At 69.8% G+C, this 57,671-nt stretch carries 38 protein-coding genes (1 of these 38 running past the window's edge); 20 read left to right on the top strand and 18 right to left on the bottom strand.

The annotated features are described in order from the left end of the window. Positions 1-87 precede the first annotated feature (87 nt). Together ACFYPS_RS24905 and ACFYPS_RS24910 are read right to left on the bottom strand one after the other, a co-directional pair. Complete coding sequence (locus ACFYPS_RS24905; RefSeq protein WP_387327234.1) at positions 88-2,352, bottom strand: AAA family ATPase; 2,265 nt, start codon at positions 2,350-2,352, stop codon at positions 88-90. 100 nt (positions 2,353-2,452) lie between these two features. Continuing rightward, a complete protein-coding gene (locus tag ACFYPS_RS24910) occupies positions 2,453-2,740 on the bottom strand; it encodes a hypothetical protein (protein ID WP_387327237.1) in 288 nt (95 codons plus the stop codon). A gap of 483 nt (positions 2,741-3,223) precedes the next feature. Here ACFYPS_RS24910 and ACFYPS_RS24915 point away from each other — a divergent pair, with 483 nt between their 5' ends. Then, positions 3,224-3,514 (top strand): hypothetical protein, encoded by a 291-nt coding sequence (locus ACFYPS_RS24915; protein WP_387327240.1) that lies wholly within the window; start codon positions 3,224-3,226, stop codon positions 3,512-3,514. Between the two features lie 204 nt (positions 3,515-3,718). Continuing rightward, complete coding sequence (locus ACFYPS_RS24920; protein ID WP_387327243.1) at positions 3,719-3,916, top strand: DUF397 domain-containing protein; 198 nt, start codon at positions 3,719-3,721, stop codon at positions 3,914-3,916. Here the strand turns inward: ACFYPS_RS24920 and ACFYPS_RS24925 are convergent. The 5 genes from ACFYPS_RS24925 to ACFYPS_RS24945 all read right to left on the bottom strand — a co-directional run bounded on the left by ACFYPS_RS24925 (position 3,910) and on the right by ACFYPS_RS24945 (position 15,405). Next, a complete protein-coding gene (locus ACFYPS_RS24925; RefSeq protein WP_387327246.1) occupies positions 3,910-4,425 on the bottom strand; it encodes a hypothetical protein in 516 nt (171 codons plus the stop codon). The two genes, ACFYPS_RS24920 and ACFYPS_RS24925, sit on opposite strands and share 7 nt — an antisense overlap. A gap of 35 nt (positions 4,426-4,460) precedes the next feature. Then, on the bottom strand, positions 4,461-9,440 hold the full coding sequence (locus tag ACFYPS_RS24930) for a class I SAM-dependent DNA methyltransferase (protein WP_387327248.1): 4,980 nt from the start codon (positions 9,438-9,440) through the stop codon (positions 4,461-4,463). Further along, positions 9,437-12,238: an SNF2-related protein gene (locus tag ACFYPS_RS24935; RefSeq protein WP_387327251.1), complete on the bottom strand. Its 2,802-nt coding sequence runs from the start codon at positions 12,236-12,238 to the stop codon at positions 9,437-9,439. The genes ACFYPS_RS24930 and ACFYPS_RS24935 overlap by 4 nt, the downstream gene beginning before the upstream one ends. Positions 12,239-12,251: 13 nt before the next feature. Further along, a complete protein-coding gene (locus tag ACFYPS_RS24940; RefSeq protein WP_387327254.1) occupies positions 12,252-13,316 on the bottom strand; it encodes a serine/threonine-protein kinase in 1,065 nt (354 codons plus the stop codon). Positions 13,317-13,500: 184 nt separating this feature from the next. Continuing rightward, a complete protein-coding gene (locus tag ACFYPS_RS24945; RefSeq protein WP_387327257.1) occupies positions 13,501-15,405 on the bottom strand; it encodes an N-6 DNA methylase in 1,905 nt (634 codons plus the stop codon). Between the two features lie 102 nt (positions 15,406-15,507). On the opposite strand from ACFYPS_RS24945, the gene ACFYPS_RS24950 reads away from it, so the two are divergent. The 5 genes from ACFYPS_RS24950 (at position 15,508) to ACFYPS_RS24970 (ending at position 20,386) form a co-directional block, all read left to right on the top strand. Further along, positions 15,508-16,029 carry a DUF4352 domain-containing protein gene (locus tag ACFYPS_RS24950; protein ID WP_387327259.1) on the top strand — a complete coding sequence of 174 codons (522 nt, stop codon included), beginning with the start codon at positions 15,508-15,510 and terminating at the stop codon, positions 16,027-16,029. Between the two features lie 82 nt (positions 16,030-16,111). After that, a complete protein-coding gene (locus ACFYPS_RS24955) occupies positions 16,112-17,011 on the top strand; it encodes a hypothetical protein (RefSeq protein WP_387327262.1) in 900 nt (299 codons plus the stop codon). A 106-nt stretch (positions 17,012-17,117) separates the two neighbouring features. Beyond that, complete coding sequence (locus tag ACFYPS_RS24960; RefSeq protein WP_387327264.1) at positions 17,118-19,571, top strand: AAA family ATPase; 2,454 nt, start codon at positions 17,118-17,120, stop codon at positions 19,569-19,571. Further along, positions 19,568-19,957, top strand: a complete 390-nt coding sequence (locus tag ACFYPS_RS24965; RefSeq protein WP_387327267.1) for a hypothetical protein — start codon at positions 19,568-19,570, stop codon at positions 19,955-19,957. Before ACFYPS_RS24960 ends, ACFYPS_RS24965 begins: the two co-directional genes overlap by 4 nt. Before the next feature lie 30 nt (positions 19,958-19,987). Further along, positions 19,988-20,386 carry a DUF4190 domain-containing protein gene (locus tag ACFYPS_RS24970; protein ID WP_387327270.1) on the top strand — a complete coding sequence of 133 codons (399 nt, stop codon included), beginning with the start codon at positions 19,988-19,990 and terminating at the stop codon, positions 20,384-20,386. Between the two features lie 40 nt (positions 20,387-20,426). Here the strand turns inward: ACFYPS_RS24970 and ACFYPS_RS24975 are convergent, their stop codons facing one another. Next, positions 20,427-27,020, bottom strand: coding sequence for an SNF2-related protein (locus ACFYPS_RS24975; protein ID WP_387327660.1), 6,594 nt, complete (start codon positions 27,018-27,020; stop codon positions 20,427-20,429). Between the two features lies 1 nt (position 27,021). After that, positions 27,022-31,380, bottom strand: coding sequence for a RecQ family ATP-dependent DNA helicase (locus ACFYPS_RS24980; protein WP_387327272.1), 4,359 nt, complete (start codon positions 31,378-31,380; stop codon positions 27,022-27,024). 318 nt (positions 31,381-31,698) lie between these two features. Between ACFYPS_RS24980 and ACFYPS_RS24985 the strand changes: the two genes are divergently transcribed. Both ACFYPS_RS24985 and ACFYPS_RS24990 read left to right on the top strand, forming a co-directional pair. Further along, complete coding sequence (locus tag ACFYPS_RS24985; protein ID WP_387327275.1) at positions 31,699-32,250, top strand: hypothetical protein; 552 nt, start codon at positions 31,699-31,701, stop codon at positions 32,248-32,250. Positions 32,251-32,736: 486 nt separating this feature from the next. Further along, a complete protein-coding gene (locus ACFYPS_RS24990) occupies positions 32,737-33,156 on the top strand; it encodes a PPOX class F420-dependent oxidoreductase (protein ID WP_387327279.1) in 420 nt (139 codons plus the stop codon). 50 nt (positions 33,157-33,206) lie between these two features. Here the strand turns inward: ACFYPS_RS24990 and ACFYPS_RS24995 are convergent, their stop codons facing one another. After that, positions 33,207-34,091, bottom strand: a complete 885-nt coding sequence (locus tag ACFYPS_RS24995; RefSeq protein ID WP_387327281.1) for a bile acid:sodium symporter family protein — start codon at positions 34,089-34,091, stop codon at positions 33,207-33,209. Between the two features lie 146 nt (positions 34,092-34,237). Here ACFYPS_RS24995 and ACFYPS_RS25000 point away from each other — a divergent pair, with 146 nt between their 5' ends. Further along, positions 34,238-35,581: a glycoside hydrolase family 18 protein gene (locus tag ACFYPS_RS25000; protein ID WP_387327284.1), complete on the top strand. Its 1,344-nt coding sequence runs from the start codon at positions 34,238-34,240 to the stop codon at positions 35,579-35,581. Between the two features lie 100 nt (positions 35,582-35,681). Here ACFYPS_RS25000 and ACFYPS_RS25005 read toward each other — a convergent pair whose 3' ends face one another. Beyond that, positions 35,682-36,077: a hypothetical protein gene (locus ACFYPS_RS25005; RefSeq protein WP_354968084.1), complete on the bottom strand. Its 396-nt coding sequence runs from the start codon at positions 36,075-36,077 to the stop codon at positions 35,682-35,684. Positions 36,078-36,242: 165 nt separating this feature from the next. Here ACFYPS_RS25005 and ACFYPS_RS25010 point away from each other — a divergent pair, with 165 nt between their 5' ends. Beyond that, a complete protein-coding gene (locus ACFYPS_RS25010) occupies positions 36,243-39,059 on the top strand; it encodes a M14 family zinc carboxypeptidase (protein ID WP_387327287.1) in 2,817 nt (938 codons plus the stop codon). 119 nt (positions 39,060-39,178) lie between these two features. Here ACFYPS_RS25010 and ACFYPS_RS25015 read toward each other — a convergent pair whose 3' ends face one another. Together ACFYPS_RS25015 and ACFYPS_RS25020 are read right to left on the bottom strand one after the other, a co-directional pair. Then, positions 39,179-40,117: a replication-relaxation family protein gene (locus tag ACFYPS_RS25015; protein ID WP_387327290.1), complete on the bottom strand. Its 939-nt coding sequence runs from the start codon at positions 40,115-40,117 to the stop codon at positions 39,179-39,181. A 371-nt stretch (positions 40,118-40,488) separates the two neighbouring features. Then, positions 40,489-41,310, bottom strand: a complete 822-nt coding sequence (locus tag ACFYPS_RS25020) for a DUF2637 domain-containing protein (RefSeq protein WP_387327663.1) — start codon at positions 41,308-41,310, stop codon at positions 40,489-40,491. A gap of 824 nt (positions 41,311-42,134) precedes the next feature. Here ACFYPS_RS25020 and ACFYPS_RS25025 point away from each other — a divergent pair. Continuing rightward, on the top strand, positions 42,135-42,308 hold the full coding sequence (locus ACFYPS_RS25025; RefSeq protein WP_387327292.1) for a hypothetical protein: 174 nt from the start codon (positions 42,135-42,137) through the stop codon (positions 42,306-42,308). Between the two features lie 348 nt (positions 42,309-42,656). On the opposite strand, the gene ACFYPS_RS25030 is transcribed toward ACFYPS_RS25025, so the two are convergent. Continuing rightward, complete coding sequence (locus tag ACFYPS_RS25030; RefSeq protein ID WP_387327295.1) at positions 42,657-42,896, bottom strand: hypothetical protein; 240 nt, start codon at positions 42,894-42,896, stop codon at positions 42,657-42,659. 240 nt (positions 42,897-43,136) lie between these two features. Further along, a complete protein-coding gene (locus ACFYPS_RS25035) occupies positions 43,137-45,224 on the bottom strand; it encodes a cellulose binding domain-containing protein (protein ID WP_387327298.1) in 2,088 nt (695 codons plus the stop codon). A gap of 332 nt (positions 45,225-45,556) precedes the next feature. Between ACFYPS_RS25035 and ACFYPS_RS25040 the strand changes: the two genes are divergently transcribed. Further along, positions 45,557-46,930, top strand: coding sequence for a serine hydrolase (locus tag ACFYPS_RS25040; RefSeq protein WP_387327301.1), 1,374 nt, complete (start codon positions 45,557-45,559; stop codon positions 46,928-46,930). A gap of 70 nt (positions 46,931-47,000) precedes the next feature. Here the strand turns inward: ACFYPS_RS25040 and ACFYPS_RS25045 are convergent, their stop codons facing one another. Then, the gene (locus ACFYPS_RS25045; protein WP_387327666.1) at positions 47,001-47,987 is read right to left on the bottom strand and encodes a LacI family DNA-binding transcriptional regulator; all 987 of its coding nucleotides are present in this window, start codon (positions 47,985-47,987) and stop codon (positions 47,001-47,003) included. Between the two features lie 290 nt (positions 47,988-48,277). Here ACFYPS_RS25045 and ACFYPS_RS25050 point away from each other — a divergent pair, with 290 nt between their 5' ends. After that, positions 48,278-49,903: a glycoside hydrolase family 43 protein gene (locus tag ACFYPS_RS25050; protein WP_387327304.1), complete on the top strand. Its 1,626-nt coding sequence runs from the start codon at positions 48,278-48,280 to the stop codon at positions 49,901-49,903. Between the two features lie 49 nt (positions 49,904-49,952). On the opposite strand, the gene ACFYPS_RS25055 is transcribed toward ACFYPS_RS25050, so the two are convergent. Continuing rightward, a complete protein-coding gene (locus tag ACFYPS_RS25055) occupies positions 49,953-51,179 on the bottom strand; it encodes an MFS transporter (RefSeq protein WP_387327307.1) in 1,227 nt (408 codons plus the stop codon). A gap of 41 nt (positions 51,180-51,220) precedes the next feature. Between ACFYPS_RS25055 and ACFYPS_RS25060 the strand changes: the two genes are divergently transcribed. From ACFYPS_RS25060 to ACFYPS_RS25080, 5 genes are all read left to right on the top strand, one after another. Continuing rightward, positions 51,221-52,381 (top strand): ROK family protein, encoded by a 1,161-nt coding sequence (locus tag ACFYPS_RS25060; RefSeq protein WP_387327310.1) that lies wholly within the window; start codon positions 51,221-51,223, stop codon positions 52,379-52,381. Further along, positions 52,378-52,758, top strand: coding sequence for a YccF domain-containing protein (locus ACFYPS_RS25065; RefSeq protein WP_387327313.1), 381 nt, complete (start codon positions 52,378-52,380; stop codon positions 52,756-52,758). Before ACFYPS_RS25060 ends, ACFYPS_RS25065 begins: the two co-directional genes overlap by 4 nt. Before the next feature lie 126 nt (positions 52,759-52,884). After that, a complete protein-coding gene (locus ACFYPS_RS25070) occupies positions 52,885-53,682 on the top strand; it encodes an SAM-dependent methyltransferase (protein WP_387327316.1) in 798 nt (265 codons plus the stop codon). 152 nt (positions 53,683-53,834) lie between these two features. After that, complete coding sequence (locus ACFYPS_RS25075; protein ID WP_387327319.1) at positions 53,835-55,253, top strand: WGR domain-containing protein; 1,419 nt, start codon at positions 53,835-53,837, stop codon at positions 55,251-55,253. 55 nt (positions 55,254-55,308) lie between these two features. Next, positions 55,309-56,235: an acetamidase/formamidase family protein gene (locus tag ACFYPS_RS25080; RefSeq protein ID WP_387327322.1), complete on the top strand. Its 927-nt coding sequence runs from the start codon at positions 55,309-55,311 to the stop codon at positions 56,233-56,235. A 45-nt stretch (positions 56,236-56,280) separates the two neighbouring features. On the opposite strand, the gene ACFYPS_RS25085 is transcribed toward ACFYPS_RS25080, so the two are convergent. Then, the gene (locus ACFYPS_RS25085; protein WP_387327324.1) at positions 56,281-57,186 is read right to left on the bottom strand and encodes a LysR family transcriptional regulator; all 906 of its coding nucleotides are present in this window, start codon (positions 57,184-57,186) and stop codon (positions 56,281-56,283) included. A gap of 169 nt (positions 57,187-57,355) precedes the next feature. Between ACFYPS_RS25085 and ACFYPS_RS25090 the strand changes: the two genes are divergently transcribed. Next, positions 57,356-57,671 carry the start of an SDR family NAD(P)-dependent oxidoreductase gene (locus ACFYPS_RS25090; protein ID WP_387327327.1) on the top strand. 623 nt of this gene lie beyond the right edge of the window, so the window shows 316 of its 939 coding nt (coding positions 1-316); its start codon is at positions 57,356-57,358; its stop codon lies beyond the right edge, outside the window.

Here is a 57,671-nt window from a genome sequence, read left to right on the forward strand (position 1 = left end):
CAGCCCACGGCAGGTCGGCGACATCGTCCGCGCCGCTCTCCACCTCACCCATTTCGAATACCGATACCTACCGGATTCTTGTTGAGATCACGTCAGTGCATCGCTGCCGCTGTATCGCCTGGCGAGTGTGGCTTCTCGGGCAGCTTGCTCGAACTTGCCCTGATGCAGCCGGATCACGCTGATGGTCGAACGAGCCTGCAACGCAGTCACGGGATCGTGCACCGGCAGGGCAAGCCCCACCGCATCCCGCGCCGCCCGCAGCGCCTCGTCCCACTGGGCCCGAGCCAGTCTCAGATCAGCCAACGTGTCGAGGTAGGTCGCACGCAGAGCGCTGCTGGCCCCGTGCGCCACGCTTTCCCGGATCCGCGAGATCAGCGTCTCGGCCTCCCGCCATTGTTCGGTCTCGACGTACAGCCGCACCAGACGGACCGCGATCGGGACCATGCGACCGGGTTGTCGCCCGGCCCGACGCAGTGCCTCGGCTAGAAGGCACTCGGCCTCGGTGAACTTGCCTTCTCGCCGTCGGCATCGAGCCTTCCCGGCGAGCGCTCCGGCGATCACCGCTGGGTCGTCCGGCGCCAGGTGGAGCGCGTTCTCGAAATCGCTGAGCGCGCGATTGACGTGCCCTTGCGCCCACAGCAGGTGGCCACGATTGACGTAGACCCTAGCTTTCCAGGCCGGTTTTTCATCGGCGATCCCGGCGAGGGCAGAACAGAAAGCGTCCTCAGCACTCCTGTAGTCACCACTGGCAAGGAACAAGTAGCCGAGAGTGCTGTAGTTGGCAGGCTGGTCGGTTGGGTCGATCCGGTCCGCGATAAGTTGCCGTGCCGTGCGGAACAGCGTCGTGGGGCTGCCCGTCTCGGCGTTGTTGTCCAGCTCCTGAATCGACCGGAAAGCTGGGACCGGCATGTCGGCACGTACCCAGGCGTCGACCTCGGCGAGCGACGCCTGCGGATCGGCCCAGTCCCCGTGGAGATCCGCCTTGCGTCGTCGCCGGAGTGCCTCGGCAGCGTTCTCCAGCAGTTCGCGATTTGCGCCGACTTTCTCCAGGTCGTCGCCGTGCTGCCACTCGAGCACCCGGTACGCCTCGGCTGGCGCCAGGAAGAAGAGCCGCCTGCCCTGGTCTGCGTGGATGGCATGTCGGCCCAACTCGATTAGCTCGTTTCGGACGTCCTCTGTGTCCAACTGGTCATCGCGGTCCCGGCCCTCGTTGACGAGAGCCGCGACGGTCGCGGCATCGACCGGCGTAGCGAAAGCCGCCACGGCTCGGTAGATCCGGCGCCGGTCGGACCGGAACGCCTCGGTCATCTCGCGCCGGAGGCGTTCGCCGACCCCGTCCACGCTGCCCGCCCGGACGGCCCAGCCGTGCAGTTCCGCGGCTAGGGAGAGCGCGGTCCGGTTGTGGTCGGATTCGACGATCGCGTCGAACAGTTGCGCGAGTCGCGGCCGGCCCCCGAGGTCCCGCCGGACCTCAGCCAGCTTCCGGTCGTCAAGCGACGCCAGCAGGTTCGCGCGTTCGCCGGCGCTCTCCGCGACGAACGTCCGGAAGTGTTCGAGAGGGAGGCCGTCCACCGCGATCCGGCGTGCGTTTCCAGCCCAGTCCCCGCCGGCCGCCGAAGGCAGCCTATCGGTCACGAGGACGACCTTGACACGGTGTCGTGGGCCGCTGGTGATCAGGTCGAGAGCCTCGTCGAGCGACAAGTCAATCAGCTGACCGTCAGTCTTGAGCAGGCGCTCAAAGGAGTCGAACACGATGACGTGCCGTCTCGTCCCTTGACTACGGAGCATGACCTCCAGTCGCCCGGTGGGCGACTCGTCGGGATGCGGGATCGCGTCGCGTGGCGTCTCCCAGACGGCGTCCAGCTCCCGCACGATCGTGTCGACCCCTGGCGAGAACGCTGGAGTCGCAAGGTGCCACCCGTAATTGATCCCCGCCTTGTTGAGAACGCGCCGGACGAGTTCGGTCTTGCCGACGCCAGCCGGGCCGTGCACCACGATCAGCCGTGATCGCCGGTCGTGCAAGGCCCACCGGAGTCGGAGTCGCTCCACGCGACGGTCTACAAAGAAGTCAACTACCTGCCGAGCCTGCTCGGCGATCGTGGCCGGGGGATGGGGCGACCTGCCGCTCCGGCGCACCTGCGCAGCCGCCAACAGCAGGGCAGCCACCCCGACCAGCAGGGACAAGACGCTGGCGATCTTGTCGCTGCGGTCGAGGAGCCGGAGGAAGGCATTCTCCTGATCATCGGTGAGCGTGGCCCACCATCCCGGCACATCGCCGAAGGTCAGGAGGGCACCGAGAACGAGACTCACGACGGCTACCCAGAGCAATCGAGCGCTGACTCGCTGCGGCATGTTGCCATCATGAACGCCAAGACGGCGTGCCGGAATGCACCGTCCGGGCCAGATTCGAAAATGGCCCTGTCGCCGCAACGGCGACAGGACGGCGATCAACCTACGCGGGGCGACCTGCACGCAGCGCGGCCATGACGACGCGAACGTCCAGGAGCGATGGCGCGGCCCGCGGATACCACGCTCTTGTGATGGCGTTGAACACCCTCATGTCATGATCTCTTGCGCTGAGCTGACGCCACTCTTGATGCTCCTCGGCGATCGCCACTATAGCGTGGCGCTCCTCCGGGGCGACCTTGATATGAAGCATCAGCGCCTGCCGGACGATCTCCCGATCCTCCTCAGTGATCGGAACGAAGGAGCCCAGTCCCAGATCGTTGTCTACTACCATCCGCCCTCCCCGCGAGACGACGCCGTACCTCGACGCTATGGCCGTAATGCCGGGCGGAGCCATGACATGAACCCGGCGGGGTCTGCCAGATCGCGGGCAGAACCCTGCCGACCCGCCGCCGGTTGCACACCAGACTCGGCGCCGGGCTACCTACCCTCATCGCCATGCATCTCGCGGTGATCGATCCCTTGCCGATGTACCGACAGGGGGTGGTCGCTGTTCTGTCCGGCGGCCGGGTACCAGGTGGAGGTCCCTGCGGACCCACTGAACTGGGCGCATCCCGGCCCAGCCGACCTCGTGCTACTCACGCTGGCCACGACCGGGGATTGGGATCTGCTCAGTCGGCTCCGGGATACCGCGCCCCAGCAACAGGTCATCGCGGTACTGACGGAGGAATCTGCCGGGCTCGGAGTACGAGCGGTACGCGCCGGGGCACGGTCTGTACTTCACCGCGAGGTCACAGCAGTCGCTCTTCGACGGACCGTGGACGCGACCATCGACGGCCAGACCGTCCTGCCCGCCGCAGTGGCGGTCATGCTTACCGGCGGAGCGGTCGCCGACGAAGAGACCCGCCAAGCGATCACAGCGGCTGAGGTGACCTGGCTGCGCCACCTTGCCGCCGGGATGACGGTTGCTGAACTGTCCCGGCTCGCCGGGTACTCGGAGCGCGCTATGTACCGACTGCTGCAGGGCGTATACCGGCAGCTGGGCGCGCGCTCCCGGATCGAAGCCATCGTCCGCGCTCAAGAAAAGGGTTGGCTGCAGACCCTTTGACGCTTCGGATTGGGCCATACCTGCCGGAGGTGGCGCTCCCCTGCCTTCCGACCGCTGCGTACGGTCTTGTCACCTCAGCCGTACGTCCACCTCGGACTTCGTGCGTCGGTTCGCCGGCCGGGGTGAAGCATCCCCCTGCGGCGTCTCGCCACTCAACGCCAAAGATCGAAAGGATGATCGGCAAGATCAAGGAAGAGGTCCACCATGGCTGACGACCTGCTCGGTGCCCAGTGGCGGAAGAGCACCCGTAGCGGCGACAACAACGGCAACTGCGTGGAGGTCGCCGACAACCTGCCCGGTCTCGTCGCCGTCCGCGACAGCAAGGACCCGGCCGGACCCGCCCTCACCTTCTCCCCCGCCGCCTGGACCAGCGTCGTCCGGGTCACCAGGTTTGTTCACTGAGCCGCACATCCAGGCGGGAGCGCAGCCGGCGGACGCGCCGGACGCGCTCCCGTCGTGCAGTCGGTCAGGAGGCCGCGTCCCCAATTACGGGCTGGTTCACGTCTTCGAACAAACGACCACCGGTTCCGCCATGCCTCCACGTTCGCCGGGTAGATCGCGGCATGCCGGCTGTTCGGAGTGCGCGGGCGAACGCCGCCGACGCTCGCCATGAACTCATCGTGCCGCTCGCGCACCCCGGCACGCAGATCGTCTCCGGGCACGACATAGAAGTCCCGGCGTCCCTCGGTCACGTCCACGAGAACATAGAGGTCGACCGACATCGCCGTCATCCTATCGATGTCCACGATCATCCAGCCGCCCTGCGCGGCGACCTGCACAGCCGCCGTCCTACCGTTGATCGTCACGAAGGTCTGCGCACCGTGCAGGCTCGCCGAATGGCCGTGCAACAGAGCCTCAGCCACCGCAAGGTGCCGTCCAGCCTGATGCTTCTGGTGATTACTCGGAGCCATCTGCTCTCCTTCGGGGGTGGAAGAGGGATAGCCGGCTACGACGGCTGCCAGCCCGCGTCGATCGCATCCTGAAGCCGCTTACTGAACACGGCATGCGCCTGCCGGTACTCGTTCTCCCGATCCGCCTTGTAGAACGGTGGCCTGTAGCCAGACGGAGGCATTGCAGATTCAGGGTCCTCCAGGTACGCGCCTAGTTCCTCATACTGGCCCTTAACCTGGCCATGACCGTATGCGCGATGATTACTCGAGATCTTCCGACCTGACGCATCAAACCACATGGATTCCTCGAACCGTCCGAGGACAGGGAAGCGTGCTCTGTACATAGCCAGGAGGGCATCGATGTCGATTCCGAGCCATACCGATACGATGACATCCACCTCGACTAATGCCGCTCGCCGACCGCACTCGGTTCGGAGCGGAGTCGCATGCGTCCAAGCTCTCGCGCCTGGCGCCAGCATCTCCAGTCCGGGCCATGGAAGTGCCCACAATTCACTTTGCCAGGCGGGGCAGTAGAGTTCTTCCCAGATATCGCTGTATGCGACGGTAAGGCAATTCAGGCGTAGCGCACGCAGAAGCAAGGCTTCGCTCAACGGGTGATCAGAGACGGGCGCATAAAGCATCCTGGCATTCGACACATCTAAATTCGCCACACCCGTAATTCGGAGAAGGTAATCCAACGGTAGCGACGCCCAGAAACCCGCAGTCAGGGCCAAAGTTCGATTATCGGACAGCACGGCACTCTTGATGCCGTCGACGTGCATCGGGCCCGGGGGGAGTATGGCGGCGTAAAGACTACGTTCGGTATCCGGCGCAATCATTCTTCGCCAGGCCATGCGATAGAAGTCGGCATGGGATCGGGGAGCAGATTCAAGGAGGTCCAGTCTCGCATCGTCACCCGGCTCAACTGCGGGGACCTCCATCTCCCGCACATTAAAGGGTTCGAGCCCCTGCTCGTATGATTCCCGGTCGCCGAGCCTGCGATAATCGGACGGAGGAATGAAGTTGTCTCCGAGTCCAACCAACTCGACGCCGAAGGCATCGTTGGTGTTCGGGTTCGGCCCCTTGAAAATTGGTGTCGCCACTCCGATCTGCGGGCCCTTGAGAATAACCTCCTCCCAACTGCCTGGCTGAGCATTAGTGCGCTCTATAAGGCCAGCCTTTTGGGCGTTGTTCTCATGGAACCCGCTTGCCATCTGTGGTTGATGATCCTGCAAGCGAGTTGAGTATTTGGCGAGAGAGGAGATTCCCAGGGCCTCCGCATTGCTAACCGGCGATAGCAGACGCGCCTCCTCAACCGGCTCAGTTGCATCGCCCAGCAGATCCCTCCATTGGGCCAAGACTCGCCGATCAATACGGATAATCCGGGCACGGTGAGGGCGTTCGTCAAGCCTACCTCCGTATCGAACCCCAGGCGGATCGCCGGTTCCATCGTGTACGTTCGACAGCAACAGGGCTTCGGTCGAAAAGAGCCAACTCAGATGGTCAAAGCCGACTTCTCCTTCCCTTCCGTAAACATGAACCCCAAAGTGACTAGACTCGCCGACCGGCTCCGGAAAGAATCTGTGTCCGGGATTCACGAAGTCGCCGTGTATTCGAAGTCTCTTATAAGCCTCCCTACGCAATGCCCTCTCGCGGGTGCCAGTGAAGTGGGTGTCAGGATGAATCAATCCGGTAGTCCCATGCGGAGCGGCGTTCGCCCACACCTTGCACATGAAGGCACGATAAAGGTCAGTCTGAGTGCCCACGAGGAAGGGGTATAGCTGCGGCGACGCAAGGAAGTTTAAGTAAGACTCTACCGCCGTCCATTCGGCAAGGATGCGCCCACGCATCCTCGACGAGTTTAACGCTTGAACCCTACGACGTTGAACCTGCGCCGGAAATGCTTTCCCGAAAAGCTTCACCCACGGATCAAGTTCAGCGACCGCTGCCGCTTCATCCCACTGGGGGCGTACCCACGGCGGATTGCCAACTTGGAGGTCGAAGCCGCCCTTCGCGAACGCCTGGGCGAAGGTGAGTTCCCAGTGGAAGAAGCCCTGCTGTTCCGCAACCTGGTCAGCAGTAAGCAGCCAAGGAAACCGATCGGAAAGCGTCCAAGGCGAGTCGACGCCGATGACACCGTCGAGCCTCCGCTCAAGCTCGCTTATCTCGCTCAGGCTCGTGAGCGTCCGGCCGTAGAACCTCTCGGTGTTCTCATCCACATCACTGCGCCCGATGAGCGCTTCGGCGAAGGTCAGCCAGTCATCCAGGTTGGACAGCGGCACCTGCTGACGGAGCTGTTCTGCCACCGTCATCCGCCGCGTGCCGCCGGTTGGCTTGGTCGGCAGCTTCATCTGCTGCGGCTGCACGTTGCCGAAGATGTCCGCAGTCTCATAGACAGCTGGCTCCTCGTACGCCGGCTCGTCCTTGATGTGTGACACGTGGACGGGCGTGGCCGGGTAGGCCGGGTCGGAGCCGTCGAGTAGCCCAACCTTGTCCAGCGGCCAGAACCACAGCGCGCACCAGACGTCCATCAGCGTCTTGAGCCGCCAGTACGGCGTGCCCGGCGCGGTCAGGTCGGCGAGGATCTCCTCCCGAGGCACCGCCTCCGTGACCGGCGGCAGGTCGTCGGCGCCCCAGACCGTGATATCGCGGCGGATCTCCCGCTCCGAGATGTCGAGCCGCTGCTGCACCAGCCCCCACAGGAACTCGACCCGTCGCGCGAGCACCTGCAAGCGCTGCACCTGCGAGTTCTTCCCCTTGGCCGACGGCGTACGCTTCATCGCCGTACGCCACGCCTTTAGCCGGGCGGTTTCGGCCGGCGCCAGCTCGCGCGCCTCCTTTTCCCCCGCGACCGCGCCCCACCCGTCGGCGGGGAGCAGGAAGTGGTGGATGGTGCCCTCGTCGATCGGCCCGTCCCGGAACGGCTTCTCCTGCGGCGCGGTGGTCAGCCACGACTTGTCGGCGAGCTGCTTCGGGCCGTAGGTTTTGCGGCCGGCGCCGATGAGCGAGTTGCCGCGTTGCAGGTGCAGACCGAACCAGGGGGCTTGGAGGCCGGCGTGCATGACGTTGAGCCAGAGCGACACCTCGGCCAACTCGACGGCGGTGCGGTTGAGGTCGACGCCGTAGCTGTTGTGCAGGGCGATGTACGCCTTCACCCGCTGGAGTTCGAGGTGGTAGTCCTCCGGGTCGAGGGTGACCTCTAGTTCCTTCTGGCGGCGGCGCAGGTATTCGGCGGCGACCTGGCTGATCGCCTCGTTGAGGAACGCGCCGGAGCCCAGCGCCGGCTCGCAGATGGTCCAGTCCAGCAGTTCGCGAGCCGGCGTGACCCTGTCGTCCTGGTCGAGGCGGTACTTGAGCGCGAGCTGGACGGTGACCTCGGTGAGCGACTGCGGGGTGTAGTAGGAGGCGCTGGTCTGCCGGTCCCGGCCGGCGAGCCGGTAGACGAACTGGCCGGGTTGGTAGCTGACCCGGCTTCGGACGCCGGTGTACGGGTCTTCCTTGTAGACGAAGACACCGTCGTCGTACTCGTCGACCTTGGAGGCCGGGATCATCCACGAGCCGTCCTTCGGGTCGCCGTTTTTGGCGACCTCGTAGAGCTGCTCGGTGGCGACGAATCCGGTGTAGGACATCAGGCCCTCGTAGACCGCGCCGAGTTGGTTGATGCCGAGCTGGGCGTAGGAGATGAAGCCGCCGCGGCGCTTCTTGCCGCCCTTGGTGAGCATCAGCCGGCGAAGCACCTCGTAGAGGACCTTGTTGCGCAGCCGGGTGTCGATCTTCGGCCCGTCCGGGTCGTCCGGGTCGCTGCCCGGCACAGAGATCAGCCGGCCGATGAGCTTGGTCTTGTCCGGCAGGAACAGGTCGGAGCGCATTGGCTCGAAGCGCAGCCCCTCCCCCTCGCTGGCCTTGTCGTCGACGTCCGCACCGCCGCGCGGCCGGTGCCCCTCGTTGACCATGCGGAACAGCAGGTCGAGCGACTCGTACAGGTGGGTGCCATCCTCGGCGGAGGGGGCGAGGCGGCGGGAGACGAGGTCACCGAGGCGGGCGAGGCTGTAGCCCTCGACGTACTGGGGGTCGTTGACCGGCAGGACGCCCAGCTCGGGGCGCGCTTCGGCGTAGAGCAGGAACAGGATCCGGTAGAGGTAGCGCAGCGACTCTCGACCGAGTTCCTTGGCCAGCTCGTCGAGGTCCATCACCTGCTGCGGTTGGTAGCCGGCCTGCCGGATCTGGTCGAGGACCTCGTTGGCGATGAGTTCGACGGAATCCTTCAGGCCTATGCGGAGTTCGCTGGAGACACCGACGGCGTGCTGGCGGGAGCCGGCGACCAGGTCGGCGAGGGGTTCGGTGCCGCCCTCGGCGGGTGGGCGCAGCGAGTCGGCGCCGAAGAGGGCGGCGACGACGTCGAGTTCCTTGTCGTCGTTGCGGGCGTAGGCGGTGTCGAGGCTGACGGCCAGGTAGCGGCCCTCACCCCAGACGGTGCGGTCGGCGAGGGTGATCACGCCGCCGCTGAGGATCAGCACGTATCGGGGCTTCGGGCTGTCGGCGGCGAAGAGCAGGGAGGCGAGTTTGGCGCCCGTCTCGATGGTCTCGGTGCTCGTCAGGGTGAGCGGGTCGAGCAGGCGGCCGGCGTCGTCCGGGTCCTGTGCTGCCTCGGTGTCGACCGCCCACCCACAGTCCAGTGCGACGATGCCGTGCGTGGTGGTCAGCTCGGCGTGGGCGACGCGGACCTCGTACTCCTGGCCGTTGCGCTCGACGGTGATGGTCTGCGGCTGCGGGTCGAAACCGAGCGCCCGCAGCACGTCCTGGTGCTGCTTGCGCAGCCGCTCGGGGTCGAAGAAGTCGACGTCGGTCAGCTCGGTCTTGGCGTCGAAGTACTGCCGGCGCATGCCCCGAAGCCCGGCGCGGGGCGTGACCCGGTTGGCCTTCTCCTCCTCGGCCCACTGCTTGAGCAGACCGCCCTTGAGGGTGGTGGGCAGGATCTCGGCGAGGTAGTGCGCGGAGAGGTACTCGCCGCGGTTGGTCAGCGACTCGAAGCTCATGCGGCACTCTCCGAGGACGGTACGAGGACGGCGAGCACTCGCAGCAGCGGGTCGCCTGCGGTTTCCAAGCGGTCGAGCAGGTCGTGCTGCTCTTGGACGGTGGCGTCGACGCGTTGGCGTCGCTTCTCCCGATGCGCGCCGGGCAGCTCATCGATGATGCTGGCCTGTCGGAAGGTCCTCAGCTGCTGGCGGTGCTTCTGCAACGGCTCGGCGTTGGCCTCGGCCCACTCGGCACGTTCGCCCTCCAGATACTGCCGGGCAACGTCGACGGCCTCCGGCAGCAGTTCCTTCAGCGGGTCGATCGCGATGGCCTCGGCGCGGTTGACCATCGTCGGGCCGACGTTGGCCTCGCGCAGGACCTCGTCCATGGGCCGGATCGTGGGCGACGCGGGCAGGCCGGAGACGGCCATCCACTGGACGACCGTGGGTTGGCCGAGGCGGTTGGCATAAACGCCCTGGATCAGGAACGCCGGCGCGGCCACATCGGCGGTGAGCACCGGGGCCTGCTGGCGGCCGAGCCGGATCAGGACCTTGTCGACCAGCCAGTCGACCATCGGGTGCACGTCGCTGAGGAAGGCGATGTCCGGCCACATCGGGGTTTTGCTCTGCCGGGCCTGGTCGAGCTTGCGTTGGGCGAGGGCGCGATCGAAGGTGACCTTCAACCGCAGGTCCTCGCCCTCGCGGTGCGCGCGCAGGTAGGAGCGGGGCAGGTCGGTGAGCCGGTGCACCAGGTCGTCGGGGGCGAGGAAGGTCAGCAGCTCGTCCTCGCGGCGCAGGTCGATGTGGTCCTCGGGCCGGTCCTCGTAGATCTCGTAGAGCGCGGCGTCGACGAAGTCCTGAGTGGAGTCGAAGAGCTTCGGCACCCGGGCCTGGGGCACGTCCGCCGCCACGGGCGCGGTGCCGACCTCCCCGAACAGGTCGGCCATCACGTCGACCTCCTCGGGGGCGGCGTCGTAGGACTCGTCCACCGTCCTGCCGGCGAGCAGATCCCGGACGAGCCGGTCCTCCTCGGCCTTGGCGTCGTACTGGCCCGTCACGGCCTCGACACTGCCGAGGCTGCGGTGGGCGGTCTCCTCCCGGTTGAGCAGCTTCTCGGAGACCGTCCGGTCGTCCTTGGCGTCCTCGCGGTCGGAGGTGAGGATGAGCGCGCGGAACTGCGGCTGGTGCTTCTGCCCGTAGCGGTCGATGCGGCCGTTGCGCTGCTCGATCCGGATCAGGCTCCACGGGATGTCGTAGTGAACCAGGTGGTGGCACTGCTGGTGCAGGTTGACGCCCTCGGAGGCGACATCGCCGGTGAAGAGCAACCGGACCTCGCTGCCGGCCAGCTCGAACTCCTGCAGGATCGTCTGCTCGTCCTTGTCGGCCACACCGCCGTGCAGCACCCGGATCGCGTTGGGCTTGAGACCGAGCAGCCCGGGGACGACCTCGGCGAGCCACTTGATGGTCGGCACCCGCTCGGAGAAGACCACGGCCCGAGTGTCGCTGCCCCTGCCGACGCCGATCTTTCTCAGCTCGTCGACCAGTCCCTTGAGCTTGCTGGAGTCCTGCTCGGTCATCGCGGAGGTCAGCTCCGCGAGCCGGTCCAGGGCCTTTCGTTCGGTGCCGGCGGCCTTCTTGCGCCGGTTGGTCACCGTCTCGTGCAGCGCCCGGTGCGAGGACAGGAAAGACTTCAACAGGGTGTACGGAAAGAGTCGGTGCTGCCCGGTGATCGCCTCGTCGGTCCACTTGCCGGCCAGCCATACGTCGGTCAGCTCGTCGAAGATCTGCTCCTCGATGGGGGTCGCCGTGCAGTGCAATGCCTGAGAGGGGCCGCGGTCGGCCCAGCGGTCACCGATCTGGTCGCGTACCTCCGGGCTGATCTTCGTGCGGCGCAGGTAGAGGTGCGCGATGTCGCTGGCCTGATAGTCCTTCTCGTTGGCGATGGCCGCCGGATCGAGCAGCGAGATCAGCTGCGCGAACGACTCCTTGTCGCCGTTGTGCGGGGTGGCGCTGGCCAGCAGCAGCGCGTCGGTCTTCGCGGCCAGGCGGCGGGCCAGCTCGTTGCGCTTCGTACCCTTGTTGATGAGGTTGTGCGACTCGTCGATGACGACGGCGTCCCAGGTCGTGGCGTCCAGGTGGTGGCCGAACTGGCCCGCGTCCTTGAGGGTGTCGACCGAGATGATGGCCCGTTTGAAGTAGGTGAACGGGTTCCGCCCAGCCGGGATCTCCTGCTGGATGCGTTGGATGCCGGTCGAGTCGAGCCGGACGAGCGGGATCGCGAACCGGGTCCACAGTTCTCGTTGGAACTGTTCGAGGACCTGCTGCGGCGAGACCACCAGGATGCGGTCACCTCGGCCCCGGCGGATCAGCTCGGCGAGGATAAGCCCGATCTCCAGGGTCTTGCCCAGGCCCACCACGTCAGCGAGCAGGATCCGCGGCCGCAGGCCGGACAGCGCCAGCTCGACGGGCCGCTGCTGGTAGGTCAGCGGGTCGAGCAGGAACCGGTCGGCGAGGGCCAACCCACGCTCGGTGCGGGGCAGCGGAGTACGCCGCAGCACCGCCTCGAGGAAGAGTCGGCTCTGCCGGAACCGCGACGACGTGTCCTGGATGAGCTCCGTCTCCTCGGGCACCAGCGGCGTGATGTCCTCAAGCGCGGTGAAGAAGGTCGCCTCGACATCCTGGACGAACTCGGAGACGCCGACCGCCTTCACCATCGTGCCGTCCGCGGTGCCGGTCTTGACGCTGCGGATCAGCCACTCCTCGTCGCGTACGACGATGCGGGAGCCCGGGGCGAAGGTCGCGGCCTGGGAGGTGGTCATCGGTGGTGCCTTCCTACAGGGTCGAGCGGCGGGCGTACTGGCGGCGCATCTTGTCGACCAGCCAGGTGACGTCAGCGCGGGGGTTGGCGGGCCGCTCGGGGTCGACCTTCGTAGGTGCCGTCTCCGGCACCGGGACGGTGTCCGCCTCGATGACGGCGGCGCCCTCCGGGTCCTGCCGCGGATCATCCAGGTCTGGCGGAACCAGCAGCTCGGTGTCCCCGTCGTAGGTGAGCGCCGCCACCTCCTGGCGCAGGGCGTGGACGCTCTTGCCGCTGGCGGCGGTGGCGACCGCGAGTAGCCGAGCGCGAACGTCGGTCAGGCCGGGTCGGGCGGTGGGGTCGAAGGCGAGCATCGTGCCGAGCAACTGCACCAGCTCGGCCGGCACCTCGGAGAGATCAGGAAGATCGGCCGGCTCGCTGATGCGCAGCAGCAGGTTCCACGAGTTGGTCGGCGGGTAGAGGCCGTGGCCGGTGAGGGCGAAGACCAACGTCGCAGCGAGGGCATAGATGTCGACCGCCGGGGTGAGGTCCCGTTCACCCTTGACCTGCTCGGGTGACATGTACGCGGGAGTGCCCACCAGGCCCCCCGGCTCGGTCAGGTAGTCGTCCCGCTCGATCAGCACCGCAAGACCGAAGTCGATGAGCTTGGGTCCGTCGGGGCCGAGGATGATGTTCTGCGGTTTGAGATCGCGGTGCAGCAGCTTGACCTGGTGCACCTTGGCGAGACCTTCGGCGAGCATCGCGCCCGCCATCGCGGCCAACGGCAGCGGCAGCGGCCCTCGCGCGTCGACATGTTGACGCAGCGTGGCCCCGGGGACGTACTCGACGGCGAGCCAGGCTGGGTTCGCGTAGGGGTCGGCACCCTCCAGGCGGGCAACTCGGGATCCGAAGACCAGCTTGAGGCTGTCGACCTCGGCGGCGAACCGCTCGCGCACCGTGGGCGCCTCGATGAGGTGCTGCTTGATCACCTTGACGGCAACCCGCTCGGCGGTCGGCGACACCGCGAAGAACACATCGCCCATACCACCTGAGCCCAGCGGCCTGACCAGGTCATAGCCGCCGATTCTGCCCAGCGTCATTCGTCCCCCTCACGATGACACCCACCCAAACTGCTCGTCTGCCTGTCGGCTCGACGCTGGTCGGACGCATGACCGTACAACGTTGAACTTTCAACGAGGAAGCGTCCGAATGGCGGTTAGCGCTGGCCCGCCGTCTGATATCCGACGACACGCGGGTCGCTCGGCGGGCGATTGGGCACGGCGGTCATCGCGTCTCGTCCGGCCGGATCGTTCCCCGGGCCAGGCCGTCGGCGGTGAGTTGGGCAAGCTCCGCTCCCAGCGAGGCGGCCTGTCGGATCGCTGACTCGAAGGCGTCGAGGCGCCGGAACGCGTCCCCGTGCGCCCGTTGCTCGTCGAGCGACAGCCGCCGCACCTGCGCCCGTCGAATGTCGAACCGCATGGTTCCCGAAAGACTCGACGCCTGCTTCTCGTTGGCCGACGTCCGCAGCTGACCGGCCAGGAACCACGGATCCAGTGCCGCCGGGTTGGGTCGCAGCAGGTAGAGGTTGCGCCCCAACAGCGCGCCGTCGGCGGTAACCACCCGCGGGATGAGCTGCCGCGCGATCATCGGCACCACCACGTCCCCCACAGCCAGGGGGATCTCCTGCCCGAACCGGTCGTCGACCCGCCCGGACGCCTCCAAGCCGGCGAGCACGTCCGGCACGGTGAGCACCGGCGGCCCGTCGGGTGCGGGTGTGGACGTGCCGGCGCGGACGGGGCCGATCAGTTGCAGCGCCCCGGTCTTCGCCAGCTCGCCCACCGTGAGGAAGAGTCCGTCTGGCCCCTCAGGCGCGGGTGTGACCTGCGGCAGCAGCGCCGGCAGCTCGCCGACGATGGCGGCCAGCCGTTCTCTGGTGCGTACCAGATGCTCTCCTGAAGCCTCGCCCCCGACGGCCGGTTGCCGGCGCGCGGGGGTGAGGTCGACCTCCTCGTCGAGAAGCTCGATGACCGGGACCGCGCGGGCGAAGCCGGCTTCCTCGACGTCGGCGTCCGGGGCGATGGCGAAGGCCCGCCACGCGGCCAGCACGCGCGGTGCAGTGTCGGCCAGGTCGCCGCCGGCGGCGTCGATCAGCAGCGCCCGCGCCGGTGGCGGCGCGTCGGCCGCGGCCCGCCGCAGCACCCACAGATGCAGCGGTACGCCGTGCGGCGCCGCCACCCCCGGTGGGAGCGCGATGACGGCGCGCAGGTGGCCTCGACGCAGCAGCTCGCCGCGGATCCGTTTGCCGGCGCGCCGGCTGGCCACCGTGGGCGGCATCAGCAGTACGGCGTGCCCGCCGACCCGCAGATGTGCCAGGGCGTGCTGCGCCCAGGCCAACTCCGGCTCGGTACGGGGTGTGGTGCCGACGATCCAGCGGGGATCGTGGCCAAGTTCCTCGTCGCCCCAGTTGGTGACGCCGAACGGTGGGTGGCAGACGACGGCGTCGACGGCGCGACCGGGGAAGGCGTCGGCACGCAGTGAGTCCCCGGCGCAGACCTCCCCGGGTACGTCGTGCAGGGCCAGCCACAGGCCGGCGAGCCGGGCCAGGTCCTCGTCGAGTTCCTGCCCGTACACCGAAGTGCTGCCCGCGCGGACGGCGGCTCGCAGGATGGCGCCGGAGCCGGCGGCCGGGTCGAGCACTGAGCCGCCGCCGACGCTGGCGAGCCCGATCATCAGGTCGGCGAGGTCGTCGGGGGTGGCGAAGGGGCGGCCGGGCCCCGGTGCGGAGAACCGCTGCCACAGCTCGTCGAATGCACCCTGTGGGCCCAGCTCGTCGGCGAGCGCGTCGACGTCGGGCAGCAGCGGCGCGAGCTGTGCGTCGGGGTGACCGCTTCGGGAGCCGCGCTGACGGGCCAACAGCAGCGCGCCGACGGCCGCGAGCCCTGCGGCTGGGGAGTCGCTGGCCGCGGCGAGGTGTCGCCAGAGCCGGTCGGCGGTGGCGAGCTCGGGGAGCTTGCCCTGGGTGCGTAGCCACTGCTCGACCTGGATCAGGTCGAACTCCGGGCTCGCCGTCGTCCCGCCCACCGGGGCGGGGAAGTCGGGGTGCCGTTTGCGCCAGTTGCTGACCGCAGCGCGACCGACGCCGACGAGCCGGGCGATCTCCGCTGCCGTGATGGTCGGGTTCTCCTGCACGCCGAAAGTCTCGCACATCTGTCAAGCACGAGATTGTCTGTTGACACCGTTCTCGGACGATGCTCTTATTGACGCCGCAACGTTCACATCAGGAGGACAACGATGCGCAAGACCACCACTCTCGCTCTGATCGCCACCGGCCTCATCGCCCTGGGCTGCGGCTCCGGCGCCGCCGACACGTCCACGAGCTCCGGCGGCGGCAAGGGCGAGGACGCCCCGGCGAAGACCGCCAAGGTGGGTGAGGCGGCCCGCGACGGCAAGTTCGAGTTCACGGTGAAGTCCGCCAAGTGCGGCGTCACCAAGGTCGGCAGCGACCTGCTCGGCCAGAAGGCGCAGGGCCAGTTCTGCCTGGTCACCGTCAACGTGAAGAACATCGGCAAGGAAGCGCAGATGTTCGACGGCAGCAGCCAGAAGGCGTACGCGGCCGACGGCACCGAGTACTCCGCCGACACCGGCGCCGCGATCTACGCCAACAAGAACGCCGAGACGTTCCTCAACGACGTCAACCCCGGCAACCAGGTCAGCGGCGTCGTCGTCTTCGACATCCCGAAGAAGGTCAAGATCGCCAAGCTCGAGCTGCACGACTCGCCCTTCTCCGGCGGCGTCGACGTCTCCCTCGGCTGACCACTCTCCCGTAGCACCGGGGCGGGTCTGAACGATCCGCCCCGGCTGTTCACAGCCCACCTGTTCACACGAGGAGACCGCCATGACCGATCCGACCAACCCGACGCCGCCCGACGAACCCACTGAGCCGTCGGCCCCGCCCCTCGCGGCGTCGCCCTCCGCCCGCCCTGCCGGCGACATCCTGCCCGGGGAGCCGCTCCCGCCGGCGAAGGGCCAGCGATTCCACCTGCGCGCCTGGGCGGTCGGCGGTGTCGCCCTGGTAGTCGCCCTGTGCTGCGGCGGCGCCGTCGTCGGCGCGCTGAGCGGCAACAACGAGGAACTGGCGGCCAGCGGAAGCAGCCCGGTCTCGGCCAGCCCGAGCACGCTCACTCCCACGACCGCTGCGCCCAGCGCCACTGCCCCGACGGTGTCCCCCACCGTCGCGGAACCGACGACGGCCGCGCCGACCACCACTCCGCCAGCCCCGAAGCCGAAGGTGATCAAGGGGCGGGGCGACGACGTCGTGCGGATCCCCGAGCTGACCGACCCGGCCGTGGTGAAGTTCGTCTGCCGCTGCAGCAGCAACACCGTGTTGCGCAGCGACGGCCCCGAGGGACTGCTGGTCAACGAGATCGGCGCGTACACCGGCAAGCGGTGGATCAACCTCGAGGATGGCGCGCTCACGACCCAGTTCGAGGTGGAAGCCGCGGGCAGCTGGACGTTGACGATCGGGTCGATCGACCAGATGGCCACCAAGGCGACCTCGGGCAAGGCGTCGGGCAAGGGCGACGACGTCGTCGTCCTGGGCGGAGACGCTACCGCCGTGAAGATCACCCACTCCCGAGGCCGTTCAAACTTCGCGGTGCACGCCTACTCCCTCGAGTCCGGTGAGGGCGGCCTGCTCGTCAACGAGATCGGCGGCTACTCCGGCGTACGGCCGCTGACGGCACCCGCGCTCATACAGGTCACGGCCGACGGCAACTGGACGATTGCGCCCGCCTGAGTCGTCTGCGACATCAGGTCGACAGCGCGCCAGCACCTACCTCCTTCCCACGCCTCGCTCCCCGACGAGCCGTTGACCCGCGGACACCACACGCCTGGAGACGACCATGACTGAGCCTCCCCAGCCGACCGCACCGCTGATCGAGCTGATCTTCGACCGACTCGCCGCCGCTGACGACGTACCGACCGAGACCGCCGAGCTGATCCTCGCCGCGCTGACCAGCGAGGACGACCTGACCGCCGCCCTCGCCGGCACCCCCACCCGTCTCGACCCGCGCTCATCCACCGGCGACGGACCGGCGGACCGGATCTGGCTGAAGTCGGTGACCGTCGCCGGTTTCCGCGGCGTCGGCCCGGAACGGACCCTCCAGATCGACCCCGGTCCGGGCCTCACCCTGGTCGTCGGCCGCAACGGCTCCGGCAAGTCCAGCTTCGCCGAGGCCCTCGAACTCGCCCTCACCGGCGACAGCGCCCGCTGGGCCGACAAGACCAGCGTCTGGCGTACGGGGTGGCGCAACCTGCACAACCCGGATCCGTGCTGGGTCGGCGTGGAGCTGCGGGTCGACGGGGTGGCCACGCCAACCAGGGTGCACCGCGCCTGGCCGGTCGGGGCCGAGCTGGCCGACGCCGAGGTGACCGTCACCAGCGCCCGTGGCCGGCACAGTGGCCTGTCCGAGCTGGGTCTGGCCCGCCCGCTGGAGCTGTACCGGCCGTTCCTCACCGCCGCCGAGCTGGGCAAGCTCGCCGCCGGCACGCAGAGCCAGCTCTTCGACGCGCTGTTCGCGATCCTCGGCCTGGACGCGCTCACCGACGCCGACCAGCGTCTGCTGCGCGCCGCCCGGCCGCACGACACCACCATCAAGGAGGTACGCGCACAGCGCACCGCCCTGGCCGACGCGCTGTCGGGAATCACCGACGACCGGGCCCGGCGGACCGCCGCGCTGCTACGCGGCCGGGGCGCGGTCGACCTGGCGGCGGTGACGGCGATCCTCGACGAGCCCGACGAGGCGACCACCGACCGGGCGGTGCTGCTCTGCCGGGAACTCGCCGCCCTCGCTCCGCCGCCGGTCGACGAGGTGACCCGGCTGGCCGGTCAGCTGCGGGAGGCGGCGGTCGAGGCCCTGCGGTACGACGGCGGCCGGTCCCGGGCCGCGCTGCGCAGCGCCGAACTGCTCCGCCTCGCCCTCGAACATCACGAGGACCAGGGCGATGGATCGTGCCCGGTCTGCGCCACCGGCACCCTCGACGGTGGGTGGCGTACCGCCGCCGCGCAGTCGCTGACCGACCTGCGGCAGCGCAGTGTCGCCGCTCAGACGGCGTCGACCCGGCTCACGGCTCTGCTGCGGCAGGCGCAGCACCTGATCGATGATCTCGCGGTGCCGGAGGGTTCCGGGTCGGAGCCGCCGGTTGGGGCGCTGCGCGACGCCGTGGCCGCGCTGCGGGGCGTACCCGGGAAGCCGGCCGACCTGGCCGACCACCTGGCCGCGCGGTACCCGGCGGTGGTGGCGGCGGCGGACGCGGCGCGTTCGTACGCGGAGGGGTTTCTGCGGCAGCGCGACACCGGCTGGCGGGCGGCGGCGGCCGAGGTGCGCGAGTGGGTGGCCGCAGCCGGCGGGTTGCCGGCGCGGGAGGCCACCCTGGCCCGGTTAAAGGCCGCGCGTGGCTGGCTGAAGGACGCCGGTACGGAGATTCGCAACGAGCGGGTGGCTCCGTTCGCCGGGCACTCGCAGCGGATCTGGGCTCAGTTGCGGCAGGAGAGCAACGTCGAGTTGGGGGCGATGACGCTCGAAGGCGCGAACACCCGGCGGCGGGTGGTCTTCCCGGTCAGCGTGGACGGCGCCGACAACGGCACCGCGCTGGGTGTGATGAGTCAGGGTGAGATGCAGGCGCTCGGGCTGGCCACCTTCCTGCCGCGCAGCTGCGCCCCGGAGAGCCCGTTCCGGTTCATCGTGGTCGACGACCCGGTGCAGAGCATGGACCCGTCGAAGGTGGATGGTCTCGCGCGGGTGCTCGCCGAGCTGGCCGAGCAGCGGCAGGTGGTGGTGTTCACCCACGACACCCGCCTGCCCGAGGCGGTCACCCGGCTGGGCCTCGGTGATGCCCGCATCGTCGAGGTGCACCGTGCGGAGCGGTCGGTGGTGACGCTGCGGCCGGGCTCGGACCCGGTGAGCCGGTATCTGGACGACGCTCACGCGCTGTCGCGCAACGAGGAGATCCCCGCCGAGGTGCGGGGGCCGGTGGTGGCGGAGCTGTGCCGCTCGGCGGTGGAGGCGGCCTGCCATCGGGTGGTCTGGCGGGTACGGGTCGCGCGGGGTGTCCCGCACGACGACATCGAGGCTGCCATCGAGGCCGCGTCGCGTCGGCTGGCCACCATCGTCGCGTTGGCGCTGTTCGACGACGCCGATCGGGGCGGTGACGTGCGCAACCAGCTGGGCCGTCGGCACGGCCGGAGGGCGGTGGACGCGTACGAGGCGTGCCGGGAAGGCGTGCACGGCGCGTACCTGGCGGACCTGCCGGGCCTGGTCGCGGACGCCCGCTTCCTGGCGGGGGCGCTGCGGTGACCGCGCCGTCGCCGCAGCGCTGCCTGGCGGCGGCCGACCAGTTGCTGCGCGGCTCCGGCCTGCTGGGGGCCGTCGCTGTTCCCGGCGGCTGGTGGCCTCGGGCCTGCGCCTGTCTGATCCGGCTGGCCCTGGAAGGCGGCATCGACGCCTACTGGCGGCGGGTCAAGCCGACCGTCGCGGCCTGCCGGCAGGGCCGAGCCAAGCAGCTGATGCTGCGCGGCCGGCTCGGGCCGGGCGCGGAGATCGCCCGGCGGGTGGCGTACGCGTGGGCCACGCTCTCGACCGCCGCGCACCACCACTGCTACGAGCTGGCGCCGACGGCCGCGGAGCTGCGCCGGCTGCACACCGAGGTGAACGCGCTGCTCGCCCGACTCGACCAGCGATGACCCGACCTACCCACCCGTACAGGAGTGACCATGAGCTACCACCCCGGCTATGACCCCCACCGGCCCGCGTTGCCGGCATCGGCCCTGCCGGCCAGCCCCGGCCCGTACCCGCCGATCGGGTACCCGCCGGCGCACATCGTCGTGCACGGCCCACCCACCTCCAGCCTGGCCGTGACGTCGCTGGTGTTCGGAATTCTCGGCGTGCTCGGCGGGTGGTGCCTGTTCGGGGTGCCGTGCCTGCTCGCCGTCGTCCTCGGCCACGTCGGCCTGCACGACACCCGCAACAACTCCAAGTCCGGGCGCGGCATGGCGGTCGCCGGCCTGGTCCTCGGGTACGTCTTCGTCGCCCCCATGATCATGCTCACGGTCATGGTCTTCTTCGGCGGACTGATCGGCGCGGTGACCCCGTCGACCACGCCCAGCCCGTGAACCGAGGCCGCACGCCCAGCGCGACCTCGCGCCCGCCATCTCACTCGGCGTCGCCGATCATCTGGCGGATAATCAGCAGACGGTCGCCGTCGAGAGGCGCCGCAATCCGGCCAGCGTTGTCCCACCGCTCCAACGACCATCGGCCCTTGTCCCGCCGCAGGGTTACCTGGGCATGCGGCCCCACCCCGTGCCATGCCGCACCGCGCAGCGACACTCCGAATCGGCCACGATCCAGCAACTTCACCTTGCGCAGCTGAACGCAGGCCGGGCAGCGGCCGTCGGTCGAGGCCACGCACCGGCCGCAGAGCCGACCACCGCAGAGGACACACGGCTTGACGGGGTCGGGGCAGGCGGGGCAGGTGGCGGTGAGGCAGGTGGCGCACACCTCCACCTGCCGCACCAGGTGGTGCAGCCGACAGACGCTCGCCTGGTGCAGCGGCTCGCCGGTCACGGCGTCGCTGAGGTACCCGACGGTCTCCCCGGCCACGAGCTGGTACGCGACGGCCATGGTGTCGCCGTTGGCGAGTCGCCATTCCTCCTCCACGTTCAGGCCCACGGTCAGGTCCACCTCGCTGACCCGGCGGCTCATTGCCTGCTGACGTAGTTCGGTCAGCAACGCGGCCGGTATCTGTGCACCGGCGGCAGGCGATGTGGGTGTGGTGTCCGGCATGACGGCCGCGACGGCGGCGGACGGGGACATCGTGGCCCGGCGGGGCTGACCGAAGGGCAGTCGGGTGACCTGCCGGCTGGCACGCCGAGCAAGCGGGGTGGCGCCCAGGAGGGTCGGCCCACGCAGGTCCCGTACCGACGTGTGCGCGGCGAGCGACACCAACGTGTGCTCCCCGAGCAGCTCGACGCCGAGCGCGCCACGCAGCAGGTCAAGCGCGCTGTCCTCGGTCACCTGATACCAGGTGGGCTGATCACCGCGATGGCGGACGCCGAGTGACGTGTGGTGTCCGACGGCCGCGATCACCACCGTCCAGCCGTCGAGCTCGGCGGTGACGATCACCTCGGGTGCCGGACGCCAACCGGCATGCACCCACGGCGCGTCCGCATCAGGAAACTGCCAGTCGGCCGTCTCCTCGATGATCTGACTACCGAGCGCCCGCCGCCGAACGAGGCCGCGTGCGGTGACGGCCACCGTCACGGCGGTGTGCTGGCGGCAGGCGACCCCTACCGTCCGCGCCGGCGGCGTCGCGACGTCGGCCGCGGCTTGGCGGATCGGCTTGCGTCGGGCCGCCGGTGCGGACGCCGGAATGGGTGTCGGCGGTTCCTTCTCGCCGAAGGCGTCGGCAAGGTCGGCGCGAAGCTCCAGATCCAGGCCACTGGCAGAGGGCATTGTGGCCAACGAGGGCGCGTTGCCGGCACGACGCTGACCATCAGTCTGCACCAGCCATTGGAACGTCGTGCCCGCATCGTGGCTGAGCACCAGCCAATCCGGAGGAACCGGCGTCATCCGGCCGGCCACCGTGCGGAGAGCGACGTCCCCGCTGCCCCCGAGCTCCGCCCCCCTCAGCCGAAGCCGCAGCACTTCCGGGTCGTCGGCAGTCGCGGTTTCCCAGTGTTCAAGCCCTGATGGTCCGATGACCGCTACCTCGCTGCGGTGTGCGCCGCGCAGCACCGCAACCGTGCCGTGCGGATCACGTCCGGTGAGGACAATCAGCCCGTCCGCGTGCAACTCCGCGGGCAGTTGCGAGCGCTGCTCGACAGTGGCGGGCTTCAGTTGGGCGCAGGTCAGACAGAGCGGACCCGGCCCGCACGCAGCGCAGACCGTCCTGTTGCAGAGCTCGCACGGGCGGACCGGCAGATGCCGCGCGCAGTCTCCACAGGATCGATCGCCGCACCGTTCACACCGGGTCCGCGCAACCAAAGATGGGTCCTTGGATCGGCATACGCCGCATGCCGGTCGTTCACAGGACGAGCAGTCGATGACGGTTCCGTCGTCTCCGCAGCAGGGACCGTAGAGGTGGTCGCACACCGGGCAGATGGCGCTGCGTTCGTGTGCGAAGAGGTGGCCATGGCTGTCGACCGAAACCTCGCCGTCGGTGACGGTGCCGTCCGTCAGCGTGGCGGCGAGCACCGCACCGGGCTGGACGAGGATGTGTCCTGTTGGCAGTCGGGAGTCCAGCGGGGCCGCCGGCGCGACCAGGTAGCGCCGGGTCGCTGATCCGTAGGGAGAGCGCCAGCGCTCCTCCACGGTCACGTACTGCCCGATCGGCACAGGAGTCAGCGGCTCGTCCATCCCGGCCAGGACGGCGCACAGCTGCGGGGACTCGGCCCGTGCGGCTCCGGCGAACGCCGTGGAGATCGCCTGGGTGGAGACCGCGGTGATCTCAGGCTCGCCGTCGCCCTCGGTGAGCAGGGTCCGGGACGTGACGGGGCGGCGCACCACCTCCACGCCGTCGGCCGGCGTGCTGTATCGCAGCTCGGCTGCGGGCGGTGGCTCCCATGGGTGCCGTACCACGGCTCGCGCGGGCGGCAGGCCCGCGGCCGAGACCAGACGGGCCAGTTGCTCCTCGGCGGCGAGGGTGGCGCCGGGTACGCCGGGTACGAACAGGGTGCTGCTGTGGCTGCCGTCGGTCAGCAGGCACACGTACGAGCGGTGCAGCCCGTCGATCTCCACACCCACCGGGCCGACGGTGGTGCCGGCGATCGGTCGGCAGTGGGGTTCGACGTCGTGCCGGCTGGGGCTCAGTGATGCGGTGTCCGACTCGGCGAGCAGTGGCGGACGGTCGCCGTCGTGCCACAGCTCCCGGTAGTGGAACTGCCCGTCCACGAGGTCGACACGTCGCACCACAGCGAAGGGAACCGCTGCCACCGCTGGTGGTACGGGTGCCGAGCCACGCCGGCGGAGGTCGGCGAGCAGGGCGCTGAGACCGGCAGCGCCCTCTCCGGTGACCTGGGGGCCGGGCAGGTCGGGCAGCAGGTCGGCCACGCTGGCGTCGACGTCGGCACGGGCGTGCTCCTGCCACGTCCACCAGACCGATGGTTGCACGTCGGCCCACGCGCTTCCGACCGTCAGGTCGGCGGCGGCCACCGGCGGCGTGGCGGCCACCAGACCCGTCCCGACCGGCAGCTGCAGCCGGGCGGCGAGGCCGCGTAGCCGGGTCCGGACCGGGTCGAGAACGTCCCGGTCGGGCACCACGGTGCTGCGGTTGCCGTGCTCGTCGACGACGACGGCGTGCCGGTCACCGACGAGCAGGTAAGCCTGACCGCCCAGTCGCCAGCCATGCTCGTAGTCGGTGTCCAGTTCGGTGGCGCGGTGCGGCCGAGCGCAGCCGGTGCACAGCGCTCCGCTGTGCCGGCAGGTGGCGCAGGCTTCGCGGCCGCAGCCGGCGCAGGCCTGCAAGACGCGGGTCGGTCCGCAGGCGCCGCACCAGTCGGTCGCGCACACCTGGCAGCCGTGCAACGCCTCGCCGTCGACGACGTGCGCACCACCGCACAGGGCGAGCGTGTTCAGCGCGGCGCCGGTCGCCTCGCAGACTGGAGTGTGGTCGGTGAGGTTGCCGGTCCACGCGTACCTGATCTCCCGGGTGATGCCGCTGTCGTGCTGCCAGCTCTCCACGACCACGAGCCGGTCGGAGCCATGCATTTCCAGGGTGAGCAGCTCTGCTCGCAGCTCGGTGTCGGCCACCGGAGGAGCCGGCCGCCGTGCGGCCTCGATGGCGCGTTCGAGCTGCCGTTCCCACTCCATCAGCTGGAGGTACGTCTGCGTGTCCTTGCGCTTGCGCCAGGACTTCTGCGCCGTCCCGAGTTGCCTCTCCAGGTTTGCGACCAGGGTCTCCTGAGCCTCTTTGCGGCTCCGGTCCTCGGCCTGCCGTACCTCCCGCAGGTGCTGCCGCAGGTGGACGGCGGCCTGCTGATCGACAGCGTCCAACACGGCTCGCTCGGGCAGGGCGGCAGGCATCGGCGCCCCGTCGGGCAGGGGCGAGCGGTCCTCGTCGACGCGTACCTGGGCGCCGACCTCGACGGTGATGAGCTGCTGATTGCCGCTGCTGGCGCCCTCCTGCACCCGGTAGGTGGCCCGGGCCGACCAGCTCTCGTCGGGCTCCACCCGCCGCTTGACCAGCTGTACGTCCGCCGTGTGTCGAGTCACCGGGCGTTGGTGCAGGTCCGGCAGCACCGCCACGGTCCCGGCCAGGTCACCCCGATCCCGCAGAACCTCCAGCAGCTCGTCGAAGAGCTCCGAGCCGACGACGCAGAGCTGCGCCTCGGGGTGATGGTCCAGCGCGGCGTTGGTGAAGGCGAGGAAGAGTTCGGTACGGCCGCCGAAAGCGGCGGCGAGGTCCGGCGGCAGCGAGGCGATGGTGAACCCCTCTGAGGGGTGGGTCAGGGTCGCCCCCGCCAGCTCCAGGAACCGCCGGACGAACTGTTCGAGGTCCTTCTGCCGGCGGCGCGGGCGCTCCGCGAGTTGCGGCAGCAGTTCACGGGCCTGCGGCTGAGCCTCACGCTTGCGCCGTTCCTCCTGACGTTGGGCAAGCCAGTCGCTGAGCCCCGCGTCCGCGGCCATCATGGTCATGGCTCGGCTGCGGGCGTGTTCGAGTTGGCTGCCCAGCTCATCTAGCCGGCGCTGCATGGTGGCGTCGCTGTTGGCGTACAACGCCTGCAGCACCCTGTGCTCCATGCTGGAGTCCTGCGTGCCCTCCAGCTCGCCGAGGACGGTCACGACCTGCCCGAAGAGCAGCTCGAACATGGCGAGTTTGTCGTGCAGGAGCCGGTAGACGGACTCGTCGAGGGTGTTGCGGGCGAAGAGGTTGGCGATATGGACATCGCGGGTCTGGGTCAGCCGGTGGACCCGGCCAATGCGCTGCTCGACACGCATCGGATTCCATGGCAGATCGTAGTTGAGCACGCAGTTGCTGACCTGCAGGTTCTGTCCCTCGGCTCCAGCGTCGGTGGAGACGAGGACCTGCGCGCGTCCCGACTTGAATTCGGCGACCGAGGCGCTGCGAGCCGCGTGGCTCATGCCGCCGTGGAACGGCGCCGCGGTGATGCCGTCGGCGTCGAGCAGTCGCAGGATGCCGCCGAGCGTGTCGGTGTGCTGGGTGAAGACCAGGACGCGGCCATGTGCGTCAAGCCACTGGCGGACGACGTTCAGAGCGACCTGTTCGCGGGAGGTGTGCCGGATGTCGCCGGCGAGATGACCGATCTCGGTCAGGGTCTGCTTGAGCCCTCGGTCCCCCTCACGCTCGGCCATCCGCAGGGCGCTGCGGGAGACCGCCTGGGGCGAGGCGGTGAGCCGCAGGGCGAGTTGGCGTCGCCGCATGGTGTCGCCGGGGCCCGTCATCCGGTGCCGCAGGGTGTGCAGCAGCAGGTCGTAGAGCTGGCGTTCGGGGAGGGTCAACTGCACCCCGTGATCCTGAGGGGGCATCCGGTGCACCCTGTCGACGCCGGCCTGCTGGCGGGTGGTGCGGACGACCACGCTGCTGATCAGCTTGCGCAGCTCCGCGGCGTTGACCGGCTTGCGCGGGTCGTGGCCGTCGACGAACCGGCGGGCGAAGTCGCGTTCGGAGTCGAAGGTGCCCGGTCGGAGCAATTCCACGAGGCGGTAGAGCTCAAGCAGGTTGTTCTGCACCGGAGTGGCGGAGAGGAACAGGACCCGGGGAGCCTTGGCGACCAGCTCTCCGATGATCTCCCGGGTCTTGCGGGCACCGGCGCCCGCGAGACGGTGCGCCTCGTCCACGATCACCAGGTCGAAGCCCTCGCCCAGACGCTCAACGTTCCGCAGCACCAGTTGCAGGGTCATGATGATCCGGTCCTGCGTGAAGGCCCGGGCGTCCTGCCCGCTGGCGACCACCGTGAAGTCCTCGTCGAACTTCTCCCGCAGCTCGTCGCGCCACTGGTCCCGCAGCGGTGCCGGGCAGATGATCAGCACGCGCTGTGCGAGGCCACGCAGCATCAGCTCCTTGAGGACGAGGCCGGCCTCGACGGTCTTGCCGAGGCCCACCTCGTCAGCGAGGATGCCGCGACCACCCATCCGGGTCAGCACGGTGCGGGCCGCGGCTTCCTGGTGCGGCATGTGTTCGATGTGTGCGGCGTCGATGGCGAGCAGTTCGTCGAACTGGTCGAGAGTGGCGAGGCGCTCTCCCTCAAGCCGCATCCGCACAGCGTCGGCGGGATCCCACCCCCGGTTGTGCAGGGCGCCGGTCATGTGCGTGCGAGCGCTGAGGAGGAAGCCGATGTCGCCCTGCCAGGCGTACTCCTCGCGCTGGCGCAACCGGTAGCGGCCCCCGGTGCTTCCGCGCCGCTCCCTGCGGGTGCTACTGCGCGCGGCGGCGGCGCCCAGGGCGACCGGCGTCGCACCGGGTGTCGCGGCTGTACCAGGCAGGCGTGGGGTCACGGACAGCCGGGCCCCCGGCGCGAGCACGACGAGCCGGATGGCCTCACTTCCCCGGCGCTCCAGCCTCAGCAGACCGCCGATCCGGCCGGTGTCCTGCAGGTACTCGGCCAGCGTCTCGCCGAGGAGCCGTCGACGACCCGCGACCCAGGCCACCGGCAGGGACTCCTCCTCCACCACCAGGGTCAGGTCCAGCGAGTGGTTCGCCAGGCCCAGACGGGCGCTCTCGACCGGGCCGAGAGAAACTTCGCCGCTCTCCAACATCTCGGCGTTGATGACCTTCTCGACACTTGCCATCTCACCCACGCCGGCCTCCCAACCGTTCCCGCCCGGCATCGGTAACAGCCAGACTCATGTAACTCCTGCTGTCCCGCTCGACCTGATCGCGGATGACCAGGCCAGCATCGACCAACCGGTCAGCCGCCTCGTCCCAGCGGCGGTCGGCGCCCCGCACATGACGCAGCGCACCGAACTGGGGGCACCGACGCAGACCGGCCCCGATGGGGTGCCCCCCGGCCAGCATCTCCGCGCCGAGGACCGCGGCCTTCAGCCCGACCGCGCCGTAGCGGCCCGTCCGGAGGGTCGAGGCCCATCCGACCGCCTGCAGGACCGTCAGCTCGACGTTGACCAACTGCTCGGGGTCGGGCACCGCCGACGCGGGAAGGTCGTGCCACGGGGAAGTCCCCCCACAGCTGTCACAGGCCTCGTGCTCAGCACCGCACGAGTACGACGGAAAACCGAAGTAGGCGACCATGGCCGCACGGCGACACCCGCCACCGAGGTACGACAGCATCGCGTCGAGCTGCCGACGCTGCCAGGCGTTCCACCGCCGGATCTCCCGCTGCAACACTTCGCTGGCCAGCTGGCGGCTGCGCACCCGCAGCCTGCGGTACCGCTGCGACGACGAGAAGGTGATGAGGCGGTCCAGCGACCACGCCACGAGATCGCGTTCCAACGCGTCGGGGTCGACACCATGGTCCGCCTCAAGCCGATCGAAGTCGATTCGGCTGCCCACCTGCGGTCGCAGTTTCAACAGCACGGACAGCTCGCGGAACCGACGTCGCTCCCCCTGGTCCGCCGGTTCCCGGACCCCGACGTGAACCGTGCCCCGGGCCGAACAGTCCGGAAGTTGTTCCACCGCGCCGGCACGTTCCAGCCAGCCCAGCACCACGTTCAACTCGTCCGGCTCGACCGCGACCGCCTCAGCCAACTCCTCCGGGTCGAACACGACGTCCTCGCCTCGGCGGCGCTGCGTCAGCAGCTGGTTCAGCACACGCCGAGCCTGCGCCAACCGGACGTCGTCGGTCGTGTCGGCCACCTGGGCACGACGACGGGCGATATCACCACCGCCGTACAGCAGGACGCACTGGCCCCGCAGGTCGGCCGAGCGCGCCGCCCGGCCGGCTTCCTGTACGTACGCGTCCAGCGACTCGGGTAGGTCGTAGTGCACCACCCAGCCGACGTCGGGTTTGTTGACGCCCATGCCGAACGCCTTGGTGGCGACGATGACCTGGGTGGTGCCGGCGAGAAAGTCGTCCTGCACAGCTTCGCGCTGCTCCGGCACCATTCCGGCGTGGTAGTGCCGGGCCCGCAGTCCCGCGCGACGCAGCAGCGCCGCCACCTCCTCGGTGACCGCCCGCCGGGAGGCGTACACGATGCCCGGTGACGATCCCATCGCCGTCGCGATCCGCAGCAGTTCGCGGGCCCGCTCTCGTTCAGCGCCCACCTTGGTCACCTGGAAGCGGAGGTTCGGGCGATCGGCAGGTCGGGTGACGACCACCGGGTCGGTGAGCTCCAGGGTGCCGATGATGTCCTGCAACACGGGCTCTGTGGCCGTGGCTGTCAACGCCATCCGTGGGGCCCGTCCCAGGTGCGCCACCGCCCGCGACACTCGTCGGAACTCGGGCCGGAAGTCGTGTCCCCAGTCGCTCACGCAGTGCGCCTCGTCGACGACGAGGGCGGCCAGGTCCTGCCGCTCCAACGCCACCCTGAGCACCGGATCCCGCACGAGCCGCTCCGGCGAGACATACAGCAGCCGCACCTTTCCCGTCGCCAGGTCCCGCAGGATCTCGTTACGAACGGCGGCGGGGGTGTTGCCGGTGATGCCTTGAACGCCCCGTAGTCCACGGCGGCCCCGCAGGTCATCCAGTTGGTCCTTGATCAGCGCGACGAGCGGACTGACCACCACCGTCGCCCGGTCCTGCGGGCGTAACAGGGCCGGGAGCTGGAAGCAGAGCGACTTTCCGGTGCCGGTGGGCAGGACACCGACGGTGTCGTCGCCTGCCAGGTGAGCCCGCATCAGCTGCAGCTGCGGTTCGCGCAGCTCGTGCACGCCGAAGAGCAGCCGTGCGCCCTCGCGAAGTTTCGGCTCCGGATCCTCTCCAGGCGCCAGACGCAATCGCTCCAGGGTGTCATCCACGTCGCTGCGGGCCAGAGACAACGCGGCTGTGAGGTCCGGCTGCTCACCCGTGACGAACTGTACGGCGAAGCGCCAGGCGTCGTCGCGGTCGATCGCGTGGTGAATCGCAGGCCCGGGCAGGGAGGAGAGGAGTATCCGATTGGCGCTGCCAGGCGACTGCATCCGCCGGTCGCAGATCAGCGCCACACCCCGGTCGGTCTCGCTGCGAATCAGCCGACCGAAGCCTTGCGCCAGCTGCACGGCGGTCTTGGGTACGAGGTAATCCAGGAATGGATCGCCACCACGGTCGGCGACCGCGCGTGCCCGGGCACTGACCACGGCGTCATCCGGATGCGGGTACGGCGGTTTCTCGATGATCAGGTAGCTGAGCGTCTCACCGGGGGCGTCGAAGCCCTGCCAGTACGACCGCAGCCCATACACGACGCTCCCCGGCTCGGACCGGAACCGGTCGGCGATCTCGGCCCGGCCGGCCTCGCCCTGCACAAGCAGGTGCACACCCCGCTCGGCCAGCGGCTCCGACCGCTGCCGGACCAGGCTGGCCACGGCCTCCATCCGGCGACGCGCGGCGAACAGCGTCATCGAGCGGCCGCCGGTCAACGACAGCAGACCGACCTGGTCGCGGGCGAACTCCTCGACGAACTCCCGTTCCTGACTGGGCACCGGCACGGGCAGGTGGTTGGTGTGGACCACCGCGGACTGGGTGGCGTAGTCGAACGGGCTGCGCAGCTGTCGCCCGTCGAAGACGCCCGGCTCGCCGCTGCCCCGTTCTACCCGAATCCCCAGCCGGTCACTCAGGTAGTCGAAGCTGTCACCAGTGGTCAGGGTCGCGCTGGTCAGGGTGACGCTGCGCGCCGGCCGGACAATGCCATCCGCGAACGCCGGACCGACGTCGACCGGAATGCACTCGAAGGTCCATTCGCTCCAGGTGGTCTGATCCGCGGACACGGGGGTAGGAGCAGCCTCGGCGTCTGTTGCAGAATCCGTGTCGGCGCCAAGTTGGCCGGAGAGCCGATAGACCCAGAGATGCTCATCGGGCAGGTCCCGGAGCCGCCCGAGCACCGCACCGGCGTCCCGGACGGCGCGAACCAGGCCGGCGACGCGAACCAGGACGGCCTTGAGCAGCAGCCGAGCGCGGCCGCTCGCCTCGGCCACCTGCGCGCGGGCACCCGTCTCCAACACCGTCAGCTCGGCAACCAGGTCCCGCAAACCGCGGGTGATCTGCCGTACCTCCTCGACGAGCTGCCGGTACTCCGGTCGGCTGTGCACGACCCCTGACTGCGGGACCGCGGAGCGGTGCACACCGCCGTACTCGTGCAGATACCGCTGCACGGCGTCGGTCAACCGGTCGCAGTCCTGCCGCAGCTGTCGAGCCATGGCCGGCAAGGTCCGCTCTCGGCGCAGGTGAACTCCGGCAGCGGCGAGCCGGCGTAGGTGCCGGTCGAGTCCGCTCCTGCCGTCGAGCCTCGCCGCCAGGCCGAGAAGCTCGCGCCGGCCGACGACCTCCGTCCACGCGGCCGTCAACGAGTCTTCCAGCTCGTGTGCCTCGTCGAAGACCAGGTCACCACGGCCCTCGGCGAGCACATCGCCCGGGCTCCGCTGACCCTGCTGAGCGAGCTTCGCCCAGGTTGCGATCAGGGCATGATTGACCGCGACGACGCCAGGCCGTTCGCGCATCCCGGCGAGTCGTGTGAACAACGGGCACCGGTCAGCCCAGGCACAGTCATATCGTTCGCAGGACCCGGCGTCGGTTCGCAGGGTGTCCCGCAGCCCCCGATAGTCGGGGCGTCCGCCCGCGACGTCCGCGTCCGCAACGTCATCCCACACCCCCGTCTCACCGACGGCGAGCGCTCGGACGGCGACGGCCAACGCCAGCCAGTGGTCAGTGCCCGCGCTCTCATCGGACGACTCCAACGCCGCGGCGATCTCCCGGGAGCAGAGGTAGTTGGACACCCCGAAGAGCTGACGGAACGGGGCATGGAACAGCCCCTCGCCTCGAAGCCGAGTCACATCCCGTCGCAGTTGCTGCTGAAGGACCTTCGTTGCGGTGGCGACCACGACGGGTCGACCCGGACCGGCTTCCCGACCGGCAGGCGTCAGGTAAGCCAGGGACTTGCCCGTGCCCGTTGGCGCCTCGATGGCGAGTAGGCCACCCGCGTCGAGCACCTCAGCCACCGCCCCGGCCATCTCCCGCTGCGACGGCCGGGCTGCGTAGCCCCGCTCACCCAAGCGGCTGAACACCTGACGTACGGCGTCCGCGGCCTTACCGGGTTGAGCCCCTCCCACCGGTTCGAGCAGGGGGTCCGGGGCGCAGGACAGTAGGTCCCGGATGTTCACCGGCATTGGAGCCTCGGGCAACAGTCGAGCAAGGTCCGATCCGCCCGCGACGAGACAGGCCCGGGCAACCTGCCACGACGGATCAGAGCCGTCGACCCGGCCGACAAGAACACGCAGACACGCGGCGAGGGCAAGTGCGTCGCTCAGCGGATCATCGTCCCCCTGCTCGACACCGAAGACCGCGCACATCTCGCTCATTCGGCCGGTCGGTCGGGCGGGCTCATGAAGCAGCGCCAGTATCCGCAGATCAGCTCGGACATCAGGAAGGCAGCCGGCGATATCGCCTGGCAGGTGAGACCAGCGGTCACTGCCCAGGCAGTATCCGACCACGCCCGCAGCCCCGACGATGAACTCACGCACCTCATCGGATCGGTTCGGACTCTCGCTGAAGAGCCGCGCCGCGCCGTCACGCAACCGCACGACAGCCAGATCCACCTTCTGGTGCACCGACGGCCCCGGCACCACGACGACGAGATCCTCCAGCGGCATCGCTGCTGGTGGGTCGACCCTGTTCCACGCAAGTGCGGCCTCGTCTACGACCTTCGCAGTTGCAGATGCCGTGTCCGGGTCGGGGGCGCCGGACGGGCGAGGTGGAAGGCTCAGGCGATCGTGGTCATCGATGACGAACGCCGAGGGAAAACGCTCCGGCAATTTCGCCAGTCGAGCCGCGCTCAGCACAATGCCACTTTCGCGAAGGACGTCGGCGATTTCGTCGGGCGTGAGCGGCCCTCGTTGTGCGATCACGTCAGATGCTGCGGCGACATTCGGGGGTAGCGCCCGCGTTCCCATAGCCTCACTCCCCCTTTGCTGCCCCCGAAAGCTGCGGCAGCAAAGGGTCAGAGCCGCGACATGGCCCGCCCTGCCGGGCCGCCGCATATCCGGCCCGCTTTCGAGCCGGCGACCGATGACAACGTTGGCAGAGGCTGGTCAGCACCCGCCAGCGAGGTCATGGGCTGACTCAACGTATGCAGCGATTCAGGCGGTCGGGATCCTCCGGATGGACGGGTTCGACCAACCGAGCTGCCGCCGAGCTGCCCCGAGTCGACCTGGGAAGGCTCCTGCCGGCTCAGACAATCCAGCCCACCAGCGCCCGTCATGATCGTTTCGTGCGACTACCCGGTCCCCCCGTCGCGCGCAGCTCCCCGCGAGGTACATCGACAATCGCCACCGACCTCAGCCGGCCATGCGCCCCATTCGGACAGGAGCGGACCGGCGGGTGCGTAACGTGCAGGGGTAACCCTGACGCGAAGAGGAGACTTCATGTCCAAGCCACCGCTTCCTGAGGCCGCGGTCGCCATGCTGCAGAAGCCGAACCCGGCCGTCATGACCACGCTTCGCAACGGTGGTCAGCCGGTGTCCGCCGCCACCTGGTACCTGTGGGAGGACGGCCGGATCCTGGTGAACATGGACGAGAGCCGGCGCCGGCTGGAGCACGTCCGGAACGACCCCCGGGTCTCCCTCACCGTGCTGGACGAAGCTGGCTGGTACACCCACGTCAGCATCATCGGGCACGTCGCCGAGCTGCGGCCGGACGAGGGCCTCGCGGACATCGACCGGTTGTCCGAGCACTACACGGGAAATGCGTACCCACGGCGGGAGCGCGCTCGGGTCAGCGCCCTGATTGAGATCGACCGGTGGCACGGGTGGGGCTCACTCAAGGACAACAACCAGGTCGGCTGACCGACACGGGCCGGCCGGCGGCACCGGCGGCCGGGCCAGCGACCTCACGGTCAGGGCTGCACGGTGGTGGCGGCCGGGGCGCCGACGCGGGTCACCAGGTAGCCGAAGGCCGCCGCGGTGAAGAACATGACGATGCCGTAGACAGCACCCGGGATTGCCATCTGGGTGCTGTCGAGCAGCGCGGGGCTGAGCGCGATCGTGATGGCAAGGGTGCTGTTGTGGATGCCGATCTCGAACCCGGCCGCGGTGGCGGCGCTCCGGTCGACTCCGGCGAGTCGCGGCACCCCGTACCCGATCGCGAGGCTCAGCAGGTTGAACGCGAGCACGGCCAGGCCGACCGAGACGAAGTAGTCGGCGATGTTCTCCCGCTCGCCGAGCACGGCGCCGGCGATCACGGCGACGAGCACCACGACGGAGAGGATCCGGACCGGGCGGTTCAGGCGCTCGGCGACGTGTGGCACCCGGGCGCGGATCAACATGCCGATCGCGACCGGGACGAGCACGATGGCGAAGACCTGCAGCACCTTGTCGATCTGCAGGCCGAGGCTCCTTCCGTCGGGGAGGAAGTAGGCCGCCGACAGGTTGACCAGGATCGGCAGGGTGAACACGGCGAGCACCGAGTTGATGGCGGTGAGGGTGATGTTCAGGGCCACGTGGCCGCCGAAGAGGTGGCTGTAGAGGTTGGCCGTGGTGCCGCCGGGGGAAGCGGCCAGCAGCATCATCCCGACGGCCAGCTCGGGTGCCAGGTCGAAGGCGAGGACCAGGGCGAAGCAGAGCGCCGGCAGCACCAGCACCTGACACACCAGCGCGATGACGGCGGCCTTCGGGTGCTGGGCGACCCGGCGGAAGTCCGCAATGGTCAGTCCGAGACCCAGGCCGAGCATGATGATGCCGAGGGCGATGGGCAGACCGATCAGAGTCAGGGCTGAGTCCATGACACAACATCGTTACCACCCGGTAATGACTCCGCCATCCCCCATGTGGCCGGACGGCTCTTGACCGTCGACGGTGATCGGCTTAACTTCATCAATCAGGCAAGACTCTTTACTAATTCCGCTCCATTCCTCGTGGGAGTGTGCCGATGCGACCATTCCGCCACCGCCGCCTGACCGCCGTCGTCGCCCTTGCGGCCATGCTGATCACCGCCGCCCCGCCGACCGCCGCGAGCGCGGGCGACAAACCCGACCGCCGGGCCGGCTACCACCGGGTCGGCTACTTCACCCAGTGGGGCATCTACGGCCGGGCCTTCCCGGTCAAGAAGCTCGACACCTCCGGGGCCGCGAGTCGCCTCACCCACGTCAACTACGCCTTCGGCAACGTCAGCGAGGACGGACGCTGCTATGTCGACGGTGGGCCGGGCGAGGGCGACGCGTGGGCCGACTACCAGCGTCCGGTGCCGGCCGAGGAGAGCGTCGACGGTGTCGCCGACGCCCCGGGTCAGGCGCTCAACGGCAACTTCGGCCAACTGGCCAAGCTCAAGGCCAAGCACCGCGATCTGAAGGTGCTGATCTCTCTGGGTGGCTGGAGCTGGTCGACGTACTTCTCGAACGCCGCCCTCACCGACGCCTCCCGCAAGGCGTTCGTCGCCTCCTGCATCGACCTCTACCTCAAGGGCAACCTGCCAGGCGGTGACGGCGCCGCGGGCGGGCCGGGTGCCGCCGCCGGCGTCTTCGACGGCATCGACCTCGACTGGGAGTGGCCGAACTGGGCCGGTGAGCCGGGCAACGTCATCCGCCCGGAGGACCGGGAGAACTTCACCAAGCTGCTCGCGGAATTCCGCCGGCAACTCGACGCGTACGGGCGCACGACCCGCGAGCACTACGCGCTGACCGCCTTCCTGCCGGCGAACCCCGCCGCCATGGACGCCGGGTACGAGGGCCGCAAGATCTTCAAGTACCTGGACTTCGCCACCGTGCAGGGGTACGACTTCCACGGCGGCTGGGACGCGGTGACCAACCAGCAGTCCGCGCTACGCGTGCCGGCGGGCGCTCCGGACAACCCGGACTTCTCCGCCGAGGTGGCCATCGACGGCTGGATCACCCGCGGCGCGCCGCGCGACAAACTGGTCCTCGGCATCCCGTACTACGGTCGCGGCTGGACCGGCGTCACCGGCGGCGGCAACGGCCTGTTCAAACCCGCCGCCGCGCCCGCGCCGGCCACCTTCGAGGCCGGGTACGAGGACTACAAGAAGCTCAAGACCCTGGCCGGCAACGGCTACACCGTGCACCGCGACCTGCGCTCCGGGCACGCCTGGCTGTTCGACGGTACGACGTTCTGGACGTACGACGACCCGGCGGTCGTGCTGCAGAAGACGCTCTACATCCGGCGGGCCGGCCTGGCCGGCGCGATGATCTGGTCGCTGGACGGCGACGACGACAACGCCACGTTGACCAAGACGATCGGCCTTGGGCTGACGACCTGGTAGGCGTATCGCTTGCGGCAGTCCCCCGGCCCGTCGTCGACCGATTCATCGGTCGGCGGCGGGCCGGTGGTCCGTGCGCCAGACCGCGATCGATCAGCTCGGTCTACCCCTGCTCGGATGCCACCGCGCGTACCGCGGCCTCGATGAGCGCGGTCACCTCGTCCATGTCACGGGCCCGGGGCACGTCCAACTCCCCCGACCATCCGTCCGGACGGGTGAGCTTCACCGTCACGTCCTCGCGACGGTGGGTCAACCAGCCGGCGATCGCCTGGACCAGCACCATGACAGCCCCGCCGCTGTCGACCGCCACCAGCAGCACGTCCGTGCCCTCCGCCGACGTGTCGTCGGACGGCGTCGTCGAACCGGCGGCGGGCGCCGCCGTCACCTTTTCGCGAAGCCGGTCCTCGGACCGCAGCCAGGACGCCAGAGAACGCCGAGCGTCGGCAGATGGAAGATCGGGGAAGACCGACAGCGTGATCGTCTCCTGAGAGGCCAGCACCGTCTCCTCCTTCCAGGCGAGACATCCGCACACCGCCATCCTGCCAGCCAGCGCCGCCGCCGGCACCCCACGCAATCATCAAAGTCGATCAGACCTTGACCCGGGTATCCGCGATTCATAGGCTCCGGCCACTGCGAGGCTTTTCCCGAGAAGGGAAACAAAGACATGGCCCCATCGATGCGTTCGTCCTGGACGGTCCCCACGAGGCGGCTGGCGAGTGCCGCCGCGATCACACTCCTGCTCGGCACGATTCCCCTGCTCAGCGGCACATCGGCCGCGGGCGCGGCACAGTCCCCCCGGTGCAGCACCGACCCGACGGCACGTCTGAGCACCGTGCCTGCCCCGGAGGCCGTGCTCGGCTTCCCGCTCGGCGTGGGTCAGGAGCGGGTCGTCACCAACGACGAGGTCCGGACCTATCTGGGAGCGGTGGACGGCGCCTCCGACCGGGTCGCCACCGGGGTGATGGCCACCAGCGTGCTCGGTCAGCCGCTGCCGTACGCGGTGGTGTCCGACGAGCGCAACGTCCGGCCGTCGGCGCTGCGCGGGATCGCCGATGACGTGCGGGATCTGCGGGATCCGCGCCGGACCAGCGCCAGGACGGCCGTCCGGACGGCGAAGGACAGCCCGGCCATCGTCTGGGTCACCGCGAACGTGCACGGCGGCGAGAAGAGCGGCACCGACGCCGCGCTCAAGACGCTGTACGAGTTGGCGGCCGGCCTGTCCTGCGCGGTCGAGACGCGCAACGACAACCTGGTCACCGTCATCGTCCCGACGCAGAACCCGGACGGCCGCGACGCGACCAGGCGGCAGAACGAGTTCGGCTTCGACATGAACCGGGACTGGTTCGCCCGCACCCAGCAGGAGACCGACGGCAAGCTCGAACTCCTGCGCCGGTACCCGCCGCAGGTCTTCATCGACGCCCACGAGATGGGTGGCCACCAGTACTTCTTCCCGCCCAACGCGGACCCGATCCACCACGAGATCGCCGGCGAGGCGGTGGACTGGATCAACCGGATCGGCGAGGCCAACAAGGCCGGCTTCGGCTACAACGGCGCCTGCGTCGACGACGACAGCACCGAGTGCTACTTCAACTACGACACGTACGACATGTTCTTCATGGGCTATGGCGACACCGTGCCGACCACCGGCTTCGGCGCGGCCGGCATGACGTACGAGAAGGGCAGCGCGTCGGCGGTGGCCGACCGGGTCCAGCAGCAGTTCAACACCCAGTGGGCGACGCTCGGTTGGGCCGCGGCGAACAAGCATGAGGTGCTGACCGACTACTTCGACATCTGGACCGACGCGCTCGCCCAGGGCAGGGCGGGCACGCTGGAGCCCAACGAGGTGGTCCAGCCCACCAACGAGGTCCAGTTCCCGGTGCCCGACATCAAGGTCCGCTCGTACTTCCTGCTGCCGGACCGGCAGCTCGCCGACGTCCGCCAGCTCGTCGAGCGGCTGCGCCGGATGGACGTCGAGGTGTACGAGGTGCAGAAGGCGACCCGGGTGCCGACCGCGCGGGTCTTCGGCGGCCGGACGGCCACCGACGTGACCGTGCCCAAGGGCGCGTACTGGATCCCGATGGACCAGCCGCAGAAGCACTGGATCCAGGCGATCATGGGCGAGGACCCGTACGTCCCCTTCCCCTACTTCTACGACGTGTCCTCCTGGAGCAACCCGCTGCTGATGGGTGTGTCCACCATCTACACCGGCGACAACGTCCGGCCGAAGGCGCAGCTGGTCCGCGAGATCTCCGGCGGCCGCAGTGGACCGGCGTGGCCGTGGGGCTCGTACACGTACCCGCTGGACTCGGCCGCGGCCGCGGAGTTCACGTTCACCCTGCTCGGCCGGGGCGTCCCGCTCGTGCGTGACCTGAAGACCAGCCGGGTCGCCGTCCCAGCGACCAAGCTGAGCCGTACGGTCGACGAGCTGGCCGAATCACTCGGGGTCACCCTCACCCCGGGTGGACGACCCAGCGGCACCGCACTCGCACTGCCCGACGTGGGGCTCTTCCAGGGCACTGGCATCTCCACCACGTCCGGCTCCCACGGCGAGGCCCGGTACGTGCTCGGCAAGCGGTGGGGTCTCGATCTCACGCCGGTCACCACGGCCGACATCAACGACAACACCGAGGCGTTCACCGGTCGTACCGTGCTGCTGGTGCCGGACGGCAGCAGCCCGACTGGTGGTCTGACCGCGGCCGGGCAGGCCAACCTGCGCGACTGGATCGCGCAGGGCCACACCTATGTGGGTCTGCGCAACGAGGGCACCCGGTTGGCACGCTCGGCCGGGCTCACCTCCACCACCGAGAAGACCAAGCCGGCCGATTACCTAGTGATCGGCTCACACCTGCGGGTCGATGTCGACACGGCGAGCCCGGTCGCTCTTGGCCGCCCGGCGGAGGACTTCGAGTTCAACAACAGCGACCCGGTCCTCAACCCGAGCACCACCGGCACGAACGTGCTCACCTATCCGGCGGGCGACACGTTCTGGGCCAACGGCTACACCGTCGGCGCGGACACGCTGAAGGTGACGGCGGCTCTGGTCGACGAGCCGACCGGTGCCGGTCGGGCGGTGCTGTTCGCGTTCAACCCGCTCTTCCGGGCGTACAACGAGAATGGTCTGCACCTGGTGGCCAACGCGCTGCTCTACCCGGCGGGCGCGGGGGCGACCAGCACGCCCGACCCCCGGCGTTCCACCGGCGTCGACCCGGCGCGGGCCAGCGCCGCCGCCGCGCCGGTGGCGGCGGATCTGGGCGGCGGGTGGCGGCCGACCACCATCGAGGTGGCGGCGGCCGACCTGGCGCGCACCCGGGCGATCGTCGAACGCTTCACCTCGGACGCACGGGTGTCCACGAAGGGCGATTCGGCGTACGTGGTGATCCCGAACCAGCAGGGACTCCAGGTGGACGAGCACCCGTTCGCGAGTGATCTGGTGCGCGCCCTACGCGACGCCAAGGTGCCGCTGCGGTCGGTGGTGGGCTGACGAAGCCTGCACGGCGAAGCGCCCGTCCCCTCGACCCTTGGATTCCATGGGTCGTCGGGGCGGGCGCTTCGGCGCGTTCTGGGGCCGGTTCCGGATGCGCCGGCCCCCGCCCTGGTTCATCAGGCTGCCCGCTCGCTCATGCGGGGCGCGGTGTGGGTTGGGAACTCGTCGTCGTGATGGGTGTCGCTGTAGGGCAGGTCAATGAGGCAGTGCCGGCCGGCGCCGAAGCCGGATAGCTGCCACACCTGCTCGGCGGGGCTGGCGCCGGTGGCGGCGCGCAGTTCGGCGGTGGTGGTGGCGATGACCGTCTTCAGGTTGATGCCGGCGACGCGGTGGTGCAGGTTCGCCTCCCGCCGGGCGGAGGGTAGATGGAACAGGACTGGCCACGCCCAGTTGCTGAGGCAGACCAGCCGTTCGTACTTGCCGATTTTCTCGGTGAGGATGTCGAGGCGTTCGCGGCCGGTGTCGTACTCGAGAAAGAACGGCACGGACCGTCCGTGCTCGGTCCACACCCCGGCGCCGTCGGGGCGGGGCAGTCCGCTCGGTCCGTGGACCATCATCTGCGGGTTGCCGCCTCGGCGGTAGAACACCCCGGGCTCGTGGAAGGCGGACGCGGGCTGCCACCGGTCCAGGGCCGTGTTGGGGTGGGTGCGGGCGTGGGCGGCGAGGTCGATGAAGACCTGGTTGCCGCCGAGTAGGTGCGGCAGGTCCGGCCGGGCGGTCAGGGACTGCTTTCGGCGGCGGGCCTGGTCGCGGCGTGGTCGTCCGAGTCCGCGTTGGGCGTGGACGTGGTCGTAGCCGAGCTGGTCCAGGACGTAGTGGTAGGGGTAGGAGCCGCCGTAGGCCCGGTTGGGTCGGAATCGGTCTGTCGCACGCAGGACGGTGAGGCGGCGTAGCCGGCGTTGGGCGAAGTCCAGGGACGGGAACAGGGCAGCGCCGATCTGATCGGTGGTGAGGACTCCATGGTCGTAGAGCCAGCCGAGGAGCCGGTCGTCGCGGGCGGTGATGCTGGCCTGCAGACGCAGCAGCGGGTCCGCAGCCGGTAGCGGTTTACGCATGAGCGGCCCCTGGGGGGACACCCCACACATGAGGGTGTGTCTGGAGCCAATCAGGAGCGATGAGAGTGGTGTTGACCTGGGCTGTCAGCCAGTACGGGGGGTCAGTTCGGGGGTCAGGATCAAGACGGACAGTCAAACGGGGACCGACATCGACACCGCAACGGCGGGTCACACCACGTCCGGCGTAACGGTGCCGCGAGAGTCGGCGTGAGCCGGGTCGGTGACGGCGTTGGCGGCGCAGGTGATGGTCGTTGTGCGGGGTCATCATGATGCGTGATGCTCCTCGATCAGGAACGCGGATGGGTTTTCGATGCGCCCTCATTGCTGCGGCCAGACAGCCGGCGGCGGGCGACGTCGCGGTGACAGTTCTGTCAGGTTCTGTCAGGTCGCGGGCTTGCTGGCAGACGGAAGAGCTGGTCTGACAGCGGCGGTCCGGTCTGACAGAGGATGCTCGTGGTTCGGTCACGCGGCCTCCATTCGCGGCAGTTCCTGCGCGGTCGGTGCCGGTGGAGTGGTCTCGGCGCGCAGGACGCGCACGAGCGCCGAGGCGGTGGCGTTTGACAGCTGATGCCCGTCAGGCGCAACTGTCCGGCGAGGGCCTTGCGGGATAGCGGTGTCCCCTCGGCAGTAAGGGCGCGGGCGGCGGTCCGGGCGGCCGGGACCAGCGCCGCCACCTGCGGGCCGTCGTCGCCGGTTACCGCCGTGTGGTCCCGGCGGTCCGGGACCGTCCGGCCCTGGTCCGCAGCGGCGGGGACCGCGGCAGTGCGGTCCCGGACCATTCCGCTGGTGTCCGAGACGAACATGTCAGCGACGAGCGTCGGTCGTGGCCCGGTCCGGTCGGGCCGGGCGGTCCGGTGAGGGGTCGGGTCCATGCGGCCGAGGGCGATCTTTACCATCGCCAGGAATCCGAGCGCCGGCAGCGCGGCGGCGATCCAGCCGATCACCGACGCCTCGGCCTCCACCACCTGCGCGGCCAGGGACAGCAACACCGCCAACGTCAGCACCGTGGCGGGGAAGGCGGCGCTGGTGCCTAGGCGCCGGTGGCGGCGCAACTCCAAACCGGCGGCGATCGAGGTCAACTCCAGCACGACCGCGTCGGCCCAGGCCAGCCAGCCCGGCTGGCCATGCGCCGCCGCGACGTCATGCACATGCGTGAACGACGCCGCGCCGGCCGCGCAGCCGATCAACAGCATGATCGCCACCTGGACCACGTCTTCGAGCCGCTGCCGCCTCGGCGTCGCCTCGCCGGGAGGGTGGTGGGGTCGATGCTCAGGTGACGCCAACGGCCCACCGGCTGTTCACAAACGGTCCGCGCGATGCCACGGCTGGCGTCAAGGCGCGGAGACGAACCGGGACAGCAGCCGCCGTCTCGGCCGGGTTGATGTGGTGTGTAGTCACGTTCTTCTCCAAGGGTGCGGTTGTAGGTTCGAGGAGCGGAACAGAGTGGAACCCGCCCCGGTCGCGCCTGCCCGCTCCGATACCTTCGGGCAGGCGCGGCTCTGCCAGGTGACGCCCGGCCGGGCGGACCCTCGTGCCTGCAGGGGCCAAGAGAAGTCACCGTGGTCGAGTCAACGAACACGCCAGACCCCACGCAGGGGCAGGCAGGCACCAGGACAGCAGGCATCGCCAGCAACCCGCACAGCAGGCCGCGGACAGCAGCATGGACACAGGGCAGATGGCCAAGCCGAGCCACAAAGGGTCAGGACTCACCACCGACAGCGCTACACGAGCGCGTAGTGGTGCGGCGGCTCAACCCGCCGACAGACGATCCTTCATGTGGGTCCTCCCATCACTCGACGCCCCCGCGCGAACGCCTATCCAGTACCCCCCCGGAAACGCGATGGAGTCAACCCCGATTTGCAACAGGTCGGTCACCGAGCCTTGCCGCCAGTCCGGCCGAGTGATACAACATCCGCCCGAGCACATCGCAGTCCTCCTGCGCCCGCTCGGAAGCACCGGAAAAAGTCCTCGCCGCCGCTCCACAGATGGACGGCGATCTCACCATGCGAACCGGTCTGTGGCTCACGGCCTGCCCGCCCGGTACACCCTGATCGTCGATCCAGGCACCGGTGCACCGCTCGGATATGAGGAGATGCTGACCAGCACGGCGGGAAAGCTCAACGTGACGGTCCCTGCGGTGATCACCTATCGGTCGTACCTCGTCGCTGAATACGCGACCATGCCGGACTGATAACCATTGGGTGGGTGGCGTCGTGAAGACGCCACCCACCGGCTGACCGAACCGGTGTGCCCGGCCCCGCCGAGGAAGCCGGGCGGTGGACACAATCGACGCTCACGCCGTCCGGAAGGCCAAGTCGTCCAGCGCGACTCACCCGGCTGCCGCCCGGACTCAGGCTGCCTGTTGGTCCTGGGGACCGAACTTCCAGCTCCAGTCGAGTCTGTGGCGGAATGAGATACCCGCAACCGCTCTCCGGCGGTTCCTCAAGGAAGGCTATGGCATCGCGCCCGAGGCGATCTACCTCGGGCGGATCCAGGACCGCTCAGCTGACGACCCTCGGCCGGTCGCGATGCTCACTCCTCACGACGACGACGAGGAGTTCGGCGGGCCCTCATCGGTGACACCGAGCTCGCCGACGCCACCGGTCAGGGGGAGCAGGAACTGGCCATCACCCTGGCCCGCGCCTTCGGGGTCCGGGCGCTGGTCGACGGCGGGAGCACCTATCCCGACAGGTGGCTGCTGGTCAGCACCGATGGCAGCAGCGGCCGCGTGCTCACGGACGAGGACGCCGCAGCCGAAGGTGACCTGCGGATCGTGCACGCTCTCGAACCGATCAGTGGTGAGCCCAGCTCACCGTCGTGCCGCCGCAGAATAGGGCCCGAGATTGACTGACCACGCGGCGGCGACCCGATCCCGCATCGGCGGAGCTACACCCGCTTCGATCGGGACCCGTACGCGGCGGTGACCGGCACGGCGACGCTCACCGTACGGCAGCGCGGCTGGCCGTGCCCGTGGTCCGGCCGGCCCGGCGAACGGGCCGGCCGGACCACGGCGGTCGTGTCAGCCGCTCGTGCAGTGGATGCCGTTTAGCGTGAACGCGGTGGGCAGCACGTTCGGGCCGCTGTACGCGCCGACGAAGCCGGCGCTCACGCTAGCGCCGGCAGCGATCTGCCGGTTGTCGTCGGTGGGCGTGACCCGCACGGCGGCGCCGACCTGCTCCCAGGTGGCGTTCCAGCCGCTGCTCACCTGCTGCCAACCCGTCGGCCAGGTCCAGGTGAGCGTCCAGCCGTTGAGCGGGCTCGTCCCGCTGTTGGTGATCTCGACGCCGCCGATGTAGCCGTTGCCCCAGTCGCCGCTGGTGGTGAAGCGGACGCCGCACGCGCTGGCGGTCGGGCTGCCGGTGGCGAAGGTGAGCGGCGGTGAGGACCAGGACACCCGGCCGGCGGTGTCGCGGGTCAGCACGTTGACGGTGTACCTGCTGCCCGGCACCAGGTTGCCGACCGTGAGCGAGGTGGCCCTCGTCTCGCCGAGCTGCTCGCTGACCGCCCCGTTCTGCCGGTACACCTCGTACTTGGCGATCGGGCTGCCACCCGGGGTGGACGCCGGCCAGGAGATCGTCGCGGACCGGTCGGTGACGCCGCTGGCCGTAGGCTGGCCCGGCGCTGCGGGCCGCCCGGCGGTCCCGCCGGCCGGGCGCAGCACCAGCGTGGTCAGCGAGTACGGCGGCAGCGTCCGGCTGGTCGCCGAGCCGGACTGGCTGGTGGCGATGCCGGCCGCGCCGTTGGTGAGGGTGGCGACCGTCGGCGCGGCGGCGGACGGGGTGAACCCGGCGTAGTCGATGGTGACCGGATGCGCGGTGTCCGGGTCCTTGTTCACCAGCAGCACCGCGAGGTCACCGTTGCCCCGGCGCACCGCGTGGGCGCTGACCAGCGGCTGGTCGGTGCCGGCGCGGACGAACTGGTTGCCGGCCTTGGCGAAGACGTTCATCATGGCCAGCCCGTGGTAGGGCGCGAACGGTGTGTTCAGCGGCGGCTCGCACACCGAGCCGTCCTCCGTGCAGGCGCCGCTGGACAGCATCCCGAAGTCGCCGTAGTCGGTCTGGCCCGCCACCTCCGACACCGTGCCGATGCCGTTGTGCACGTTCCACCACTGCACGGTGAAGACGCCGTTTTCCAGCAGCCCGCTGTAGGCGTCGGCCAGGAAGAGCGCCGCCGGCTGGGTGGTCCGGCCCGCGTCGGCGTTCAACTCGGTGAAGCTGATGCCGATGCGCGCGGCGTTCGGGCCGGCGTGCCGGGTGAGTTGTTGCCGGATCAGGTAGGCCGCGTCGGGGATGTGGCTGGTCCGGGCCAGTGACTCCGCGGCCGTGCCACCCGGGTACCAGTGCACGTCGACAAAGTCGATCTTCGGGCCGGCGAGGGAGAGCACGGTCTGGTTCCAGGGGCCCGGGTCGGCGCCGGCGGTGATCCCGTCCGGCCAGTTGCCCGGCATCGTCAGCACCGCACCGACCTTGATGCTCGGGTCGACCGCCTTCATCGCGTCGGCGTACTCGATGACCAGTCTCGCGTACTGGGTCGCGCTCTTGTCCGGGTGGTCGTCCGCCTCCCAGGCCGATCCGTAGTGGCCGTTGCCGTAATTCTCGTTGCCGATGGTCCAGTACTTCGCGCCATAGCCCTTGGTCACGTTGGCGTACCGCACCCAGTCGGCGGCCTCGGCCGGGGTGCCGGTGCCGTAGTTGGCGATGATCATCGGTTCGGCGCCGACCCGCTGGACCGCGGCCATGAAGGTGTCGAAGTCGGTCCCCGGTGCCACGTACCCGCCGGGTGCGGTGTGGTCCTTCCAGTGGTAGATGTCGGCGTACGAACCGCCGGGGTAGCGCATCATCCGCACGCCGGCGTCGCGCAGCAGGTCCGACGTCTGGGCGCTGCCCAGGTGCTGGTCCCAGATGGCGTGGTTGACGCCCAGTGCGGTTCGGGGCACGGTCGCCAACCCCGCCCGGGCGTTCACGGTCACGGCGACCGGGTCGGCTGCCGCGCTGGCGGTCGGGGGGTCGACGCCGGTGAGCGCGCCTGCGACGAGCAGCACGCTCGCCAGGAGAGCCGCGCGACGGGATCGGGCGGGTCGGGGCCCGCGGGTTTTCGGGTATGGCATGGCTGTGCTCCTTCACGGAGAACGACAGTGAGTCGCCCAGCCTGTGACGGGTCGGTCGCATCAGCGGACGCGGCGCGGTGGCGGGCAGACTCGTGGACGGACGGCTCCCGGTGTGCCACCACTCGTGTCACCGTCCCCCCGGGAATCCACCAACGGATCCCGGCTGCCCATGGACGGGTGTCAGCCCCGCGCGCGCGGCGTGTCATCGACGTTCAAGAATCTCAGGTCGATTCGACGATCTCAAGGGCTGTCGTGGTCAGTGGCCACGAGACCCCTGCGCCAGGCGAGACGGGGGCTGGCGCGCGGGCCGGCCGGCTGCCACCATCACGGGCATGTCTGTCGCCCGTCGTACCCTGCTCGGGGCCAGCCTGGCCGCCGCGACCTCCGCCGTCGTCGGCTGCGACGACAAGGGCGCGCCGGGCGCAGGCCGGACCAACCCGGGCAGTGCGGTGAGCGCGACCGAGGCCGCCGGCAACCGGGCGGGATTCGGCCCGTCCGGGAAGCCCTCGGTGACGCCCGGCACGGCGAACCAGGGCGCGGCCCCCGGCGGCGGCAGCATCCCAGCGAAACAGGCCCGCTACGTGACCGCGCTGCTCCGGCAACACCTGCCCGCCACGCCGCAGACCTTTCAACACAGCGGCTTCCCCGGTGCCGTCGCCCTCGTCCAGGTCAACGGCAAGACGACCGTGCACGCCGCCTTCGGGGAGGCACTGCGCTACGCGGCCGGCCCGAAACTCCTCCCGGCCGACAAGCGCGTCCCGATGCGCCCCGACTCCATCTTCGACCTCGCCTCGGTCACCAAGGTCTACACCGCCATCCTGCTCCTGCAACAGGTCGACAAGGGGCGTGTCGACCTCGCCGCCCCCGTCGTGGACTACCTGCCCACCTTCACCGGCACCGGCAAGGACCAGGTCACCGTCGAGATGCTGCTCACCCACACCAGCGGCCTCCCGGTCGGCGCCACTGTCACCGGCCTGCCGGACAACACGGCACGCTGGAAGGCCGTGCTCGCCACCCCCCTGGTCTCCGGCGCCGTGCCCGGGGGCACGTTCCGCTACTCCAGCGTCGGGCTCATGATCGCCGGCAAGATCGTGGAACAGGTCACCGGCCAGGGCCTCGACCAGGCCCTCAAGGCCAACCTCACCGGGCCTCTCGGCCTTCGGGACACCGGCTTCAACCCCAACACCTGGTTGTCCAGCGACGCCAGGGCCACGCGTCTGGTCGCCACCGACGCCCGCTCGTCCCGCGGCCTGCTTCGCGGCACCGTCCACGACGACGTCGCCAACCACCTGGGCGGCGTCGCCGGTCACGCCGGCATCTTCGCCACCGCCACCGACCTGGCCGCCATCGGCGAACTCCTCCTCAACGGCGGCACATACCGGGGCAACCGAATCCTCGCCGCCGCCACCGTTCGACAGATGCTCGCCAACCACAACGCCGGGAAACCCGCCATCGACCCCGAACGCCCCAAGCGCACCGCCGCCCACGGCCTCGGTGTCGTCCTCAACCAACCCTGGTTCATGGGCAGGCTCGCCTCCCCCGAAACCTTCGGCCACACCGGCTTCGCCGGCCCCTCACTCCTGGTCGACCCGAAGCGCAAACTCGTCCTCGCGCTGCTCACCAACCGGGCCCACCCCAACTGGAGCTGGGCGGACCCCGACCCGGTACGCGCCGCTGTCGGCGACACCCTCGCCAAGATCCTCTGAGCGGCCGGCTCGACAGGTGGTGCTGGAGCACGCGGCTTCGCGGATCCGGCGGCCCCGAGCCGGCGTCCGGTCAGCGGTGCCGGGGTGCTGCGGCGCTGTCGCGTTCGATGAGGTCGGTGGCGAGTTCGACGCGTGGGCTCTCGATCGTCTCGCCGGCGGCGAGCCGCAGCACGGTACGCGCGGCCAGCATGCCCATCTTGGCCAGGGGTTGGCGGACCGTGGTCAACGGCGGGGAGCACCACTGGACCTCCGGCAGGTCGTCGAAGCCGACCACGCTCATGTCGTCGGGCACCCGTAGGCCACGTTTGCGGACCGCCTCGTAGACGCCGAGCGCCATCTGGTCGCTAGCGGCGAAGATGGCGGTGGGCGGGTCGGGCAGGGCCAGCAGTTGCGTACCGGCGGTGTAGCCGGCCTCGTGGTAGAAGTTGCCGGGGCGGATCAGGGTGTCGTCGACAGCGACACCGGCGACGCCGAGGGCGGCGCGGTAACCGTCCAGACGGGCCCTGCTGCACATCAGGTGCGGTGGGCCGGCGATGAAGCCGATGCGGCGGTGGCCGAGGCCGAGCAGGTACTGGTTGGCGCTCAGGCTGCCCGCCCAGTTGGTGGCGCCGATGGTGGGTGCCGCCTGCGGGTCGACGCCGGCCGGGTCGATGATGACCACCGGGAGGCGGAGCCGGGTCAACTCGGCCTGGAGCGGCGGGTTCACCATCGAGGTCACGAAGATGATGCCGTCGGTGGAGCGGGTGCGCATGTTGTCGAGCCACTGCCTGGCCGAGGAGATACGCCAGTGGATGGCCGAGACGACGGTGCCGACGCCACTGCTCAGGGCGACGTCCTCCACCCCACGGATGATCTCCACCGCCCACGGGCTGTCCAGGTCGTTGAAGACCAGGTCGATCAGGGCGGCACCGGTCCCCTTGACGGGCGAACGGCGGCGGTAGCCGTGCCGGGTGAGGAGTTCCTCGACCCGTTCCCGGGTCTGTGAGGCGACGTCCGAGCGGCCGTTGATGACCCGCGAGACCGTGGGCACGGAGACACCGGCCAGCCGCGCGATCATCACGATGGTGATGTTTCGGCGGTTGTCGGAGCCCACGGTCGGCCTTTCGTCTGGCTGGAGTCTTCGATGAGGCGGCGAGCGCATGACAACGCCCTGGGAGAAAGTGGATCCTCCGAAACTTTCGGTTGCATCACCGGTACTGCCAATCGATGGCCGGCACGCTACGAGCTGTTTCCACACTGGTCAAGGTCTCTGTCTAATTGCGGATGAAACGGCTAGCGTAGTCAGGGCTTCCACAACTTCCGGTCCACGGACCCGGAAGTTTCCGAAAGCCGCCCAGAGGAGCCCCCGTGTCGACCGACATCGCTGCCGCGACGACCACTGCCCGGTCGATCCGCAACCCCGTCCTCGCCGGGTTCCACCCGGACCCGTCGATCCTTCGCGTCGACGACGACTACTACCTGGCCACCTCGACGTTCGAGTGGTATCCGGGGGTGCTCGTACATCATTCGCGTGACCTCGTGCACTGGCGGCCCCTGGGCGGGATCATCACCGACCGCCGGCTGCTCGACCTCCGCGGCTGTGGGGATTCCAACGGGGTGTGGGCACCTGACCTGACCTACCACGACGGCGAGTTCCACCTCGTCTACAGCGACGTGGCCAGCTTCGCCAGCGGCTACTGGGATCCGCAGAACTACCTGGTCACCGCGCCTGATATCGCCGGACCCTGGTCGGATCCGGTGCAGCTGCACGGGCGCGGTTTCGATGCCGCGCTGTTCCACGACGACGACGGCACCACCTGGCTGTTGAGCATGAGTGCGGACTGGCGACCCGGCCGGGACCGCTTCGGCGGCATCGAGATCCAGCAGTACGACCGGGTGGCGCGCGCTCTCGTCGGCCGACCCCGCCTCCTGTTCACCGGAACCTCGGTCGGGATGACCGAGGGCCCGCACCTCTACCGCCACGACGGCTGGTACTGGTTGATCACCGCGGAGGGTGGCACCAGTTGGGAGCACCAGGTCACCGTGGCGCGGTCACGGGAGCTGTTCGGGCCCTACGAGGTGGACCCGGGCGGCCCGCTGCTGACCTCCGTCGGCCGACCCGACCTGCGCCTGCAGAAGGCCGGCCACGGCAGTCTGGTGCGCACTCCGGACGGCGGCTGGTACCTGGCGCACCTGGCCAGCCGCCCCTACTCGCCGCTGGGCAACTGCGTGCTCGGCCGGGAGACCGCGATCCAGCGGGTCGACTGGCCGTCGGGGGGTTGGCCTCGGATCCCCGGCGGGGTGCCGGCCGAGGAGGTCGCGGCACCCGACCTGCCGGCGCACCCGTGGCCGGCGGAGCCCGCCACGGACCATTTCGACGCCCCGGAGCTGGGCCGCTGCTGGTCGACGTTACGCCGGCCGGCCAGCGCGGACTGGCTCGACCTGCGCTCCCGTCCGTCGTACCTGCGGATCCACGGCGGGCAGTCGCCGGTGGGCCGGCAGAGCCCCAGTCTGGTCGCGCGGCGCGTCGGGGCGACGCGCTGCTCGCTGGAGACCGTGGTCGAGTTCGACCCGGTCGACCACCGCCAGCTCGCCGGGATCACCGCCTACTACAACACCCTCAACTGGCACCACCTCTACCTGAGCCGCGCCGACGATGGGCGGACCGTCCTGGAGCTGCTCAGCTCCGACAACGGGCGGCGCACCCCGTACCCCGAGCTGACCGTCGACGCCGGCGACGTCGCCCGTGTCGGACTGAGGGCGACGTTCGACGGGCCGGTCGTGCGGTTCGACTACGACCTTGGCGCGGGTTGGCGCCAGCTTCCGGTGGACCTGGACGCGACCATCCTGTCCGACGAGCACGCCGCGCTGATCATCGACGGGGAGCCGGCCGGGTGGGGTTTCACCGGCGCGTTCCTCGGCCTGTGGGTGCAGGACCTCGGCCGTGACGGCGCCTACGCCGATTTCGACCTGGCCACCTATCGGGAGCAGTGACCAGCGGCCGTCCCCGCGGCCGGCCGCGCCCACGTCCCCGTCCGGGGGGTCAGTGCGCGACGGCGACCGGCTCTGGTTCGCGCGAGCGTCGGTCGGCTGCGAGGCTGACGCCGGCCAGGACCAGACCGAGGACCGCCAGGGCCAGGCCCACCCGGGCGGGTGCGAGATAGCCCAGCCCGGCGGCGATGGCGACGCTGCCCAGCGCAGCGCCCAGGCTGTTCGCGATGTTCATGGCCGACTGGTTGACCGCGGCACCCATCAGCTGGGCTCCCGGGGCGACGGTGATCAGGCGCGCCTGCAGGACCGGGCCCAGATAGAGGCTGGTCGCGCCGACCAGGAACGCACCCACGAACAGGCCGGTGCGGGTCGACGCGACGAGGCTGAACACGGCGATGCTCGCGATCATCGCGACGAAGCCGATGATCATGCTCCGGCGCAGGTCCCGGTCCGCGAGCCAACCTCCCAGGGCGTTGCCGACAGTCATGCCGAGCCCCACCGCCACCAGCGCCCACGGCACCGTCGCCGCCGAAAGCCCGGCGACGTCGGTGGTGACCGGCGCGATGTAGGAGTCGACCGCGAAGAATCCGGCGAAGCCGACCGCTCCCGTCGCCGCGACCAGCCAGACCTGCGAGGTGCGCAGCGCCCGCAGTTCGGCGCCCGGCGAGCCGCCCGCGGCCGCGGCGACCTCCGGGACGACCGCCAGCACCGCCAGCAGGGTGAGCAGGAAGACCCCGGCGATGACCAGGTAGGCGACTCGCCACCCTGCCGCCTGCCCGAGCCGGGTGATCAGCGGTACGCCGACCACGTTGGCGATGGTCAGGCCGCTGAGCACGGTGGCGAAGCCGCGTGCCTCCTTGCCCGGACCCATCAGGGCCGCCGCGAGCAGGCCGGCCGCACCGAAGTACGCACCGTGCGGCAGCGCCGCGACGAACCGCGCCACCAGCACCAGCCCGAACGTCGGGGCGACCGCGGACGCGACCGTGCCGACCGCGAAGAGGACGAGCAGCCCGAGCACGAGCTTCTTGCGGGGTACGCGCGCGCTCAGGGCGGCGATCAGGGGCGCGCCGACGACCACGCCGAGCGCGTAGGCGGTGATCATCCAGCCGGCCCGGGCCACCGCGCCCGACGACGATTGGGCGTACTGCTCGGGCAGCAGCCCGCGCGCGATCTCGGGCAGCAGGCCCATCGCCACGAACTCGGTCAGGCCGACGGCGACGCCACCCAGGGCCAGGGCGACGACCGCGGCCAGGCGTCGACCTCTGCTCAATCCATGCACGGAGAGAATTTAGCAACAGCGTTGCGTAATAGGGTGGTGAGATGACTCGCACCACAGCCGACGTGACGTTCCTGCGCGGCTACAACCAGGCGCTCGTCATGGCGGTGGGACGTACCGCGCGGACGTTCGAGCGGTCCACCGTCGTCAACGCCACCGGCCTGACCCCGCAGGCTGTCTCCAAGGTCATCGCCCGCCTGATCGCCGACGGCCTGATCCGGTCCGCCGGTGTCCGGCGCGCGTCCATCGGCAAGCCCGCGGTGGTCTACGAACTGGTCCCCGACAGCCGGTACGCCATCGGCGCCCACGTCGCCAGGCGCACTCTACGGCTGGTCCTGGTCGACCTGGCCGGCACCGTGCACCACTCGGCGGTCAGCCCGCTACCCAGCGACTTCACCCCTGAGCAGCTTCTGCACACCTTGAAATCTGGCATCGACGCCATCACCAGCGGCAACGACCTCCACGGCCGACTGACCGGCGTGGGGCTGGGCATGATCGGCCCGCTGGACCACGAGCATGGCCTGGTGCGTGACGCACACGGTCTGCGGCACTGGCACGACGTGCCGCTGCGCGAGATCGCCGAGGCGTACCTGGGCCTGCCGGTGCATCTCGACAAGGACGTCGCCGCGGGGATCACGGCCGAGGCATGGCGTCATGGCGGGACGTTCGGCGACGCGGCCCTCATCATGGTCGAGTCGGGCATCGGCGGCGGCTTCTGGCTGGGCGGCGGCGCCCACCGCGGCGCACACACCAACGCGGGAGAGTTCGGCCACACGGTCGTCGATCTGGACGGGCCCCTCTGCGTCTGCGGACGCCACGGCTGCCTGGAGATCGTCCACAACCAGGCCGCCGACGCGGGAGACATCCCTCGCGCGGCACGCGTCCTGGCAGTCGGCGTCGTCAACCTGCTCCAGACACTCGACCTCGCCCACGTGGTGCTGGCGGGCGCGGATCTCCTGCGGCACGCGGACACCTACCTCGCCGCGGTCGAGCAGGCCGTCCAGGCGGACGCGCGCCGCAGGGACTGGCTCAGCACGGACGTTGCCCTGTCGAGCCTCGGCGCTGACGCGATCGCCGCGGGCGCCGCCATGCAGGTCCTCGACGAGCAGTACGGCATTCCGGTCCTTGCCCCGCTCACGGAATCCAATCCGCCCCTCCCCCAGCGCAGTGGCCGGTGGCGAGCGTCGCTCATGCTGGAAGGGTGATTCGCTTCGTACTGAACGTGCTGTGGCTCATCTTCGGCGGTGGCATCGTGCTGGCGATCGGCTACGGCATCGCCGCGCTGATCTGCTTCGTCCTGGTCATCACCATCCCCTTCGGCGTCGCGTCGCTGCGTCTCGCCGTCTACTCGTTGTGGCCGTTCGGCCGCACGCTGGTACCCAAGCCTGGCGCGGGTGTCGCCTCCGGGCTGGCGAACATCCTGTGGGTGGTGCTGGCGGGCTGGTGGCTCGCCCTGTCCCACATCCTCGCCGGCATCGCGCTCTGCGTCACGATCATCGGAATCCCGTTCGGCATCGCCAACTTCAAGCTCGTCCCGGCCGCGTTCTGGCCCCTCGGCCGCGAGGTCGTCGACACGCCGTGACCCACCTGCCCGCGACAGATGGCGTGGTGCCGCGCCAGGCACCGTCGACAGTGGACGCGCGGGTACGATGCCGGGCGTACCGCAGCGGCGGTCCACAGCCTGACGAACCTTCGATAGGAGCCTGGCATGTCCGGCCCGGATGCCGAACTCGCAGCGAAGCTTGAGCCCGAGGTGCCGCACGCGGCGCGAATCTGGAACTACTGGATGGGCGGCAAGGACAACTTCCAGTCCGACCGGGCGGCCGGCGACGCCGTGGCCGAGGTCTACCCGGAGATCGTCGTCATGGCGCAGCAGTCCCGCCGGTTCCTGGTGCAGGCCGTGCGCTATCTGGCCGCCGAGGCGGGCGTCCGGCAGTTCCTGGACATCGGCACCGGCCTGCCCACCATGCAGAACACCCACGCGGTCGCCCAGGGGATCGCGCCCGAGTCACGGATCGTCTACGTCGACAACGACCCGATGGTCCTCGTGCACGCCCGGGCGCTGCTGGCCAGCACGACCTCGGAGGGCGTCACCACCTACGTGCACGCCGACTACCACGACCCGGAGAAGATTCTCGCCGAGGCCGCCCAGACGCTGGACTTCGACCAGCCCATCGCGGTGATGTACATGGGCGTGCTGGGCTACGAGCCCGACCTGGCGGTCGTGCGCTCCATCGTCGGGCGGACGATGGACGCGACCACGTCCGGCAGCCACCTGGTGCTGTGGGACGGCACCAACACCAGTCCGGCGGTCGTGTCCGGTGCCGAGCGGTTGGCGGAGAGCGGCGGCGTCCCGTACATCCTGCGCAGCCCGGAGGATCTCGCCAGCTGTTTCGCGGAGCTGACCATGGTGGAGCCCGGCCTGGTGCCGATCCCGCTGTGGCGTCCGGACGACGCCGACGCCGAGGGAATCGACGCGTACGGCGCCGTGGCCCGCAAGCCCTGAATCGTCCCGACGCAGCCGGTCGGGTCGGCCGGCTGCGTCGCGCCGGCGGGTGCCCGGCAGCCGCCGATCTTGTCGTAGGGCGCGGTTAGCGTGTGGGCACTGTCGCCGCGCCGGCCACGTCTGGCCGGTCGCTGACCCCCTCGGAGGCCCCCATGCCGCAGGAGACGACCTACCTTGAACTGTCCGAAGTGGACGGTGCGCACAAGTTCTACGAGGTCGTCGTCGACGACACCACACTGACCGTGCGATACGGCCGGATCGGTGACCAGGGGCAGGTCAAGGCAAACGCCTATCCGGACAACGCCCGGGCTCGAGCGGCCGCCGCGAAGAAGATCGGGGAGAAGGTCCGCAAGGGGTACGCCCCGGCGGTCCCCGGCGCCCGACAGAAGCGCAGCGTGTCCCGGCGGCAGATCGTCAGCACCCGCTCCACGGCCCGCACCGCCCCGGTGCTCTGGCGCTACGACTCCGGTGCCCCCGCCTTCGGCATCTTCGTCGACGAGCAGCACTGCATGGTGGGCAACGAGCACGGCGTGATCACCACCCTCGGCCACGACGCCCGGGTGCGCGGTCAGGTCCGGCTCCCCGACGGGGTGAAGTGCATCGTCGCCGACGACGCCTGGGTCTACGCGGGCTGCGACGACGGCAACGTCTACGACCTCTCCGGCAAGGTGCCCCGGGTGGCGTACGCGATCGCCCCCGAGATCGACATCTACTGGCTGGACATTCACGACGGCGTCCTGGGCGTCTCCGACGCCGACGGCGGGATCGCCGCCGTCGACCACGAGGACGAGTTCCTCTGGCGCCGGCCCGGGCGGGGCCGCTCGGCCTGGATGGTGCGCTGCGACACCGACGCGCTCTACCACGGCCATTCCCAGGGGGTGACCGGCTACGACTGGCGTACCGGCCGCGAGCTCTGGCACACCACGACCGGTTCGGTGCTCTTCGGGTGGCAGGAGCGCGGCAGCGTGTTCGCCGGCACAGGCACCCGCGAGGTGGTGCGGCTGGCCAAGGACGGCCGGGTCGAACGCCGCTACCGGTGCGACGCTCCGGTCTTCTCCTGTGCCACCGCCGAGGGCGGCCGGTTCGTGTTCGCCGGCGACAGCCAGTCCTCGATCTACTGCTTCGACGCGGCGGGCACCCGGCTGTGGAAGCTCGGCACCGGCTGTGGCTCGGCGTACTCCATGCAATACCACGGTGATCGGCTCTACGTCGTCACCACCGGCGGCCATCTGGCCTGCATCGATGCCAGCGAGTCGGCGATCCGGGCGGCCCAGGCCGGGGACGTGCCGGACGTGCTGGACGTCAAGGCGCCCCGCCAGGCGCCGCGGACCGTGGAGCCGACGGTGGTCGAGGTGACCAGCGACGCCGGGGCGGGCGTGGTGGTGCAGTGCCTGACCGACCGGGGGCGGATGCGCGTCCAGGTGATGTCCGACGGCTACCGGCGCGACTGGTCGGTGCAGTTTCCCAAGGGCATCCGCGAGCCCGGCGCCCGCTACCTGGTGACCGAGGTCCGCGAGTCGGGCCGAGGTGGGTTCTACCGGGCGTACGGCGACATCCGTCGGCTGCGCTGAGCTGCCGGGCGTTGAGGATCTACCCTGCCCCGGCGGCAGCAACTAGCCTGCCCGGATGCGACACACCCTCACACCGGGCGACGAGACCCTGCACGGTCATTTCTCCCCCGACCTCCCGCCGGTGCTGAGCATCGACGCCGGTGACACCGTCACCTACCGCACACTGGATTGCTGGTGGTCGGCCGGCCCGTACCCCGGGGGGCGCAACCGGGACCGGCCGCGGGTCCCGCAGCACCAGCCCGACCACGGACACGCGCTGATCGGTCCGGTTGCGGTCCGCGGCGCCCGCGCCGGCCAGACCCTCGAGGTGCGGATCGACGCGATCGTCCCGGCGGCCTGGGGAACCACCGTGGCGGGTGGCTGGCCGAGCGGCTTCAACGAGCGGTACGGCGTCAAGCATGACGGGGTGGTGCACGACTGGGCATTGGACCCGGTGGCGATGACCGGCCGCAACCAGCACGGCCACACGGTCACGCTGCGCCCCTTCATGGGGGTGCTCGGCATGCCGCCGGCCGAGCCGGGGCGGCACTCGACGGTCCCGCCCCGGCCCTGGGGCGGCAACCTGGACTGCAAGGACCTGACCGTCGGCGCCACCCTGCTGCTGCCGATCCCGGTCGACGGGGCACTGTTCTCCGTCGGGGACGGGCACGCCGCGCAGGGCGACGGCGAGGTCGGCGGTACCGCGATCGAGTGTCCGATGGACGAGGTGACGCTGACCGTGGACGTCCGCGACGACTTCCCGATCACCGGCCCGGTGGCCCGAACCGCGGACGCCTGGCTGACGCTCGGCGTCGGAGCGACCCTCGACGACGCGACCTTCATGGCTCTGGACTCGATGCTGACCCTGATGCAACGGCTGCACGGCGTCAGCCGTCCGGACGCCGTCGCGCTGGCCAGCGTCGCGGTCGACGTACGGGTGACGCAGATCGTCAACCAGACCGTCGGCGCGCACGCCGTACTCCGCGACGACGCGCTGCGCTGAGGAGTGGCCCGTCCGGGGGCTCGCGTGTCACGGGGAGCGCGCTGCTCAGCCCGTCTCGGTGAGGTCGGTCGTTGCGGAGAGTTCGGTGACCACGTCCAGGAGCCGGCGCAGGGCGGGTGAGGCGTTGCCCGACAGCCACACCATCTCGGTGCGCGCGACGGCGCCGGTCAGCGGGACGAACACCACGCCCGTGCGGCGAAGGCTGCGTGCCGAGCGGGCGAGCCGGGTGACTCCGATTCCCGCGGCGACCAGACCGAGCAGGCTCTGCACGTTGGCTTCCTCCTGGACGATGTCTGGGACGAAGCCCGCTTCGTGGAACTGATCGTCGTAGGCGCGGTGCCAGGGTTCCCACGAGCTGCGCGGGGTCATCACCCACGGTTCGTTCGCCAGGTCGGCGAGCTTCAGCGCGGCGCGCTCGGCGAGCGGGTGACCCTCGGGCAGTACGGCGCACACCGGCTCGGTCGCCAGAGTCATCGAATGCAGGCCCGGGGTGAGCGGAGTCCGGGTGAAGGCGGCGTCGTAACGCCCTCCGAAGACCCCCTCGACCAGGGGCGCGATGGTGGTGGACTCGGTCGTCAGGCGAAGGTCGGGTAGTTGGTCACGCACGGCTCGGACCACCGGGGGCAGAAGGTGGTTGGCGACGGAGGTCAGAAAGGCCACGTTGAGGCTGCCAACCTCTCCCCGCCGGGCCCGTCCCACGATGGCGACGGCCTCCTCGGCACGGTCCGTCACGGCACGGGCCTCGGCGACGAACAGGGCGCCAATGTCGGTCAGGGTGGTGCCGCGGCTGTCGCGCTCGAACAGCCTCACCCCGAGGATGCGTTCCAGGGCGGTGATCTGCTGGGACAGGGACTGCTGAGCGATCATCAGGCGGGCGGCCGCCCGAGTGAAGCTCAATTCCTCCGCGAGCACCAGGAAATAGCGCAGTTGCCGCAGTTCAGGGGTGGTCACAGGGACAGACTGTAGCCATGCCAGGAAGCGTGTGTTGGGCGCTTCGAAGACCGCCGCGCAGGATGGTTCCTGGAGCGATCGCCGGGCGTACCCGTCGGGCCGAAGCACAGTTGCCGGCCCGATCGTCGCCCCCGGACACGAAACCACGAGCTATCTAAGGAATACGATCATGAATGCACAGCGCGTCACCACGCCTTTCGACGCCCGGTCCACCGCGGGCGACGTCGTCGCCGGCGTCGACCTCACCGGGCAGCGCGCCGTCGTCACCGGCGCCTCGTCGGGCATCGGTGTCGAAACGGCCCGAGCGCTCGCAGCCGCGGGTGCCGCGGTGACCTTGGCGGTACGAAGCGTGGACGCCGGCGAGCGGACAGCGGAGGACATCCGCGCCAACACCGGGAGCCAGCTGATCCAGGTCGTTCCCCTGGACCTCTCCGACCAGGGGTCGGTCGCCGCCTTCGTCAGCGCCTGGGAAGGCCCGCTGCACA

The organism is Micromonospora sp. NPDC005087 (assembly GCF_042872965.1).
In the GTDB taxonomy this organism is placed as follows: domain Bacteria; phylum Actinomycetota; class Actinomycetes; order Mycobacteriales; family Micromonosporaceae; genus Micromonospora.

What these genes read in the sequence shown, in the direction of transcription:
- ACFYPS_RS24905 (WP_387327234.1), bottom strand. Translation starts at nt 2,352, where the DNA reads ATGCCGCAGCGAGTCAGCGCTCGATTGCTCTGGGTAGCCGTCGTGAGT.
- ACFYPS_RS25020 (WP_387327663.1), bottom strand. Translation starts at nt 41,310, where the DNA reads ATGCTGTTGATCGGCTGCGCGGCCGGCGCGGCGTCGTTCACGCATGTG.
- ACFYPS_RS24910 (WP_387327237.1), bottom strand. Translation starts at nt 2,740, where the DNA reads ATGGTAGTAGACAACGATCTGGGACTGGGCTCCTTCGTTCCGATCACT.
- ACFYPS_RS24955 (WP_387327262.1), top strand. Translation starts at nt 16,112, where the DNA reads ATGACCGATCCGACCAACCCGACGCCGCCCGACGAACCCACTGAGCCG.
- ACFYPS_RS25075 (WP_387327319.1), top strand. Translation starts at nt 53,835, where the DNA reads ATGCCGCAGGAGACGACCTACCTTGAACTGTCCGAAGTGGACGGTGCG.
- ACFYPS_RS25000 (WP_387327284.1), top strand. Translation starts at nt 34,238, where the DNA reads ATGCGACCATTCCGCCACCGCCGCCTGACCGCCGTCGTCGCCCTTGCG.
- ACFYPS_RS24920 (WP_387327243.1), top strand. Translation starts at nt 3,719, where the DNA reads ATGGCTGACGACCTGCTCGGTGCCCAGTGGCGGAAGAGCACCCGTAGC.
- ACFYPS_RS25060 (WP_387327310.1), top strand. Translation starts at nt 51,221, where the DNA reads ATGACTCGCACCACAGCCGACGTGACGTTCCTGCGCGGCTACAACCAG.
- ACFYPS_RS24985 (WP_387327275.1), top strand. Translation starts at nt 31,699, where the DNA reads ATGAAGCAGCGCCAGTATCCGCAGATCAGCTCGGACATCAGGAAGGCA.
- ACFYPS_RS25035 (WP_387327298.1), bottom strand. Translation starts at nt 45,224, where the DNA reads ATGCCATACCCGAAAACCCGCGGGCCCCGACCCGCCCGATCCCGTCGC.
- ACFYPS_RS24970 (WP_387327270.1), top strand. Translation starts at nt 19,988, where the DNA reads ATGAGCTACCACCCCGGCTATGACCCCCACCGGCCCGCGTTGCCGGCA.
- ACFYPS_RS25040 (WP_387327301.1), top strand. Translation starts at nt 45,557, where the DNA reads ATGTCTGTCGCCCGTCGTACCCTGCTCGGGGCCAGCCTGGCCGCCGCG.
- ACFYPS_RS25015 (WP_387327290.1), bottom strand. Translation starts at nt 40,117, where the DNA reads ATGCGTAAACCGCTACCGGCTGCGGACCCGCTGCTGCGTCTGCAGGCC.
- ACFYPS_RS24975 (WP_387327660.1), bottom strand. Translation starts at nt 27,020, where the DNA reads ATGGCAAGTGTCGAGAAGGTCATCAACGCCGAGATGTTGGAGAGCGGC.
- ACFYPS_RS25070 (WP_387327316.1), top strand. Translation starts at nt 52,885, where the DNA reads ATGTCCGGCCCGGATGCCGAACTCGCAGCGAAGCTTGAGCCCGAGGTG.
- ACFYPS_RS24950 (WP_387327259.1), top strand. Translation starts at nt 15,508, where the DNA reads ATGCGCAAGACCACCACTCTCGCTCTGATCGCCACCGGCCTCATCGCC.
- ACFYPS_RS25045 (WP_387327666.1), bottom strand. Translation starts at nt 47,987, where the DNA reads ATGATCGCGCGGCTGGCCGGTGTCTCCGTGCCCACGGTCTCGCGGGTC.
- ACFYPS_RS24935 (WP_387327251.1), bottom strand. Translation starts at nt 12,238, where the DNA reads ATGACCACCTCCCAGGCCGCGACCTTCGCCCCGGGCTCCCGCATCGTC.
- ACFYPS_RS24930 (WP_387327248.1), bottom strand. Translation starts at nt 9,440, where the DNA reads ATGAGCTTCGAGTCGCTGACCAACCGCGGCGAGTACCTCTCCGCGCAC.
- ACFYPS_RS25010 (WP_387327287.1), top strand. Translation starts at nt 36,243, where the DNA reads ATGGCCCCATCGATGCGTTCGTCCTGGACGGTCCCCACGAGGCGGCTG.
- ACFYPS_RS24940 (WP_387327254.1), bottom strand. Translation starts at nt 13,316, where the DNA reads ATGACGCTGGGCAGAATCGGCGGCTATGACCTGGTCAGGCCGCTGGGC.
- ACFYPS_RS24960 (WP_387327264.1), top strand. Translation starts at nt 17,118, where the DNA reads ATGACTGAGCCTCCCCAGCCGACCGCACCGCTGATCGAGCTGATCTTC.
- ACFYPS_RS25080 (WP_387327322.1), top strand. Translation starts at nt 55,309, where the DNA reads ATGCGACACACCCTCACACCGGGCGACGAGACCCTGCACGGTCATTTC.
- ACFYPS_RS24990 (WP_387327279.1), top strand. Translation starts at nt 32,737, where the DNA reads ATGTCCAAGCCACCGCTTCCTGAGGCCGCGGTCGCCATGCTGCAGAAG.
- ACFYPS_RS24995 (WP_387327281.1), bottom strand. Translation starts at nt 34,091, where the DNA reads ATGGACTCAGCCCTGACTCTGATCGGTCTGCCCATCGCCCTCGGCATC.
- ACFYPS_RS24925 (WP_387327246.1), bottom strand. Translation starts at nt 4,425, where the DNA reads ATGGCTCCGAGTAATCACCAGAAGCATCAGGCTGGACGGCACCTTGCG.